The sequence below is a fragment of the Jiella endophytica genome (assembly GCF_004519335.1).
In the GTDB taxonomy this organism is placed as follows: domain Bacteria; phylum Pseudomonadota; class Alphaproteobacteria; order Rhizobiales; family Rhizobiaceae; genus Jiella; species Jiella endophytica.
On sequence record NZ_SOZD01000013.1, the window covers coordinates 1 to 49,743 of the forward strand.

Here is a 49,743-nt window from a genome sequence, read left to right on the forward strand (position 1 = left end):
CATGACGATCAGCGGGTTGATCTCGAGAAGGCTCATGTCCTTCTCGGTGAAGGCCTTGTAGAGGATCGGGAAGAGCTGCATGCCGTCGACCTTGGCGGCGCCGCCGAGATTGAGGGCCGCGCACAGCTTCTCGGCATCGGTGGCGGTGACGCCGGCGACCGGGTCGATCGCCACGGTGACGATCTTCTCGGGCGTCTCCTCGGCGACGGTCTCGATGTCCATGCCGCCCTCGGTGGAGGCGACGAAGGCGACGCGGCCGACCGAGCGGTCGACGAGGATCGACAGATAGAGCTCGCGCTCGATGTCGGCGCCGTCCTCGATATAGAGGCGGTTGACCTGCCGCCCGGCGTCGCCGGTCTGCTTGGTGACCAGCGTGTTGCCGAGCATTTCGCGGGCGTTGGCGACCACCTCCTCGACGGTCTTCGCCAGCCTGACGCCGCCCTTGGCGTCGGGCGAGAGCTCCTTGAACTTGCCCTTGCCTCGCCCGCCCGCATGGATCTGGCTCTTCACCACGTAGACGGGTCCAGGCAGGCGTCCCACCGCCGCCTCAACGGCATCGACGCCGGTGACGGCGATGCCGGCGGCGACCGGCGCGCCAAAGGATTTCAACACTTCCTTGGCCTGGTATTCGTGAATGTTCATGGACGATCCCGCAGGTCTGAGAGCTTGGCAAGGAAAGGGCTCCCGCATCTGTTGCGGAAGCCCCGGGTCGGTGACGGGCCAGCCGCCTAGAGGAGCCCAGCCCCGCGGGCCCAGCGATATTTCGCGCCGAGCACCTCGACCGGCAGTTCGGTCGAATAGGCATAGGCCGGGATGCCGTGGGCGTAGAGATATTCGGCGGCTTCCTCGACCTCGACGTCGCCGGCGAGCGAGGCGACCATCGGCTTTTCGATGCCCTTTGCCTTCATCTCGTCCTTCACCTCGACCATCAGCTTGGCAAACACCATCGGCGGCGTGACGATGGTGTGCCAGTAGCCGAGGATGAGGGCGTGGATGCGCTCGTCCTCGAGCCCGAGCTTGACGGTGTTCTTGTAGGTCTGCGGCGGCTCGCCGCCGGTGATGTCGACGGGATTGCCGGCAGCGCCGAAGGGCGGGATGAACTTGCGGAAGGCCGCGTCGAGGTCGTCCGGCATCGTCATGAGGCTGAGTTTGTTGTCGACGCAGGCATCCGACAGGAGGACGCCCGAGCCGCCGGCACCGGTGATGATGACGACGTTCTCGCCCTTCGGCGTCGGCAGCACCGGCACGCCGCGGGCGAAATCCAGGAGCTGGCGCAGCGACTTCGCCCGGATGACGCCGGACTGGTTGAAGACGTCCTCATAGATCTTGTCGTTGCCGGCAAGCGCCCCGGTATGGGACGAGGCCGCCTTGGCGCCGGCCGAGGTGCGCCCGGCCTTCAGGACGACGACCGGCTTGGTCTTCGACACCCGCTTCGCCGCCTCGGCGAAGGCACGTCCGTCCTTCAGGTCTTCCAGATGCTGGGCGATGATCTTGGTGTTGTCGTCCTGCTCGAAGAAGCAGAGCAGGTCGTCCTCGTCGATGTCCGACTTGTTGCCGAGGCCGACGATCGCCGAGACGCCCATCTTGGCCGAGCGCGAGAAGCCGATGATCGCCATGCCGATGCCGCCGGACTGCGACGACAGCGCCGCCGATCCCTTGACGTCGAAGGCGGTGCAGAAGGTCGCGCAGAGATTTTCCGGCGTATAGTAGAAGCCGTAGATGTTCGGCCCCATCAGGCGAATGTTGTATTCGCGGCCGATCGCGACGATCTCGTCCTGCAGCTCCGGCGCGCCGGCCTCGGCAAAGCCGGACGGAATGAGCACGGCACCGGGGATCTTCTTCTCGCCGCACTCCTTCAGCGCGCCGGCGACGAATTTCGCCGGGATCGCGAAGACCGCGGTGTCGACGTCGCCGGGGATCGCCGTGACGCTCGGATAGGCCTTGTAGCCGAGGATCTCTTCGGCCTTGGGATGGACCGGATAGATCTCGCCCTTGTAGCCGCCGTTGATGAGGTTCTTCATCACCGAATTGCCGATCTTGCCGGCCTCGGCCGAGGCGCCGATCACCGCGACCGCCCGCGGACGCATGATCTTGTTCATCGCGGCGACGATCTCTTCCTTGGCCGGGCGGGGCCGCGGCTCGGGCTGATCGAAGTCGACGACGATCCTCACATCCGCGGCGATCGCGCCGTCCTTGGTGGCGAAGACCGGATTGAGATCGAGCTCGACGATTTCCGGATAGTCGGAGACGAGCTGCGACACCCGGACGATCATGTCGGCCAGCGCCTCGCGGTCGACGGCCTCGCCGCCGCGAACGCCCTTCAGCATTTCGGCGGCCTGGATGCCGTCGAGCATCGACAGCGCGTCCTCGCGGGTCGCCGGCGCCATGCGGAAGGTGATGTCCTTCAGCACCTCGACGAGCACGCCGCCGAGGCCGAAGGCGACCAGCTTGCCGAAGCTGCCGTCGGTCACCGCGCCGATGATGATCTCCTGGCCGCCGGTCAGCATCTGCTGCACCTGGATGCCGGCGATCCTGGCGTCGGACTTGTAGGTCTTGGCGTTGGCGACGATCTTGTCGTAGCTCGCCCGCGCCTCCTCTTCGGACTTGACGCCGACGACGACGCCGCCGGCCTCGGTCTTGTGGAGGATGTCCGGCGAGACGATCTTCATCACCACCGGAAAGCCCATCGAGCCTGCCAGCGACACCGCCTCGTCGGCGGTCTTGGCGAGGCCTTCCTGCGGCACCTTGATGCCGTAGGCGTCGCAGAGGATCTTGCCTTCCGGCGCGGTGAGCGCGTCGCGCCCTTCCGATTTGACCTTGTCGAACAGGCCGCGAATTGCGGATCTATCGAGCATGATTGTCTCCATTCAGGCGTTGTCACCGGGTTTCGGTGGTTCCGGGATGGCGGCGCCGCGATCGCCGCCTCAGTATTGGCATCCGTAATGCCAGATGATGTGACATGACGTCGGCCGGTCGGGTGTTCGACACGCAGCGTCGCGGCGTGGTCCCTCTCGGCGAGGCTGTCGAAAAGTCTGGATGCCGGCCCTGGGTGGAAGCGGGCCGCCGGCCCTCGATCTTCCGGCCTGGAACCCGAGCGCGGTGGGCAGGTGCCCGGTCCCGCTCGGGGTCTTCGTTTCACGACGCCGGGCGATCGTTCCGAGTTCCGCCCGGACGGGGCGGTGGGCCGGCGGCACCTTTGCGAGGGCCGCCGGCTCGAGGCCTATTCTGCCGGCTGCAGCGTCGGATCCTGCGCGGATCTTCGGATCATCCCCGCCCGCATCGGTTTCAGGACACCGATGGCGAGCAGTGCGGCGATCGCATTGAGGACGACGCCGATGATGAACACCGGTCCCCAGTTGCCGCTGGCCGCAAGCCCCGTCCCGAAGGGCACCAGCAGAGCCGCCGTTCCCTTGGCCGTATAGAGCAGGCCGGCATTGGTGGTGGCGAACTTCGAGCCGAAGGTGTCGGTGCAGGTCGACGGGAACAGGCTGTAGATCTCACCCCAGGCGAAGAACACCGTTCCGCTGAGAATGACGAACAGCACCGGATTGTGGGCATAGAGATAGAGAAGATAGATGCCCACCGCCTCGATCGCGAAGGCGATGAACATGGTGTTCTCGCGTCCGATCTTGTCGGAGATCCAGCCGCAGATCGGCCGGGTCACGCCATTGAGGATGCGGTCCAGCGTCGCCGCGAGGGTGAGGGCCGGGATGCCGAGCCAGAGCGGCACGGTCGCGACGCCGAGATCCTTCGCCATCGGCGCCAGATTGGCCGTCACCACCAGGCCGCCGACGCCGACCATGACGAACATGGCGTACATCAGCCAGAAGATCGGATGCCTGATCGCCTCGGTCGGCAGAAACTGCCGCCGCGACTGGATGATCGGTCCCTTGTTGGTCGGCTCGGGCACCTGTCCCTTGCGCGGCGCCATGAGGAAGAACGACAGCACCACGACGACGATGCCCTGTCCGAGCCCGAAGCTGAAGAAGGCGCTTTCGAAGCCGTAATTGGCGATCGTCGCCTGGATCGGCCACACCGTCAGCGCCGAACCCGCACCGAAGCCGGCCGCCGTGATGCCGGAGGCGAGGCCGCGGCGATCGGGAAACCACTTCAGCGCATTGCCGACGCAGGTGCCGTAGACCGCACCGGCACCGATGCCGGCGATCACCTGACCGACGCAGAACATGAAGATCGAGTCGGCCTGGGAGTTCACCATCCAGCCGATGCCGCAGAGGACACCGCCGAACATGATGACGTTCTTCGGTCCGTATTTGTCGACGAACCAGCCCTCGACCGGAACGAGCCAGGTCTCGAACAGCACGAACAGCGTGAACGACCACTGGATCGCCTCACGCGTCCAGCCGTATTTCTGGACGATCTCCGGTACGAAGAACGTCCAGCCATATTGCAGATTGGCGATCATCACCATGCAGACGACGCCGATCGCGAGCTGCGTCCATCTGAAGCTGTCGCTCACCGGCTCCGCAGCCGGCTCGTCATGGATTGCGTCTACCATGCCTTCCTCCCTTTATAGACAAATGCGTTGCCTTGATTGTTCATGAAAACAGAAGATCTTGTCTGGTAGTCCTGCCGGGCTTTGCTTGTGACCGGGGATCGCCCGATCGATCTGCGGCCCGTCTCTTGCTGCTATTTCCCTCCGATTTGCTGTGCCCACCGGCCCCTCCCGGCCGGCGGGTCGTCTGTGGCCCTAAGCGACCTGCGACGCCGCGCCGTCGGCGTGCCGCAGGGCGTTGCGAATGGTTTCGCCGATGAGATGCGGCGACGGCGCGATGGTCACGCCGGCCCGCTCCAGCGCGCGGATCTTGCCGTCGGCGTCGCTCGGCGCCGCGGCGAAGGCGCCGGCATGGCCCATCCGGCGCTTCGGCGGCGCGCATCTGCCGACCACCGTCGCGACGATCGGCATCTTCGGCCGGGCCTCGGCGATGAAGTCGGCGAGTTCCTCTTCCTGGCTGCCGCCGATCTCGCCGATGACGACGACGCCGTCGGTGTCCCGGTCCTTCGAAAACAGCGAGAGACAGTCGTGCATGGTAAGCCCGCAGATCGGGTCGCCGCCGATGCCGACGGTCGTCGACTGGCCGAGCCCGGCGGCGCTGATCTGGGCGATCACCTCGCTGGTCAGCGAGGCCGATCGGGAGATGACGCCGACGCGGCCGGGCCTGGCGCTGGCCGTCGCCATGACGCCGATCTTGCACTGGCCGGGCGACAGGATCCCCTGCGAGTTCGGTCCGACCAGCGTCGAGCGCGATCCGGCGAGCGCGGCGCGCACCTTCAGCATGTCGTGCAGCGGCACCCGCTCGGTGACGGTGACGATCACCGGCACCTCCGCCTCGATCGCCTCGATCATCGCCGCGCCGGCATGGTCCGGCGGCACGAAGACGATGCTGACGTCGATCCTGTGCTCACGCGTCGCGGTGGCGACGTCGCCATAGATCGGCAGGTCGAGGAAGCGCATGCCGGCCTTGCCGGGGGTCACCCCGGCGACGACCTTCGTGCCGTAGTCGAGCATCGATGAGGAATAGTGCCGCCCGGCCCATCCGGTCATGCCCTGGACGAGGACGCGGCTCTGGCTGCCTGCGAGGATCGACATCGCCTCAGCTCCCCTTCTGCGGGATCGACCCGCCGGACGCGGTTTTCGTGACGCTCGTCATCTTGCCACCGCCTCCCGGCGCTCGAAGAAGGCGATCGACTTCGGCGGCTCGACCGGGCGGGCGAGCCGCACGGCGTTCTCCGCGGCCGACCACATGTCGGGGCAGTCGATGATCGGGCAGCCGAAATTGGCGAGCCTGGCGCGGGCGAAATCGGCATTGTTGCCGGCAAAGCGCACGACCACCGGGCATTTGCGGTTCGAACGGCGCATCGCGATGCCGAGGCCGTCGCCGACCGTGTCGCAGGCCTGCATGCCGCCGCCATGGACGTTGATCAGGATGACCCGCACCGCCGGGTTGTCGAGAAGCAGCGATATGCCGTGGGCGACGTCGAGGCTGGTCGCGGTGGTGCGGATATCCATGAAGTTGGCGGGCTGGCCGCCCCCCGCGCGCACCAGGTCGAGGGTCGCCATGCCGAGCCCGGCGCCATTGGCGACGAGGCCGATGTCGCCGTTCATCCGGACGTAGTTGATCCGGTGGCGCTCGGCGCTCTCCTCGAGATCGCCGGTCGCCTCGACCGGGTCCGGCACGGGCCGGTCCGGATGGCGGAACAGGGCGTTGTCGTCGAGGATGATCTTGGCATCGAGGGCGACGAAGTCACCGGCGCCGGTCAGCACCAGCGGGTTGATCTCGGCGAGCGTCGCGTCGAGGCCGATCAGCGCCTTGGCGAGATTGGCAAGGAGGGAACAAAATGCGCCGCGGCGGTCCTCGGGAACGGCGAGCCGCCGCGCGAAGTCGTCTGCCGCATCGGCATCGATGCCGCCATCCGGATCGACGGCGAGGCGCTCGACGGTGGTCCGCCCTTCGCGGACATTCGCCTCGATGTCGGTGTCGCCGCCGATCGCCCCGAGAATGACGATCTCGGCCGCCGAGGGGTCGATCATGGCGCTGAGATAGAAACTCGCGGCGCCCGCGACGCTCTCCTCGACGAGGACGCGGCGCACCGCGTAGCCGTCCGGGCCGGTCTGTTCGGTAACGATCCGCGCGCCGATGAGCTCGGCACCGGCCATCTCCACCGCCTCGGCGCCTTCGACGATCCTGATGCCGCCGGCCGCTGCCCGCCCGCCGGCGGGGATCTGCGCCTTGACGGCGAAACTCTGGCCCCCAAGCCTTTCGGCATGGGCCCGCGCCTCGGCGGCGCTCGTCGCAACGCTGCCCGCCGGAATGGCGATGCCGTATTGCGCCAGAAATGATTTCGACTGAAATTCATGAAGTTTCATGACGACTCCCTCCCAAGAGTGGTGTCAGAACATCACTGGCCTCGAACGTCCTGTTGCCTGCCATCTCCCGGGCCGCTGCGAGTAAGCACCGAAGCGGCCGTTTTGGGATGCATGATGCCAGTCGGCGAAGGCGCTGCCTATGGCTACCGTCCTGCCCTCTTACTTTTATCGTCGTGTCGGGCAGACGATGTCGCGGGGCCGATGCGGGCTGGCTTTCGCCCCGGCCCCGCAGGTCTCATTCGGCCGCAAGCTGCTGCGGATTGCCCATCGCGCCGGAGGCCGTCACCGCGGCGACCCGGGCGTCGTCATAGGAGAGGACGTCGCGAAGGATCTCTTCGTTGTGCTCGCCGAGCAGCGGCGAGCGACGCACCTCCGCCGGGCTCGCCGACAGCTTGATGGGGTTGCCGACGGAGAGATACGGCCCGCGCACCGGGTGATCGACCTCGACCAGCGTGCCGGTCGCCTTCAGCGACTCGTCCTCGGCGATCTCCTTCATCGACAGGATCGGGCCGCAGGGCACGTTCAGCTTGTTGAGGATCTCCATCGCCTCGAACTTGGTGTACTGCATCGTCCAGGCTTCGATCCGCTCGAAGATCTGGTTGAGGCGGGTCAGCCGTGCCTTCGGCTTGGCGTAGTCGGGATGGGTCTTCCAGCCGGGCTCGCCGATGACGTCGCAGATCGCTTCCCACACCGGCGCCTGGGCGATGAAGTAGATGTAGGCGTTGGGGTCGTTCTCCCATCCCTTGCATTTGAGGATGCGGCCGGGCTGGCCGCCGCCGGAATCGTTGCCGGCGCGCGGCACCGCGTCGTCGAAGTCGATGCCCTCGCCATACTGGCTGTATTCGGTGAGCGGCCCGGACTGCAGCCGCTGCTGGTCGCGCAGCTTGACCCGGCAGAGATTGAGGACGCCGTCTTGCATGGCGACGGAAACCTTCTGGCCGGTTCCGGTCTTGGTGCGGTGGAACAGCGCCGTGACGATGCCGAGACACAGATGCAGCCCCGAGCCGGAATCGCCGATCTGGGCGCCGGTGACGAGCGGCAGGCCGCCGAGGAAACCGGTGGTCGAGGCGGCGCCGCCGGTGCACTGGGCGACGTTCTCGTAGACCTTGCAGTCGGCATAGGGGCCGGGGCCGAAGCCCTTGATCGAGGCGACGATCATCGCCGGATTGAGTTCGTTGATGCGCTCCCAGGAGAAACCCATGCGGTCGAGCGCGCCGGGGGCAAAATTCTCGACGAGAACGTCGCAGACCTTGATCAGCCCTTCGAGGATCTCGCGGCCGTCCTTGGTCTTGGTGTCGAGGGTGATCGACCGCTTGTTGTGGTTCAGCATGGTGAAATAGAGGCTGTCGGCGCCTTCGACGTCCTGCAGCTGGCCGCGCGTCGCATCGCCGGTGCCGGGTCGCTCGACCTTGATCACGTCGGCGCCGAACCAGGCCAGGAGCTGCGTGCAGGTCGGTCCGGACTGGACATGGGTGAAGTCGAGAATTCTGACGCCCTCGAGAGCTTTCATGATTTCCTCCGCGTTTTGTCTTGGCGGCGGGCATTGCCTGCCGCGAATGCCTGTCTCTGGCGCCGGGCCTCTCCCGAAGGTCCGGCGCGCCGCGGCCAGCCTCAGCCGGCGGCCTTCGGTTTCTTGCCGACGGCGCTTTGCGGGTTGAGCTTGCCGATATTGCCGCTTTCGGTTCCGGCGGCGGGGTCGATGACGGCGTTGACGAGGGTCGGCCGGCCGGAGTCCATTGCTTCCGCGACCGCGCGGGACAACTCGTCCGGCGTCGTGGCGTTGACGCCGACGCCGCCGAAGGCCGCCATCATCTGGTCGTAGCGGGCATTTTCGACGAACACCGTCGTCGCGACGTCCTTGCCGCCGGTCGGGTTGACGTCGGTGCCGCGATAGATGCCGTTGTTGTTGAAGACGACGACGCAGACCGGCAGCTGGTAGCGGCAGATCGTTTCGATCTCCATTCCCGAAAAGCCGAAGGCGCTGTCACCCTCAACCGCCAGCACCGGCTTGCCGGTCTCGATCGCGGCGGCGATGGCAAAGCCCATGCCGATGCCCATGATGCCCCAGGTGCCGACATCGAGGCGCTTGCGCGGCTGGTACATGTCGATGATGCCGCGGGCGAGGTCGAGGGTGTTGGCGCCCTCGTTGACGAGGATCGCGTCGGGCCGGTCCTTGACGATGGTCTTCAGCGCTCCGAGCGCGCTGTGGAAGTCCATCGGGATCGAATTCTTGCCGAGCTTGGTCGCCATCTTGGCGAGGTTGTCGTTCTTCTTGCCTTCGATCGTCTCGATCCAGGCCGAAGGCGGTGCCTTCCAGTCCTTGGAGACGTGGCCGAGCAGCGCTTCGACGCAGGAGCCGATGTCGCCGACCAGCGGCGCGGCGATCTCGACGTTGCTGTCCATTTCCTTCGGCTCGATGTCGATCTGGATGAAGCGCTTCGAACCCGGCGCCCCCCAGCTCTTGCCCTTGCCGTGGGAGAGGAGCCAGTTCAGCCGCGCGCCGATCAGGACGACGACGTCGGCGTCCTTCAGGACCAGCGAGCGGGCCGCGCTGGCGCATTGCGGATGGGTGTCCGGCAGGAGCCCCTTGGCCATCGACATCGGCAGGTAGGGAATGCCGCTCTCCTCGATCAGCGCGCGGATCGCCTCGTCGGCCTGGGCATAGGCGGCGCCCTTGCCGAGAATGATCAGCGGCCGCTCGGCGCCCTTCAAAACGTCGATGGCGCGGGACACCGCATCGGGACCGGGGATCTGCGCCGGCGCGGCGTCGATCACCTTGACCAGCGACCTTTCGCCGAGATCGGCATCGATCACCTGCGACAGGAGCTTTGCCGGCACGTCGAGATAGACGCCGCCCGGCCGCCCCGAGAGCGCGGCGCGCACGGCCCTGGCGACGGCGATGCCGATATCCTCGGCATGCAGCACCCGGAACGCCGCCTTGCAGAGCGGCTTGGCGATGGCCAGCTGGTCCATTTCCTCGTAGTCGCCCTGCTGGAGATCGACGATCTCGCGCTCCGACGAGCCGCTGATCAGGATCATCGGGAAGCAGTTGGTGGTGGCATTGGCGAGCGCCGTCAGGCCGTTGAGAAAGCCCGGCGCCGAAACCGTCAGGCAGATGCCCGGCTTCTTGGTGAGGAAGCCGGCGATCGCCGCGGCATTGCCGGCGTGCTGCTCGTGGCGGAAGGAGATGACCCGCATCCCCTCGGCCTGGGCGAGACGCCCGAGATCGGTGATCGGTATCCCCGGAACGCCGTAGATCGTGTTGAGACCGTTGAGCTTCAGCGCGTCGATGAGAAGATGGAACCCGTCGGTCTGCGCGGGCGCCGCCGCATCCTCGGTGTCGTCCGTCTCGACGATCTTGGCCACTGCCGACATCTTGTTCTTCCTCCCGAAAGTCTTGCGGCCGTTTGCCGGCCTTTGCGATTTGCCTGCGATGGGCGGCCGGACAGGCCGCCCCTGGATCCTTCCGCGCCGTTTGGGCGCAACTTCCCCGTTCCGCGGCACTCCCAGGGTGCTCGGCGGCGCAGGTTTCCAGCTCGCGACCCGCTCCAACCCGCCTTGCGGCGGAGGGACAGACGATCGCGTTCGTTCCGTATCCGCGAAGGTTACGGCGCCAGAGGCTGAAGTAATGTCTTGCTTTTTACGGCCTGTTGCCGTTGACCAGGCGAGCGATGACCGTTCGGCTGGTGCGGGATGCAGTGTGCAATAGACCTCCTCGCCATCGCTCCTACGCCGTTATTGCTGGCATGCCAGATACCAATTGTCAAACAACTTTTTTCCCGCCTGTCATGAGCCCTTCATATGCAGGCGTTCCGGCCAGAGGCCGGGCTCGCGCGGCTCCGGAATCACTGGCATCCCCAGCGGCGCATTTCGGCATCCGCGACCGGTCGGACATTTGCGGCCGACGACGCGCGGAAGAGATCTGAAGAGACCGCCCTCTACCGTTCCAACACCTTCCGCTATGCAATGACGCTGGGTCAGCCATGCACTGCCCTGCGTTGTGCGCGCAGCTCTGGCATGCCAGATACAAGCCCAGCAGCGAGCCACCCTGCAGATCCCTAGAAGGAGCCCGAAAATGCCGACGACCCACGCAAGTTTCTCCCCGACCCACACCAGCGAGACCCGCGGCCTGTGGGCGATGATCATGGCTTTCCTCGACAGCCGCGCCCGCGCCGAGGCGAAGTCGCAGAGCTACGTGCCCTTCGGCCTCTGATTTCTCGCAAGGGCGAGACGGCGATAGCCGGCCGAAGACCGGGAGCCCAAGCGCTTTCGGGCCCTCTGCCGGGCCTGCGACCCCAGCCCCTCGCCGGGCCGCCTTTCGACAATCTTGAAGCATCGACCCACTCGGCCGCCGGACGCCTCGCGCATCCGGCGGCCGTTCCGTTTTCGCGGCGGCATTCGCGACGGACCGGCGGGCGGGGAGCCGTCCGGTCTATCAATGGCCCGGCGGCCGTTCTATCGATGGGACGGGTTCCGCAGCCGGTCGGAGAGCGATGAGAGTCAGCAAAGCCAAACGCCAGTCCCAGATCCTTGCCGAACTGAACGTCTCGCCGAGCCTTCGCATCGCCGATCTGGCCGATCGGCTCGCCGTCTCCACCGAAACCATCCGCCGCGATCTCGACGAGCTCACCCGCCAGGGCCAGCTCAACCGCACCTATGGCGGCGCCATCCGCGCCCTCGGCACCGAGCCCTCCGTCACCGAGCGGCACACGCTGCTGGTCGCCGAGCGCGAGCGGATCGCCCGGGCGACGATGGAGATCCTGAGGCCGGCCAATGTCATCATGATCGGCTCGGGATCGACCACCGTCCACGTGGCGCGGCGACTGGCGGTCGAGCGGACCAACATCACCGTCATCACCCATTCCTTCGGCGTCGCGACGGTGCTGGCGCTCAATCCGACGATCTCGACGCTGATCGCCCCCGGCACCTATGACGGCACCGAAGGGGCGACGGTCGGCGTCCACACGGTCGGCTTCCTGAACGAGTTCTTCGCCGACGCCGTGGTGCTCGGTGCGAGCGGCCTCACCGAGGAAGGGCCGACCGACGCGCTGATCGAGGCCGGCGCCGTCTATGGCGCGATGCTCGCCCGCTCGGCGCGCTCGGTGCTCGTTGCCGACCATTCGAAATTCGGCCGCGTGTTTCCATCGCGCTGGGCGAGGTGGAAGCAGATCGACGCGCTGGTCAGCGACGCGGCTCCGAACGGTCAGCTGCAGGCGGCGATCGACCGCCACCATGTCAGCGTCACGGTCGGCTGACGCCGGTCCCTTCTGCCGGCCTCAGCGCGCCCGCCGCGCCTTGACGAAGCCGGCGATGGCGCCGCCCGCCAGAAGCAGCGTCGCCGCGGCGAGCGTGCTCATCGTGCCGAGCGCCGGCACCATCGGCGTATAGCCGGCGACCATCTTCGAATAGAGCCATTTCGGGATCGTCGAGTCGGCGCCCGCCGTATAGAGCGACAGCGGGAAATTGCCCCAGGAGAGCAGGAAGGCGAAGAGCGCCCCGGACCAGATGCCCGGCCAGAGGATCGGCAGGGTCACGTCCCTGAGGATCATCCAGCGCCCTGCCCCGAGATCGGCCGCCGCCTCCTCCATCGCCGGGTCGAAGCCGTAGACCTGGATGGCGATCACCAGCGTGACGACCGGGACGATCCAGACGAGATGGGCGACGATCGCCGTGTGCCAGCTCGGCTGGATGCCGAGCGTGTTGAACCACAGAAGCAGCGCCAGGCCGAGCACCGGCTGGGGAAAGAAGATCGGCAGCAGCAGAAGCTTCTGGTAGAGCCGCCGGCCGCGCCAGTCGAACCTGGCGAAGGCGAGCGCGCCGAAGAAGCCGAGCACCAGCGAGACGACGGTGACGATCAGCGCGATCAGGATCGAGGTCTGGACGATCCGCTGGATCTCCAGCGAATCGAGCGTCTTCTGCCACCATTCGAAGGAGTAGGCGCGGATCGGGAAAAGGAAGTAGCGGCCCTTCGACAGCCCGGCGAGCGCGCCGCAGGCGACCGGCAGGTAGATCGCCACGGCGACGAAGATCGTCCAGATCCAGATCATCAGATGCGAGCGGCGGGGGCGGCTTCGATCCATCGCGTCACCTGCGGCCGAGAATGCGGTCGAGGTCGAGCCGCGCCATCACCGCCATCGACAGCCCGCCGATGACGATCATCAGAAGCACGGCGAGCGCCGCGCCGCGCGGCCAGTTCTGCGAATAGGTGAAGGCGTTCTCGATGTCGTGGCTGATCATGATCACCGACTGGCCGCCGAGGATCTTCGCCTCCGCCACCGCGCCGGCGGCGAGGACGAAGGTCAGAAGCGCGCCGATCAGGATGCCGGGCATCGCCAGCGGCAGCTCGATCTCCCGCCAGATCATCAGCCGGCCGGCGCCGAAGTCCCGCGCCGCCTCGATCAGGTCGCCCGGCACCATCGACAGCCCCAGCGTCATCGGAAACAGCATGAAGGGCAGATAGGTGTAGATCATCCCGAACAGCGTGATCTCCGGCGTGAACAGCACGTTGGGGCCGGAGAGCCCGATGCCCGCCAAAAGCCCGTCGAGCACCCCGTGATTGATGAAGAACAGCGTCCAGCCATAGAGCCGGACGTTCTCCGAGATGAACAGCGGGAAAACGAAGGCGATGCTGACCAGCGACGACCAGCGGCCGAAGACCCGCACCAGGCCGTAGGCGATCGGGTAGCAGATCAGGAGCAGCGCCGCGACGGTCAGGAGCGCCAGCGCCAGCGACCAGGCGAAGGACATCCACACCGTGTCGGCCGGATTGAAGATCTCGGCGAAGTTCCGCAGCGTGAAACTCTCGAACACCGCGAAGCTGCGGGGCTCGGCGAAGGCAAAGCCGATCACAGTCAGGAGCGGCGCGAGGAAGCCGAGCGCCATGAACAGGAGGATCGGGCTCGCGCAGCGCGCCCCCGCCGGGAGCGAAAGGTGGCGGAGCGCGCTCCGGCCCTGCCGCTCTTTGCCCTGTTTCTCCCTGACTGTTGACGAGGTGCCGAGCGTCGCGTCGCTCATCGCTCAGGCCTCCACGACGATGGCGTCTTCGGCGTTCCAGCCGATCAGCACCTCGCCGTCGCCGGTGCCGGGGCGGATCTGCGAGCGCGACATCTCGATCAGGAACACCCGCTCGCCCGCCCGCACCTGGTACTGGATGCGCGAGCCGAGCGAATATTCGTTGTAGACCCGGCCGCTGACGACATTGTCGGCATCGCCGGGCGCCGCGAGGAACTTCATGTATTCCGGCCGGATGACGACGGCCGCCCGCTCGGCCCCGGCCATTGTTTGGGGGAGCACGAGGCGGACCGGCTCCGCGGTCTCCTGCGACAGCCATGCGCCGTTCGAAAGGGTGACGCCGATAACGTTCACCTCGCCGACGAATTCGGCGACGAAGCGGTTCTGCGGCTGGCCGTAGATCGCGTCGGGGCTGCCGACCTGGACGAGCTTGCCGGCGCGCATGACGCCGATCCGGTCGGACATCACCATCGCCTCCTCCAGCGAGTGGGTGATGTAGACGAAGGTCTTGCCGGTCTCCTTGTGAAGGTCTTTCAGCTCCTTCTCGAGCAGCTTCTTCAGCTTGTAGTCGAGGGCCGAGAGCGGCTCGTCGAAGAACAGGACGTCAGGGTCATAGGCAAAGGCCCTGGCAAGCGCGACGCGCTGGCGCTCGCCGCCGGAGCAGGTCATGACGTTCTTGCCGTAATAGGCCTCCGGCAGCCGCACCATGCGCAGGAGCTCCAGCGCCCGCGCCTTGCGCTCGGCGGCGGAGACGCCCTTCGCCTTCAGCGGAAACTCGATGTTGCGCCCGACGGTCATGTGCGGGAACAGCGCCAGCGACTGAAAGACCAGGCAGGTCGGCCGCCGGCGCGCCGGCAGGTCGTTGATCAGCGTGCCGCGCAGCGTGATGTTGCCCTCCGACGGCTGCTCCAGCCCGGCAAGCATCCGCAGAAGCGTCGTCTTGCCGGAGCCGGACGGCCCGACGATGGTCAGGAACTCGCCCTCGCGGATGTCGAGCGAGATGTCGTCGACGGCGGTGAAGTCGTCAAAGCGTTTGGAAACGCCGACCAGCTGCAGCACCGGCAGCGCCGGCCTGTCCGCCCCCTCGCCCGGGCGCCCCCCGCCCGCGCGGGCCGTCTCGCTCTGCCCGGCGCCCATGCGGGCCGTCTCGCTCTGCTCAGTCCAGGTCATGTTCATCGGCTTGGCGGCTGCCGCTTCTCGCATCGGGAAAGATCGGGCCGGCGCGCCCCGCGCCGGCCCGGAGCGCTCAGCTGCGCTGGCGCTTGGCGTTGTTCATCAGGTCGAGCGCCTTCTCGTAGTCCGGCACGATGTCGTATTCGACCGAACGGGCCATCTCCTCTTCGAGGCTGTCCCACTGGATGGCGTCGAGCTCGTCCTTGGTGAACAGGTCGAAACAGGCCTTGTTGCCCATCTGGGCGACCGGGTTGAAGGTGCCCTCGGCAAAGGCCACCGTGTGGGCGACTTCCGGATCCTGGACGTATTTGAGGAATTCCGGGGCCAGCGGCGAGAGCTCGGGGTTGTTCACCGTCGAGGTCACCTCGATCCAGGAAACGCCGCCCTTGCCGTTCATCGGGCCCTTCAGCGGCGTGATCGCCCGCATCTCCGGGAAGCCGTCGGCCCGCGCCGGCGAGACCGAATAGGTGCCGCCGGTCATATGCAGGTCGATCTCGCCGGAGATCAGCGCCTGGTTCATCGTCGCGATGTCGCCGATCAGCTTGGCGCCCTTGAACACCTTCAGGGCGGTGTCCTCGAAGGCCTTCATCTCCTCCGGCGAGTGCTCCTTGAACGGGTCGAGCCCGGCGACCAGGAAGATGTTGAAGACGTTCCAGTCGTCTGATTCGAGAATGCCGTATTTGCCGGCGAGGCTCTCGTCGTTGAAGAGGTCCCAGCCGGTCTCCTCGGCGGTCTTGCGGCTGATCTTGTCGGTGTTGACCACATAGCTGTAGGGGCCGAAGCGCTGGGTCATGCCTAGCAGCTCGCTGCCGTCGTCGCTCATCGCCCATTTGTAGGGCGGATGGAACTGCTCCAGCATCTTGTCGAAGTACGGCATGAACTCGTCCTTCGGCAGCGGCTTGATCAGCTTTTCCGGATACATGATCTTGCGTGCCCAGGGATTGTTCACGTTGATCAGATCCCAGACCTTGCTCTCGCCCGAGCGCAGCCGGTTGATCATCGTCGGATCGTTGGTGAGGCTCTCGGCCTTCACCGTCGCCCCCTCCTTCTCGCGGAAGGGGTCGAGCACCTGCGCCGAGTTGTAGCCCTCCCAGCACAAGATGTTCAGTTCCTTCTCGCGGGCGGCAAGGGCCGCGCCCGGAAAGCCGAGCGGCGCGCCCGCGGCAAGGGCGCCGGCGCCGAGGATCTTGAGCGTGTCGCGTCGGTTGAAATTCGTCATCGGTCCCTCTCGTCACTCGGCGGGCGTGCGGCCGCCAAAAACTTGGCATGTCCGTCATTCGATGTGGCATATCGAACGTCGCGATGTGGACTTCACAACATTTTTTTGCGATGCGTCAAGAGCTATGATGCCTCGAGCGGCAGCCATGGCCGTTGCCCAAGCATTCGGCATGCCAGTTCGGGCAGAAGCGCGGCATGCGCGCGGTGTTGCGGGCGTGACGCCTGGCGCAGGCCCGCCGGGCGGCCCGCGACAACCGCGGCGAAAGACACGACAAGAGAGGAGCGCGACATGTACAGATCGCTGAAGGGAAAGACCGTCATCGTCACCGGCGCCAGCCGCGGCATCGGCCGGGGCATCGCCAAAAGGTTCGGCGAGGCGGAACTCAACGTCCTCGTCGTCTCGCGCAGCCTCGCCGATGCCGAGAAGGTCGCCGCCGAGATCGGCGGCCATGCCAGCGCCTTCGAAGCCGATGTCGCCGAGCCGGAGGCTGCCGATGCGATGGCGGCGGCAGCGCTCGAGCGCTACGGCACGATCGACGTCCTTTGCGCCAATGCCGGCATCTTTCCCTCGGCGAAGCTCGGCGAGATGACGGCGGCCGACTTCGACCAGGTCATCGGCACCAATCTGAAAGGCACCTTCCTGGCGGTGTCGGCCTGCCTGCCGGCGATGAAGGCGCAGAAGTCCGGCCGCATCATCCTGACCTCGTCGATCACCGGACCGGTCACCGGCTTTCCCGGCTGGTCGCATTACGGAGCGAGCAAGGCCGGCCAGCTCGGCTTCATGCGCACCGCGGCGATCGAGCTCGCGCCCTCCAACATCACCGTGAATGCCGTGCTGCCCGGCAACATCGCCACCGAGGGCCTCGCCGATCTCGGCGCAGACTACACCGCGAAGATGGCGGCCTCGGTGCCGATGAAGCGCCTCGGCACGGTCGAGGATATCGCCAATGCGGCGCTGTTCTTCGCCACCGAGGAGGCCGCCTATGTCACCGGCCAGAGCCTCATCATCGACGGCGGCCAGATCCTGCCGGAATCCCTCGACGCGCTCGAAGCGATGGGCTGACTTGCCCCCCGGCGCCGCCTCACCAAGGCGCCGGATGCTCCGCCACGAGCCGGTCTTCCGACGTCAGCCGGCGGGGCGTTCCAGAACGTCGGCCAGCGCCGCGACGAACATCTCCGCATGCTCGCGCGAAAAGCAGAGCGGCGGGCGGATCTTCAGCGTATGGCCGAAGGGTCCGGCCGCCCCGACCAGCACATGCCGGCGCCTGAGGCCGTTGATCACCGCGCCGGCGCGCCGGGCGTCAGGCGCGCGGGTGTCCGGATCGACGATATCGAGCCCGACGAAGAGCCCGGCGCCGCGCACCGCGCCGATCTCCGGACGCCGCCCGGCAAGCTGCCGCAGCCCCGCGCGCAGATATCCGCCGACGGCCTCGGCATTTTCGATCAGCCCCTCCCCGGCGATCACCTCCAGCACCGCCCGGCCGGCCGCAGCCGCCACGGTGTTGCCGCCGAAGGTGTTGAAATAGCCGACGCTCTCGCAGAACCGCTCGAGCAGGTCGGCCCGCGTCGCGACGCCGCCCATCGGATAGCCGTTGCCCATCGGCTTGCCCATGGTGACGATGTCCGGCGTCACGCCATGGCGGGCAAAGCCCCAGAGCCCCGCCCCGGTGCGCCCGAAGCCCGGCTGCACCTCGTCGGCGATGAAGATGCCGCCGGCCGCCTGCACGGCCTCGACCGCCGGCTTCAGGAAGCCCGGCGGGTCGGCGAAGACACCGTCGGAGGAGAAGATCGTGTCGACGATCAGGCCTGCAAGGCCGTGGCCGCTCGCCTGAAGCTCGCCGATCGCCTTGGCCACGGCGCCAGCAAAGCGCGCCGCAAGGTCGCCCGGCCCGTCGCCGTCCCGCTCAGCCGGCATCGGCACGACCCGGACATGCGGCGGCACCGCGCCGCCCTTCAGCGACGACGGCGAGACCTCGGTGACGAGCGACGTGTTGCCGTGATAGGCGGTCTCGGTGACGATGAAGCCGCGCGCCCCCGTCGTCGCCATGGCGAGCCGCAGAGCCAGATCGTTGCTCTCCGAGCCGGTGCAGGTCATCACCAGATTGCCGATAGATGCCGGCAGCGTCGCCAGCAGCGCCTCGCTGTAACCCTGGACGGTGTCGTTGAGATAGCGCGTGTGGATCGCCATTTCGCCGGCCTGGCGGGCGATCGCCTCGACGACCCTCGGATGGCAGTGCCCGACCGACGGCACGTTGTTGTAGACGTCGAGATAGCGCTCGCCCGCCCTGTCATACATGAAGACGCCGCTCGCCCGGACCATCTCGATCGGCTCGCGGTAGAACAGCACCGAGGAGGCCCCCGCCGTCGCCCGGCGCCGCTCGACCATCTCGGCGGTCCGCCCGACGAGCCCCTCGGCCTCCTTGGCGTCGAAGGCGTTCAGCGCCAGGATCGGCTTGGTCGGGTTCATCGGTCTGTTCTCTCCACGACTATGACAGCCAGGCACCCGGCGCAGCGGGGAGCCTTCAACCTTGCCGGGTCAGGAAGGCTTCGGCGAGTGCGGCCGTGCCGGCGGTGTAGCCATGGCCGAGCTCGGCCGCCGTCGGCGTCTCGGAATGCGAGGCGAGCCACGCGGTGAGCAGCATCCGCCGCAGCATGACGAAGACCGGCAGCATCGCCTCGTCCTCCGGCGACAGCGGCGCCACGGCGCGGTATCCCGCCACCCAGGCCGCCATCAGTTCCGGCACCACGGGGTCGGTCTCGATGAAGCTGATCGCCGCGGCAAAATCGTACATCAGCCAGGAAAAGCCGCAGTCGTCGAAATCGATGACGCCGAGCCGCTCGCCTTCGACCAGGAGGTTGGCGAGCCTGAGATCGGCATGGATCAGCCCGAAACGCTCACCTTTGCCATAGGCGTCGAGGCGCAGCTTCAGCGCCGCGGCGGTCTTCTCCAGAACCGCCTTCTCGGCGGGTTCGAGGCCGATCGCCGCCCGCCAGTCGCCCCAGAGCGGCCGGCTGCCCAGCATCGCTTCGAAGTCCCACACCTTGCGCGAAAATCCCTCCGGCCGCTGCCAGCTCCGCGAATGGTCGTGCAGCCGCGCGGTGATCGCCCCGAGCCGCTCGAACCAGGGCACCAGCCCCTCAGCGGCGCTCGGCTCGCGCCCGCTCATGAACTCGAAAGCGACCACCTCGCGCTTTTCGTCGCCATGCTGAAGCTCGGCGATCAGCCCGCCACCGTCGGCGCGCTCGACCGGCCGCGGCGTCTCGACGACGCCCGCTTCGATCAGCGCCCTCGTCCAGGCGAGTTCGGAGACGATCTCGTCGCGGCGGTGATAGCCGGGCCTGTGGACCCTCAGGATGAGGCGCCGGCCGCTGACCGGATCATCAGCAAGGAAGGTGGCGTTTTCCGAGATCGTCAAAAGCCTCGCCTTAGCCGCGGCGCCCAATCCCCACAGCGGCAAGAGCGGCGCGAGGCCGGCCTGCAGATGGTCGAGAAAGGCGCTGTCATACATGGGCAGGACTGTGGCTCGGACGGAGACGCCGGCCGAGGACTCGTCAGCCCCGATGACCGGCATTTCCGTTCGATATACAACAAAAAATGTTGGACCTGCAACATTTCACTTTGCACTGCGGCATCGCCGCAGTAGCCTCTTGCTGCACAAGGCCCGGGCCGTTCCCTGGACTGGGTCGGCGGCAGAGTGCCGTCGGATCGACGGACAACGCTTCGGCGGAAGGCAAGTGACGGGATGTGGCGCGAGATCGAACCGGACGAGACCCGGACCGTCAAGGTCGACGGCCATGACGTCGTCACCTACAGCTTCGGCAGCGGCGACGACGTGGTCTTCTGCCTGAATGGCGGGCCGGGCCTTCCCTGCGACTATCTGAGGGACTCCCATTCCTGCCTGATCGACCATGGCTACCGGGTCGTCGCCTTCGACCAGCTCGGCACCGGCGCCTCCGACCGGCCGACCGATCCGGCGCTCTGGACGATCACCCGCTATGTCGAGGAGGTGGAGACCGTCCGCCGGGCGCTCGGCCTCGGCAAGGTCCATCTCGTCGGCCAGTCATGGGGCGGCTGGCTGGCGATCGAATACGCCCTCACCTATCCGGAAGCCCTGCGCACGCTGATCCTCGAAAACACCGTCGGCGACATTCCCCATCTCGTCACCGAGCTCGAGCGCCTGCGCGCCGCGCTCGGGCCGGAAACCGTCGCGATGATGCAGCGGCACGAAGCCGACGGCAGCCTCGACCATCCGGAATATCAGGCGGCGGTGACGTTATTGAACTACCGGCATGTCTGCCGATTGCCCGAATGGCCCGCACCGGTGCAGCGTTCGCTGAGCGACTGGAACATGGGTCCCTACGAGACCATGCAGGGGCCGAACGAGTTTTGCTACACCGGCAATCTGAAGGACTGGAACCGCATCCCCGACATGCACGAGATCACCGTGCCGGTGCTGATTACCGTCGGCCAGCATGACGAGCTGACGCCGGCCTGCGCCGCCCGGATGAAGCACGCCCTGCCCGACGCCGAGGTGGCGGTGTTTCCAAATTCCAGCCACATGCCCTTCTTCGAGGAGCCGCAGGCCTTCTTCCCGGTGCTTCTCGACTTCCTGAAGCGGCGCAAGCGCGGCTGACAAGCAGGGGCGCGTCGATACTGACGAACGCTCGTCGCGATTGTCGATCTGCGTCGGCGTCAGGATCGCCGTGATCTGGCCGCGGCTGAACGCAGAGTTCGCATCGCTTGCAGCGCCGCGCAGTCGGGGCGACGTCGCCGCGGCCGCGACGACGCCGCGCCGATCCTCTCTTGCGGCGTCGGCGAGAAACTCCTAGGACACCGGCAAGGGCGGTTAGCTCAGCTGGTAGAGCGCCTCGTTTACACCGAGGATGTCGGGAGTTCGAGCCTCTCACCGCCCACCATTATAAGCCCTCGTTTTACCGCCCGCTCGCCGAAGCGGGCGATCCAGCCCAAGCCGGCTGTGCGACGCCACGACAATCCGTCGACCGGGCCGGGGTGCCTACATCCGCCCCTTCCACGGCACCAGGCGCCGCTCGACGAAGCGCATCAGCATGTCGAAGGCATAGGCGATGGCGGCGATCACCACGATCCCCATGATCACCGTCGCGGTCTGCAGGAACTGCGAGGCGGTCAGCACCATGTAGCCGAGCCCCTTGGTCGCCGCGACCATCTCGGCGGCGACCAGCGTCGTCCAGCCGAAGCCGATGCCGATCCGCATGGCCGTCAGGATCTCCGGCAGCGCCGAGGGCAGGATCACGTGCCGCATCACCTGCCAGCGCGAGGCACCGAAGGAATAGGCGGCATGGATCTGCTCGATCGCCGCCGAGCGCACGCCCGATTTCGCCCCCAGCGCCACCGGGGCAAACACCGACAGGAAGATCAGCAGCACCTTCGACGTCTCGCCGATGCCGAACCAGATGATCATCAGCGGCAGATAGGCGAGCGGCGGGATCGGCCGGTAGAACTCGATCGGCGGATCGAAAATGCCGCGGATCGTCGGGCTCATGCCCATGGCAAGGCCGAGCGGCACGCCGACGGCACAGGCCAGCAGGAAGGCGCCGAAGACGCGGGCCGCCGAGATCCCGGCATGGGCGAGCAGCGAGGTGCCGGTGAAGCCGTTGGTCAGGACGTCGACGAATTTCAACAGGATCGCCTGGGGCGACGGGACGAAGAGCGGCTTGACCAGACCGAGCGCGGTGACCAGCCACCAGACGAAGACGAAAGCGACGATGGTGACGAGGCTGAGCACCACCGTTTCGCCCTGGCCGGGCACGCCATAGGTCTCGCCGGGCCTGGTCGGGCGGCTGCGCAGCAGCCTCTCGAAGCTGCCGGCGACGGCCGCCTGCCATCCCGTCGCAGACGCCGGCGAGGCCTCGGCCGGGGCGGCGTCCTCCTTGGTTCGCACGATGCTCATCAGGCGGCCTCCTCGTCGGCGAAGATGATGGCGAGAACGTCTTCGCGCAGCGCGATGAAATCCTGCGACGCCTTGATGGCGCGGGCGGACTGGCCGTCGCAGAACCGCTTCGAAAACGGCAGGTCGAAGACATGGGCGATGCGGCCGGGGCGAGGCGACATGACGATCAGTTTCGTCCCCATGAACAGCGCCTCCTCGACGCTGTGGGTGATGAAGAAGACCGACTTCTGCGTCTCGTGCCAGATGTTGAGGATCAGCTCCTGCGCCTTCTCCCGGGTCAGCGCGTCGAGCGCGCCGAGCGGCTCGTCCATCAGCAGGAGCTTCGGATCGGATGTCAGCGCACGGGCGATGCCGACCCGCTGCTGCATGCCGCCGGACAGCGAATAGACCGGCGAGGTCTCGAAGCCGGAAAGACCGAGGAGGCCGATGAATTTCTCGGCGACCTCCTGCCGGGCGGCCCGCGGGCGGCCCTGCAGCTTGAGGCCGAAGGCGACGTTCTCGACGACGTTCAGCCAGGGCAGCAGCGCATGTTTCTGGAAGACGACGGAGCGGTCGGCGCTCGGCCCGGCGACCGGCTTGCCGTTGAGGAGGATGTCCCCCGAGGAGGGAGCCAGAAAGCCGGCGATGAGATTGAGCAGCGTCGACTTTCCGCAGCCCGAGGCACCGAGGGCCACGGCGAATTCGCCGGGGCGAATGGTCAGATCGACCCGGCTGAGCGCCTCCACCGGAGCCCGCCCGTCGGCCGCCGGATAGACGACCGACGCGTCTCTGATCTCGAGTCCCATCACTGTCTCTCCAGCTTCTCCGCCGCAGGCGGCGCGGCGGAGGGTTTCGCGAATGCCGGGGGGCTTATTCGGACGCCGCGGCCTTGGCGTATTCCTCCGTCACCGAAGCGGAATAGTCGTCGGCAGCGCCGTCGATCCGGCCGGCCGACTGCAGGAATTCGGCGGTCGACTTGACGGCCGCGGCGCCCTTTTCCCCGAGCCAGCCGCTGTCGATCTGCTCCTTCAGCGGCAGGAAGGTGTAGCCGGCCAGGACCGCCGGCACCTGATCGGGCGCCGCGCCGGTCCGCTCCGCGATCGTCTTCACCGGCTCGCTGTCGGCAGTCCATTTCGACGGATCGGCGAGATAGTCGCCGTTTGCCTCGGCCATGGTCTTGGTGAAGGCGATCATCGCCTCCTTGTGGGATTCGGCGAAGTCCTTGTTGACCACCCAGGCGTCGAAGGTCGGGTAGCCCCATTCGGCGGTCTTGTCCGCACCGACGAGCCGGGTCCCGTCCTCCATCAGCTTGCCCTGGGCAGGCTCCCAGACGAAACCGGCGTCGATGGCGCCCTGCTGCCAGGCGGCGACGAGCTGATCGGGCGACATGTTCATGATCGTCACGTCGCTCGGATCGACGCCGGCATGCTTCAGCGCCCCCATCAGCGAGAAATGCGAGGTCGAACCGATCGGCACGCCGATCCGCTTTCCTTTCAGATCGGCCAGCGTCTCGATCCCCGAACCGTTGCGCACGATCAGCGATTCGGCGGTGCCGATGACCTCGGCAACCATGAACATCTGAAGGTCGAGACCCTGCGTCGCGGCAATCGCCATCGGGGAGGAGCCGAGCTCGGCCACATTGACGTCGCCGGACGCCATCGCGGCGATGACGTCGGTGCCGGCGGCGAACTTGCGCCAGTCGATCTTCCAGCCGGTGGCCTTTTCGAACTTTGCGTCGGCCGCCGCCACCTGGTCCGGCGTCGGATTGCCGAAATGGCCGACGATGACGGTCTCCTGCGCGGCGGCTGCTCCGACGGCCAGTCCGGACGCAGTCAGGCCGACCAGGAAAACGGCTGCAAGCTTATTGATCATTCTGCTCTCCAACTCTCATGGCAATAAAGGCGCAGCCCCCGGGCGATGGGGTAGCGCGCGTCGAAACCCGCATTGGAACGACAAGCAAGGACCATGCCGTGACGGGCGCCGGCCCGTTTCGGGCTGCATCGGGATGCCGGAAAGCGGCCCCGCACCGGCCGGCAGCGGCATGCGGCGCAGCGCTGGTCGGCGTCTCGATGCCGCCTGCCCGGTCCCGGAATCCAGAATCGCCAGCGGGCAGGCAGGAGGGGCCATTCTCGGACGGTCAGGACAGATCCGCCCGGCCGAGCACGCGGCGCAGGATGTCGCCCATCTGCTCCAGATCGTCTTCGCCGGAAACGAAGGCCGGCGCGACGATCAGGGCATCGCCCGTCGCCTTGACGTGGAGGCCGGCATCGAACAGCGCCCGCTGCGCGAGAGAGCCCTTGGCTCCGGGCTTGTCGGCCGGCGCCAGCTGGATGCCGGCCAGCATGCCGTAGCCGCGAAGGTCGCTCACCTGAGGCAGGTTGCGCAGGCCGAAGATCATGTCGAGAAAGGCCGGGGACAGCGCCGCAGCGCGTTCGAACAGCTTCTCGTCACGATAGATGTCAAGGGTCGCCAGCGCCGCGGCGCAGGCCACCGGATGGGCGGAATAGGTGTAGCCGTGGAAGAGCTCGGGACGGTCCTGGTCGCCGGCGGCGGCGAACACCGTGTCCTGGATCGCCGCCGTCGTTGCCACCGCGCTCATCGGGATCGCGCCGTTGGTCAGCGCCTTCGCCATGGTGACGATGTCCGGCGTCACGCCGAAGGCCTGCGACGCGAAGGCGGCGCCTGTCCGCCCGAAGCCGGTGATCACCTCGTCGAAGATCAGCAGCAGCCCGTATCGGTCGGCGATCGCCCGCAGGCGTTCGAGATAGCCTTTCGGCGGAACGACGGTGCCGATCGAGCCGGCGATCGGCTCGACGAAAACGCCGGCGATCGTGTCCGCCCCATAGGTTCGGCAGATCTCCTCGAGGTCGTCGGCAAGTTCGGCGCCGGTCTCAGGCTGGCCCTGCGTGTAGCGCTGCTCCTCGCTCCAGGTCTGGCGCATGTGGACGACGTCGCAGGTGACGCCCGAGAACTCCCGCCGGTTGTTGACCATGCCGGCGAGCGACGTGCCGCCGAGATTGACGCCGTGATAGCCCCAGTTGCGCGAGACGAAGCGGGTCCGCTGCCCCTCGCCCTTCGCCCGGTGATAGGTCAGGCAAATCTTCATCGCGCTGTCGACGGCCTCGGAACCGGACGAGGCGAAGAACACCCGGTCGAGCCCCTCCGGCAGGAGGCCCGCCAGGCGCTCCGCGAGTTCGAAGGAGACCGGCGCCGCGCGCTGGAAGTGGGGTGTATAGTCCAGCGTCATCAGCTGCGCATGGACAGCGTCGGCGATCTCGCGGCGGCCATGTCCGGCGGGCGTGCAGAACAGGCCGGACGAGCCGTCGAGCACCGTGTCACCCTCGGGCGTGAGGTAGCGCACGCCCTCCGCCTTCGCGAACATCTGCGGGGTCTCTCGGAACATGCGATTGTTGGTGAACGGCAGCCAGTGATGATCGAAATTCGTCGGCCGGGCCAGCATCGCGTGTCCTCCATCTAAAGATCGCCAAGCTCACTCCAGCCGCGGCGAAACGGAAAGAGCCACGGCAAAGTCTCGATGGAGCCAGGCCTGGCCCCACCGAAGCCGGCTTCTGGACCTTTTCAACGCGTCCCTTAGACGAAATGGTGCCCGGGACCTTCCCGGAGCTGCCGTCTTGACCGTCGAACTTCTGTGCGCGCTGCCGATCGTCGTTGTTGCAGCGGTGATACGCGGCGCGACCGGTTTCGGCTTTTCCCTCGTCGCCGCGCCGCTCCTGTCCTGGTTCTGGCCGCCGGAACTGGCGACCGGCATCGTCCTCTGCCTCGACCTTGCTGCGACGGGGCTGCTCGTCCACGGCGGCATCCTCGAGGGGCTGGTTCGCCAAGACGCCCTCATCCTCGGCGCAGCGGCCCTTTTCGGAGCGCTCTGCGGCGTCTTCCTGCTCAGCCTGCTTCCCGCCGGCCCGGCGCTCGTCGGCCTCAACCTCGCCGTCCTCGTCTCGGCGCTCGCAGCTTTGGCGAAAGTTCGCTGGCTCTGGCTGGACAGCCGCGCCGCGATGATCGGCGCCGGCTTTCTGACAGGGGCGATGATCGGCGCCTTCGCGGTCGGCGGCACTCTCGTCGTCGCCTGGCTGATGGCGAGCAAGCGCAGCCCCGCCGAGGCGCGGGGGCTCCTGACGGTCGTGTTCGCTCTCACCGATATCGGCACGATCGCCTTTCGCGCCGCGCTCGGCCTCTTGCCGCCGTCGAGCCTTGCTTTAACAACCCTTCTTCTGCCGGCTCTCGCCGCCGGCGTATTCATCGGCCGGCATGTCTATGGCCGGATCGGCGCCGACACCTGGAAGCGCGCGGTCGCCTGCCTGCTGGTGCTGTTGGCGCTCGGCAGCCTCCTGCGCACCGTCTTCCCGGCGTCTGCCGCGCCGCAACCGCAAGACCTCGGACAGGAGGGATCATGACTGGAACCGTCCTCATCACCGGCGCCTCGGCCGGTTTCGGACAGGCGAGCGCCCGCAGATTTGCGGCCGCCGGCTGGCGGGTCGTCGGCACCGGCCGGCGGGCCGAGCGGCTGCAGGAGCTCAAGGCGGAACTCGGCGACGACTTTTATCCCGCCGTCTTCGACATCACTGACGAGACCGCCATGGACGCGGCGCTCCGGTCATTGCCGGCGGACTTCTCCAAGATCGACGTGCTGGTCAACAATGCCGGGCTCGCGCTCGGCACCGAGCCGGCGCAGGCGAGCGACCTTGCTGCCTGGAAGACCATGATCGCGACCAACGTCACCGGACTCGCCGCCATCACCCACAAGCTTCTGCCGGGCCTGATCGAGCGGCGCGGATCGATCGTCAACCTCGCCTCCATCGCCGCCAACTGGCCCTATCCCGGCGGCAACGTCTATGGCGGCACGAAGGCTTTCGTCCAGCAGTTCACCCGCGGCCTCAGGGCCGACCTGCACGGGACGGGCGTGCGGGTCACCTCGATCGAGCCGGGGCTTTGCGAAAGCGAGTTCACGATGGTGCGCACGGGTGGCAACCGTGAAGCCTATGACGCGCTCTATTCCGGCGCCGATGCCCTGCAGCCCGAAGACATCGCCGCGACGATCTTCTGGGTCGCGACGCTGCCGCCGCACATGAACGTCAACCAGCTCGAGGTCATGCCGGTCAGCCAGAGCTGGGGCCCGTTTCGCGTCCACCGGGAGCCGTGACACCGGACTGCGCCGATCGGTTCGGCTCTGCAGGAACAGCGACTTCGCCCAGTCCGTCGGCAGGCCTTGCATAAAATTTCATCTTTTCGATCGTCTGCCTGAAGAATACTCTCGCGCTGCAATGGTCGAGGGTTCGCGTCATGTCTGAAGCCGTCCTTCAGTTCGCCCGGCAGGAGGGCCAGCCTCTGCAGGCGTCGCTTCGCCAGTCGCTGATCGGGGCGATCAGCGAGGGCAGGATCATGCAGGGACAACGCCTGCCGCCGTCGCGGACACTGGCCCGGCAGATCGGCATCGCCCGCAACACGGTGACGGCCGTCTATGAGGATCTCGTCACGCGCGGCTATCTCGTCTCGGTGGAGCGGCGCGGCTATTTCGTCGAAAACGGCGGCGATGCGGCGCAGGCTCCCTGCGATGCGACCGTCGACCCCGACGACGCGGGCGGCATCGCCTGGGACAGGCATCTGAAGCTTGATCCCGCCGCCGCCCGCAACATCGAAAAGCCGAAGGACTGGCAGCGCTTCGCCTACCCGTTCGTCTATGGCCAGGTCGATCCCGCGCTGTTTCCGATCGGCGTCTGGCGGTCGTGCTCGCGCGATGCGCTGGGGCGTTCTGCCGTCGACTATTGGGCGGCCGATCGGGCCGTCGAGGACGACGAGCTGCTGATCGAACAGATCTGCCGCCACATCCTGCCGCAGCGCGGGGTCTTTGCCCGGCCCGACGAAGTGATGGTGACGCTCGGCTCGCAGCACGGCCTCTACATTCTCTCCCGCCTCCTCGTCGACGAAGCCAGCGTCGTCGCGGTGGAAGATCCCGGCTATCCGGATGTCCGCAACATTCTGGAGATGGTCGGCGCGCGCCTTCATCACGTGCCGGTCGACGATGACGGTTTTCGCGTCGACGAGGCGCCGGCTTCGGCCGGCCTCGCCGTTGTCACGCCCGCCTACCAGTGCCCGACCATGGTGACACTCTCGCCGGACCGCCGCGCCGCGCTGATGGAATGGGCGGAAGCGGGGGATCGGCTGATCGTCGAGGACGACTATGAAGGCGAGACGCGCTTTTCGACCACCCTGCCGGCGTTGAAGGCGATGGACCGGTCGGGCCGGGTCATCTATCTCGGAACGCTGTCCAAGGTGCTCGCGCCGGGCGTGCGCATCGGCTACATGGTGGCGCCGGCGCCGCTGATCCGCCAGGCCAAGGCCCTGCGCCGGCTCATGCATCGCAGCGCGCCGCTCAACAATCAGCGGACCGCAGCGATCTTCCTGTCGGAGGGGCATTATCTCGGCCTGGTGCGGACGCTGCGCGGTTCCCTCGCCCAGCGCTGGAATTTGCTGACCGCCGCCATCGACAGGCATCTTCCCGGCTTCGAGCGGCCGGCTTCCCACGGCGGCTCGAGCATCTGGCTGCGCTGTCCGCCGGGGGTCGACGCGCAGGCGCTCTATCACCGGGCCATGGCCAAGGGTGTTCTCGTCGAGCTCGGCGATCCGTTCTTTCCCCGCGGCGACGGCGGGCGGCATATCCGCCTCGGGATCTCGTCGATCGACGAGACGAGGATCGACGAAGGCGTCAGGCGGCTCGCGCAAGCCGCTTCGAGCCTCATGCAATAGAGCTTCGACACGGCTGCTGGTCCAAGCCGATCCATCCGCCTGGCCCTTCGCCGGCCCGGCGGGGAGGATCACGATGCGGCGAACGCCAGCGAGGAGCAAGCCGCCGTGTCCGCACCGATCAAGGTCTATCGTGCCCGCAAGATTATCACGATGAGCCGCAACCGGCCGACCGCGACCCATGTCGCCTTGCGTGACGGCCGCGTTCTCGGTGTCGGCGAGCCCGAGGAACTGGCACGCTGGGGCGAGCTCGAAATCGACGAGCGGTTCGCGGACAAGGTGCTGATGCCGGGCTTCGTCGAGGGCCATGCACACGCCATGGAGGGCGCCGTCTGGCGCGACCTCTATGTCGGCTATTTCGTCCGCCGATCTCCTGATGGAGAGATGGAGGGCGGGCTGAAGAGCCTCGATGCCGTCGTCGAGCGGCTGCGCCGCTACGCCGAGACGCTGCCCGAGGACAAGCCGGTCGTCGCCTGGGGTTTTGATCCCCTCTATTTCGACGGCCGCAGGATGGACCGGCACGATCTCGACAAGGTGTCGACGACGCGGCCGGTGCTGGTCTTGCATGCGAGTTTTCACATCCTCAACGTCAACAGCCGCGTCATCGAGATGGCCGGCATGGGGCCATCGACCAATGTCGAGGGAGTGATGAAGGACCCGGCCGGCGAGCCGAACGGCGAACTCCAGGAAATGGCGGCGATGTTTGCCGCCACCCGCGCCGCCAAGGTCGATTTCGATCTGCGCACGCTCGACGGGCCGAGCCTCTACCGCTATGCCGGATCCGCGACGATCGCCGGGGTCACGACGGCGACCGACCTGCACAACAAGCTCGACGACGAGATGGTCGATCTCTTCGCCGAAGTGACGGCGAAAGAGGATTTTCCCCTGCGCCTCGTGCCGGCCCTCGGCGCCCTTTCCTGGTCGCCCGACGACGGCATCGCCCAGGCAAAGGCCATCCGGGAACGTTCCACCGACAAGCTCCGCCTCGGCCTCGTCAAGGTGATGACGGACGGCTCGATCCAAGGCTTCACCGGGCGGCTGAAATGGCCCGGCTATCACAACGGCGCGCCGAACGGCATCTGGAACATCGCGCCTTCGGAGCTCAAGCGCACCATCGGCCTCTACCACGACGCCGGGCTGCACATGCACATCCATACCAACGGCGACCAGGCCTCGGAATTCGTTATCGACTGCCTGGAGGAGGCGCTCACGACACGGCCGCGGCGCGATCATCGCCATACCCTGCAGCACTGCCAGATGGCGGATGCCGCGCAATTTCGCCGCATGGCGGCACTCGGCGTGTGCGCCAACCTCTTTGCCAATCACGTCTTCTATTGGGGCGACCAGCACTATGCCCTGACCATGGGTCCGGACCGGGCCCGGCGCATGGACGCCACTGCCACGGCGCTCGCCTGCGGCGTGCCGCTGGCGATCCACTCGGACGCTCCGGTGACGCCGCTCGCACCCCTCTTCACCGCCTGGTGCGCCGTCAATCGGCGCACGTCCAGCGGCCGGCTGCTCGGTCCGGAGGAACGGCTAACGCCGGAACAGGCGCTCTTCGCAATCACCCTCGGCGCCGCCTACACCTTGAAGCTCGATCATCTCGTCGGCAGCATCGAAGTCGGCAAATTCGCCGATTTCGCGGTGCTCGACGACGATCCGCTGGCTGTCGCGCCGGACATGCTGAAGGATGTCGGCGTCTGGGGGACGGTGCTCGGCGGCATTCCCTTCGAGAGCCCGGCGCGCGCGGCTTCATGAGCACCCCCGACGCCACCGGTCCGCTGCCGGTCACGGTGATCGGCGGCTTTCTGGGAGCCGGCAAGACGACCCTCGTCAACCGGCTGCTTGCGCGAGGGGGCAGGCGCTATGCCGTGCTCGTCAATGATTTCGGCGCGATCAATGTCGACGCCAAACTGGTACAGAGCCGCGACGGCTCCAAGATCCAGCTGGAGAACGGCTGCATCTGCTGCTCGATGGCAGACGGGCTCTCCCTGGCTCTCGCGGACGTCCTGGATGCGAGTCGGCGCCCCGAGGCGATCCTGATCGAGGCGAGCGGCGTCGCAGACCCATGGAAGATCGCCGAAGTGGCGCTGGTCGAGCGCTCGCTCCGCCTCGAACTCGTCGTCGCTCTCGTCGACGCGGCGAATTTCGCCCGTCAGGTCGAAGACCCGCTCCTCGGCGACACGCTGGTCAGGCAGTTGTCCCGCGCCGATCTGATCCTTCTCAACAAGATGGACCAGGCCGGCCGATCCTCGGCCGACCGTGCAAGGGCACTGATCCTTGCCGAGGCGCCTGACGCCCGAATTGCCGAGACGGTCGCCGCCGAACTGCCGGCCGACGTCCTGTTCGGACCGACGCCGAGCCCCGAACGCAGGGAGTACGGTGTGACCGCCTCCCCACGACCCGGAGAGCATCTTCCGCAGCACGACCACGCCGAAAACACCAGCCAGGGCCCTGCAGGCCACGACCATCGGCACGAAGACGCCTTCCGTCGCTGGACTTTCGTGTCGCCCACAGCGTTTTCGCGGGCGGGTTTCGAGGCGGCGCTCGGGGGGCTCCCGTCATCGCTTCTGCGCCTCAAGGGCTGGTGTCGCTTCGAAGGCGACGAGGCGGGATGGCTGCTGCAGTGGGTCGCGGGGCGATGGACGCTCGATCGCGACGACAGCGGGCCGGTCGGGACGGCACTGGTGGGCGTCGGGACGGCCGCACTTCCCGCGTCGGGCGAACTCGATGCGCTGCTTGCCGCTGCCGCCCCCCGTACCCCTGGCCCCTAAGAAGAACCACGGCTGGCCCTACGCCCCGGCTGGCGGGGCGGGAACTATAAGGCCCGCAACGGCCTCGGGCCTGCGGCAGCCGCACTTGCTGCAATCGGCCATTCGAAGCCACGACCATTGGGGATTTCAGCCTTGAACGTCATCCATCGACTGACCCTCACCACGGCACTTGCCGCCGCAATTGCGTCGGCCTCCACCGTCGGCCATGCAGCGCCCAAGGAAGGCGGCACGCTGGTCATCGGCAGCACCTCGACGCCCCGCCACTTCAACGGCGCGATCCAGTCGGGCATCGCGACGGCCGTGCCGAGCACGCAGATTTTCGCCAGCCCGCTGCGTTACGACGACCAGTGGAACCCCCATCCCTATCTGGCCAAGAGCTGGGAGGTCTCCAAGGATGGCCTCACGGTGACGCTTCACCTCGTCGAGAACGCCAAGTTCCACGACGAGACGCCCGTCACTTCAGAGGACGTGAAGTTCTCGATCGAGACGATCAAGAAGAACCACCCTTTCAAGACGATGCTGCAGCCGGTGACTTCGGTCGAGACGCCGGACGCCCACACCGTGGTCATCCATTTCGACCATCCGCATCCGGCGTTCCTGCTGGCCATGTCGCCGGCGTTGATGCCGATCCTGCCCGAGCATGTCTATGGCCAGGGCGACATCAAGACCAATCCCGCCAATCTGAAGCCGGTCGGCTCGGGCCCCTTCGAATTCGATACCTACAAGCAGGGCGAATACATCAAGCTGAAGAAGTTCGATGACTTCTTCATCAAGGGAAAGCCCCATCTCGACAACATCGTCATCCAGATCATCGGCGACGAGAACAATCTCATGCTGTCGACCGAGCGCGGGGACATCGACATGGTCCCCTTCCTATCCGCCGTCCGCGACATCGAGCGGCTGAAGAAGGACGACAATCTCGTCGTCACCGACGCCGGCTACGACGCAATCGGCCCGATCAACTGGCTGGCCTTCAACACCAGGAAGCAGCCGCTTGACAAGGTCGAGGTTCGCCAGGCCATCGCCTATGCCGTCGATCGGGACTTCATCGTGAAGAAGCTGCTCGGCGGCTTCGCGCCGGAGGCGACCGGCCCGATCGTGCCGGAGTCTCCCTTCTATAGCGGCGATGTCGACAAGTTCGCCGTCGACATCGACAAGGCCAACCAGATGCTCGACGATGCCGGGCTGAAAAAGGGCAGCGACGGCAGCCGCTTCTCGCTGACGGTGGACTACATCCCCGGCGATCCCGAGCAGCAACGCAACATCGCCGAGTATCTGCGCTCGCAGCTCCGCCGCGTCGGCATCACCGTCAACGTCCGCTCCGCCCCGGACTTTCCGACCTGGGCCCAGCGCATCTCCAGCTACGACTTCGATATGACGATGGACAACGTCTACAATTGGGGCGACCCGATCATCGGCGTCGATCGCACCTACATCTCCAGCAACATCCGGCCCAACGTCATCTGGTCCAACACCCAGCAGTACTCCAACCCGAAGGTCGATGAACTGCTGGAGAAGGCCGCAACGGAGACCGATCCCGAGAAGCGTGCCGAACTCTACAAGGAGTTCCAGAAGATCGTCGTCGGCGACGTGCCGATCTACTTCCTCAACGAAACCCCGATGTACACCGTCTACAAGAAAGGGCTGAAGAACGCGCCGACCTCGATCTGGGGCGCGGCCTCGCCGCTCGACGACGTCTACTGGGACGACGGAAGCAACTGACAGATCGGGGAGTTCCGATGAGACACGCCTATCCGATCGCCATCCGCCTGGTGCAGTCGCTGGCTCTTCTGGTCTGCGTCGTCGTCCTGAACTTCCTGCTGATCCAGCTCGCCCCCGGCGACACCGTCTCGGTGATCGTCGGGGAAATGGGCGGCGCCTCGCCGGAGACGATCGCCGCGCTGAAGGCCGAATACGGCCTCGACCAGAGCATTCCTGCCCAGCTCGGCATCTATCTCGGCAAGGTGCTGACCGGCGATCTCGGCTATTCCCATTACTTCAACCGACCGGTGCTGGGGCTGATCCTGGAAAGGCTGCCGGCGACCATCCTTCTCGTCGTCACGTCCCTGATCCTCGCTTTCGTCGTCGGCACGGCGCTCGGCATCTTCTCGGCACGCCGGCCGAAAGGCATCCTCAGCCACTTCGTCACGGTCTTCTCGCTCGCCGGTTTCTCGGCTCCGGTGTTCTGGACCGGATTGATGATGCTGATCGTCTTCGCCTCGCTGATCCCGTTGTTCCCGGTCTCGGGCATGGCCGACGTCGCGCGCCCCGGGCAGGGTCTCGGCTACGTTCTCGACGTGCTGCATCATCTGGTTCTGCCGGCGGTGACGCTCGGCATGATCTACGTCGCATCCTACAGCCGGCTGTCGCGTACCAGCATGCTGGATGTGCTCAGCGCCGACTATATCCGCACGGCGCGGGCGAAGGGCCTGCCGGAACGGAGGGTGGTCTACAAGCACGCGCTGCGCAACGCGCTGTTGCCGGTCGTCACCATGGTCGGCATGGAGTTCGGCCAGCTCTTCGCCGGTGCTGTCTTGGTCGAGACGGTCTTCAACTGGCCGGGCCTCGGGCGCCTCGCTTACGAATCGATCCTTCGGCGGGACTACCCGACGCTACTTGCCATCCTCCTGTTTTCCGCAATGCTCGTGATGGTCGCCAACATCCTGACGGATCTCGCCTACAGGCTCATCGATCCGCGCATCCGCGGACGCGGCCGATGACCTCGCGGAGTGCTTCCCTCGCCGCCGCGTCCGGCCCGGAAACCGCCCCGGCATCGGCACCCCAGGGGCCGTCTCCCGCTGCCGGAACGACGCCAAAGCCCGACCGCCCCCTCCTCGACACCTGCCGGATGTTTGCCCGCAACTGTCCGGCGATGACCGGGCTGGTGCTCCTCGCGACCATCGTGCTCGCCACCCTCTTCGGGCCGGGCCTCTACGGCGTCGACCCGTTCTCGATGGTCGACATGCCCTTTGCGCCGCCCGGGCCGGATTGCCTGCTCGGCACCGACTATCTCGGCCGCGACATCCTGGCGGGCGTCATCGTCGGTGGCAGAGCCACCCTTGCGGTCGGCGCGTCGGCGGCTGCGATCACCGTCCTCATCGGCGTCGTGATCGGCACCTTCGCAGGCTATTTCGGCGGTTGGGTCGATGCTGTACTGATGAAGGTGACGGAGTTCTTCCAGATCCTGCCGACGCTGCTTTTCGCCATGGTGCTGGTGACGATCTTTTCCTCGAGCCTCGTCACCATCGCGATCGCCATCGGAGCGGTCAGCTGGACGGCGACGGCCCGGCTGACGCGCGCCGAGTTCATCCGGATCCGTGACCTCGAATACGTCAAGGCGGCACGCACGGCCGGCGCCCGCGACTTCTACCTGATGTTCCGGGTGATCCTGCCGGCCGCCCTGCCGCCGATCATCGTCGCCGCGGCGCTGGCCGTCGGCATTTCGATCCTGTTCGAGGCGGGCCTCAGCTTTCTCGGTCTCGGCGACCCCAACACGATGAGCTGGGGCATGATCATCGGACAGAACCGCGACTACCTCCTGAACGCCTGGTGGACCGTGACCTTCCCGGGCATTGCGATCTTCCTGACGGTGCTGTCGATCAGCCTGATCGGCGATGGCGTCAACGATGCGCTGAACCCGCGGCTGAGGAGACGATGACGATGGGTGACGAGCCGCTTCTGGAGGTCCGCGATCTCGTCGTCGAGGTCGACACCGGAAAGACAGTTCTGCCGGTGATCGACGGCGTGTCCTTCATCCTGGCCAAAGGCCGGACGCTGGGCATCGTCGGCGAATCCGGCTGCGGCAAGAGCATGACGGCGCTCGCCGTGATGCAGCTTTTGCCACCGGGCTTCCGCATCGCTTCCGGCGAAATCCGGTTCTGCGGCGAGGACCTTGCCCGGGTCGGCGAGCGCCGGTTGCGGGCGCTTCGCGGCAACGACATGTCGATGATCTTCCAGGAGCCGATGACCTCGCTGAATCCGGTCTACACCGTCGGAGACCAGATCGGCGAAACCCTGCGCCTGCATCAGCGGCTCGGCGCAGCGGCGGCCCGCCAGCGGACGATCGAACTGCTCAGATCCGTCCACATCCCGGCCGCCGAACGCCGCGTCGACGACTACCCGCACCAGCTTTCGGGCGGCATGCGCCAGCGGGTGATGATCGCCATGGCGCTGGCATGCAGGCCGAAGCTGATCATCGCCGACGAGCCGACGACGGCGCTCGACGTCACGGTCCAGGCGCAGATCTTCCGGCTTCTCGAAGAACTGCGCGAGGAGACCGGCACCGCCATCATCCTGATCACCCACGATGTCGGCGCCGTTGCGGAGATGGCCGACGAGGTGGCGGTGTTCTATGCCGGCAAGCGCGCCGAGTTCGGGCCGGTGGACACGGTTCTCTCCCGAGCCGCTCACCCCTATACGCGCGGCCTGATGGCGTCGACGCCGCGGCTTCGTCTCGGTCCCGCCGCCGCGGGGGCAGAGCCTGCCCTGAAGGAAATAGCCGGCGTGGTGCCGCCGCTTGGCGAATTCGAGCCGGGTTGCCGGTTTTCGCCGCGTTGCCCTCTGGCGGACCTTCGTTGCCGTGACGTGCCCCCACCCGAAGAGACGGTCGACCGCGACCATTCGGCACTCTGCTGGAAGACCGGGCTGGAGCTGGTGGCATGAGCGCCGACAGCCTGCTCAGGGTCCGCGATCTGGCAGTGCATTTTCCGGCCGGGCACCGCAACGGCCGCCGGCTCTTCGTCCATGCCGTCGACGGCGTCAGCTTCGACGTGAAGCGCGGCACGACCTTCGGCATCGTCGGAGAGTCCGGATCGGGCAAATCGACGACGGCACAGGCGGTGATGCGCCTCGTCGAGATCACCGCCGGCGAGATCGAACTCGGCGGCGTCCCGCTGTCGAAGCTGAAGGACGAGGCGCTGCGCTCTGAGCGCAGCCGCTTCCAGATGATCTTCCAGGACCCGTTCTCTTCGCTGGATCCGCGCCGGCGGGCAGGCGCGGCGGTCCGCCAGACACTCGACCTCCTCGGTGTTGGCGACCTGAAGCGCCGCGACGAGACGGTCGCCGAGATGCTGACGGCGGTCGGCCTTCACCCGTCGGCCGCCAGGCTCTATCCGCACCAGTTTTCCGGCGGCCAACGCCAGCGCCTGTGCATTGCCCGGGCGCTCGCCTCCCAGCCGGAACTCGTCGTCTGCGACGAACCGGTCTCGGCGCTCGACGTGGCGATCCAGGCGCAGATCCTCAACCTGCTGCGCCGCCTGCAGCGCGAGCAGTTCCTCACCTATCTGTTCATCAGCCACGATCTCGCGGTGGTTCAGAACATCTGCGACGAAGTGGCGGTGATGTATCTCGGCGAATTTGTCGAGAAGGCGCCGACGGATGCAATCTTCGGCGGCGCCCGCCATCCCTATACCTGGTCCCTGATGGCGGCTGCGCTGTCGCCCGAGCCGCGCGAGGGGCGCCGCCCGGACCGCTTCATCGTGGCTGGCGAGCCGCCGAGCCCGATCGATCCGCCGGCCGGTTGCCGCTTTTCGGGCCGGTGCCCCTTTGCCACCGAACGCTGCCACAGGGAGAAGCCGGCGCTGCGCGAACTGGCGCCCGGCCACCAGGTCGCCTGCCACTATGCCGAGACGCTTGACTGCCCGATACCGGCCCTTCGCCAGGCGGCTTAACCGGCGCTGCAAGCGTCTGCTGGTCGCACCGTTTGCCGCGATTTCCCGATCCGACAAGGCCGGCGAGCCATTCGTCGCCAACCGTCTCGCAGTCTCCCAATGTCGTCGGAGTCCCTCCCCTGCTATCGGTGCGCCGGACACGACCCTTCCAGCCTCACATTTATTTCTCCAAAAGAAAATTATTTGACTTTCTGGAACACGTGACGGAAGCTGATCGTCATCAAGCCACCGCACGGGTCAGGGGAAGGTCATGGTCGAAAGAGTCGCCATCGTCGGTGCGGGGCCGAGCGGCCTTGCCGCCCTCAGGGCCTTCGAGACCGCGCGGCGCGCCGGCGCCGACGTGCCGGAGGTGGTCTGCTTCGAGAAGCAGGCGAACTGGGGTGGTCTTTGGAACTACACCTGGCGCACCGGCCTCGACGAGTTCGGCGAGCCGGTCCATGGTTCGATGTACCGCTATCTCTGGTCGAACGGGCCGAAGGAGTGCCTGGAATTTGCCGATTACGGCTTCGAGGAGCATTTCGGCCGGCCGATCCCCTCTTATCCCCCCCGCGCCGTCCTCCACGACTATATCGCCGGCCGCGTCGAAAAGAGCGGCGTCAAGGCGTATGTCCGCTTCTCGACGCCGGTGCGCCACGTATCCTTCGACGAGAAGACGCAGACCTTCCAGGTGACGGCGAAGGACCTCGTCGCCGACCGCCACGTCACCGAAAGCTTCGACGTCGTCATCGTCGCCAACGGCCATTTCTCGGTGCCCAACGTGCCGGCCTTTCCGGGCATCGACAAGTTTCCCGGCCGCGTCCTCCACGCCCACGACTTCCGCTCGGCGGACGAGTTCGCCGGCAAGAACGTCCTCCTCGTCGGCTCCAGCTATTCGGCCGAGGACATCGGCGTCCAGTGCTACAAATACGGCGCCAGATCGATCACCTTCAGCTACCGCACCCGGCCGATGGGATTTCACTGGCCGGACGGCTTCGAGGAGAAGCCGCTGCTGCAGAAGCTTTCCGGCAGGACCGCCACCTTCAAGGACGGCTCGACGAAGGAGGTCGACGCAATCGTCCTTTGCACCGGCTACCAGCACAGCTTTCCCTTCCTGCCGGACGAGCTGCGCCTCAAGACCGCCAACCGGCTCTATCCGCTCGGCCTCTACAAGGGGATCTTCTGGCAGGACAATCCGAAGCTGATCTATATCGGCATGCAGGACCAGTACTACACCTTCAACATGTTCGACGCCCAGGCCTGGTACGCCCGCGACGTCGTCCTCGGACGCATCGCGCTTCCCTCGGCAGAGGAGCAGGCGGCCGACATCGCCGTCTGGCGGGCGCGGGAGGAGGCGCTGGAAAACCCGTTCCAGCAGATCGACTTCCAGACCGACTATGTCCGCGACCTTCTCGCCGCGACGGACTACCCGCATCTCGACGTCGACCGCGTCGCCGAACTCTTCAAGGAATGGGAGCATCACAAGCAGGAAGGCATCCTCACCTATCGCGACCGCTCCTATCCCTCGACCCTCACCGGCACACTGGCGCCGGTCCATCACACGCCGTGGATCAAGGCGCTCGACGATTCCCTCGAGGCGTTTCTCGGCGTCAGACAGGCCGCCGAATAGCTGAAAGGGGAAGGCGCGTCGCCGAGGAGCCCTGCGGCCATGACCATCTGGATCCCCGAGACCTCCGGACCAGAGCCGATCTCCGTCGGCCGTCCCTCTGCGGCGGTGGTGCGGGGCGGCGCGGTCCGGCTCGTCCGCCTGTCGGCGGGCGACCGGCTGACGGTGCGCGATCCTGAGGGCCGGCAGCCGGCCCATCTCCATCTCTTCGGCCCCGGTTCGGCGCTGCGCGGCCTGCCCGGCACCCCGGCGCCGCCCTTTCCCGATGCCATCCGTGCCCTTGCCGGCGGCGATGCCGCCATCGCGGCCGCCTCCCACGCGTCCGAGATCCACGGCGTCTCGCTGTTCGAGGCCGGCAGCCCCGCCGGCGCCTGCCTGACGCTCGAAGCCGTGGAGCCGGTGCTCTGCGCCATCGCAGCGCCGGGCGGGCCGATGGCGCCGCACGAGCAGGAGCCGGCGACCGACCTCGTCCTCGAGATCGTCCCCGCCGCGCCCCGCCTCGGCGACGTCCCGCCGCCCCTCGCCGATGCCGTCGTCCTCGATCTGCGCATCGATGCCGCCACCGCCGGCGCCTACCGGGTGAAGGCCGGCGACTATATCCAGATCATCGACGTCGAGGGGCGCCAGTGCTCCGACTTCCTCGCCTTCGATGCGGCAGACCTTGCGAAGGGCGAGGAGTTCGATCTCGACGCCACGGTGACCCGGACGCTGATGGGCAGGAGCTTTTCCGGGCCGGGCCTCCATTCGAAATATTTCGATCGCCGCATGCGCCCGCTGGTCGAGGTGGTGCAGGACACCGTCGGGCGCCACGACACCTTCCTGCTCGCCTGCAGCGCCAAATATTACGAGGACATGGGCTATCCCGGCCATTCCAACTGCACCGAGAACTTCAACCGCTGCCTCGAGCCCTATGGCGTGAAGCCGCGCGCCGGCTGGCCGGCGATCAACTTCTTCTACAACACCTTCGTCGACGAACATGACACCATCGGCATGGACGAGCCCTGGTCGCGGCCGGGCGACTACGTGCTTCTGCGCGCCCTCACCGACCTCGTCTGCGCCTCCTCCTCCTGCGCCGACGACATCGACCCGGCAAATGGCTGGCAGCCGACCGACATCCATCTTCGCGTCTATGACGGCAGGCTGGCCGATCTCGAACGCGGGAGTGCCCATCGCATGACGCCCGATGCCGAACCCCGCCTCAGCCGCGAGAGCGGCTTTCACCCGCGCACCTCGGCGCTCACCCGCAATTTCGAGGACTATCGCGGCACATGGCTGCCCACCGCCTATTCCGGCGAAGGGCCGATCGGCGAATACTGGGCCTGCCGCGAGCGCGCCGCCATGATGGACCTTTCGGCCCTCAGGAAGTTCGAGGTCACCGGGCCGGACGCCGAGGACCTGCTGCAGCTCGCCGTGCCGCGCAACATCCGGAAGCTCGCCGTCGGCCAGGTGGTCTATACGCCGCTCCTCTACGAGCATGGCGGGATGATCGACGACGGCACGATCTTCCGGCTCGGCGCCCACAATTTCCGCTTCGTCTGCGGCGAGGACTATTCCGGCCTGTGGCTGCGCCAGCTCGCCGAAAAACACGGGCTGAAGGTCTGGGTCAGGAACGCCTCCGGCCAGCTCGACAATATCGCCGTCCAGGGCCCGCTCTCGCGCGACATCCTCGCGCCCATCGTCGCGACGCCGCCGCACCAGCCGACGCTTTTCGAGCTGAAATGGTTCCGCTTCACCATCGGCCGGATCGGCGACATCCCGGTCGTCGTCTCGCGCACCGGCTATACCGGCGAGCTCGGCTACGAGATCTGGTGCCATCCCGGCCGGGCGGCCGAACTGTGGGACGCGGTGATGGCCGCGGGCAGGCCCTACGGCCTTGCCCCGATGGGGCTTGCGGCGCTCGACATGGTGCGGATCGAGGCGGGGCTGGTCTTTGCCGGCTACGACTTTTCCGACGAGACCGACCCCTTCGAGGCCGGCATCGGCTTCACCGTGCCGAAGGAGACGCCGGAACCCTATATCGGCGACGCGGCGGTCGCCCGCCGGCGAAGCGCGCCGCATCGCGTCCTCGTCGGCCTCGACGTCGCCGGCAACGAACAGGTCGGCCATGGCGACTGCGTCCATTCCGGCCGCGCCCGCATCGGCGTCGTCACCAGCGCGGTGCGCTCGCCCGTCCTCGGCAAGACCATCGCTCTGGCAAGGCTCGACGTCTCGATGGCGACGATCGGCACGGCGGTGGAGATCGGCAAGCTCGACGGTGAGCAGAAGCGCGTCGCGGCGAGCGTCGTGCGCTTTCCCCATTACGATCCGGAGAAGACCCGGGTCCGCGCCGAGGCCGGCAGGACAGCCGGAGCGCCCGCCCCTCAGGCAAGCCCCGCTTCGCCAAGCCCCGCTTCGGCGAGCGCCGACGACCCCCGCGGCAGCGCCCTCAGGACAAGCTGACCGGCGGCTTCCGCACTGACCGGGGCGGCCGGACCGGCCCGGCCGGACCGGCGCGCCTGCCATACCGCCGAGGATCGGCCCCATTCGAAGCCAGCGCATTTGCCCGCCGACGAACTCGCCGCCGCACCCTCACTTGCGCCGGCCCGCAGCACGCTTTGCGCCCGGCCCGCCGCCCGCAGCCTCACCTGCCGCGCCGCCCCAAATATCCTTTCAAAGCGATCATTCTGGACGGAAGCCGGAAGATTTTTTATATGACGGCGACGTTTCGACACCCAGATTTCGACAGAGCAGGTCCCCCGCATGGCCGGTCATTCACAGTTCAAGAACATCATGCATCGCAAGGGCCGGCAGGATGCCGTCCGCTCGAAGCTGTTCTCCAAGCTCGCCCGCGAGATCACCGTGGCGGCGAAAGCCGGCATGCCCGACCCGGACATGAACCCGCGCCTTCGCCTGGCGATCAACAACGCCAAGGCCCAGTCCATGCCGAAGGACAATATCGAGCGGGCGATCAAGAAGGCCGCCGGCGGCGAGGGTGAGAACTATGACGAGGTCCGCTACGAGGGCTACGGCCCCGGCGGCGTCGCCGTCATCGTCGAGGCGCTGACCGACAACCGCAACCGCACCGCCTCCAACGTCCGCTCCTATTTCACCAAGTCCGGCGGCGCACTGGGCGAGACCGGCTCGGTCGCCTTTATGTTCGACCGCGTCGGCGAGGTCGTTTACCCTGCATCCGTGGGCGATGCCGACAAGGTCATGGAAGCGGCAATCGAGGCCGGCGCCGACGATGTCGTCTCCGACGAGAACGGCCACACCATCATCACCGCCTTCGAGGACCTCAACGAAGTCTCCACCGCGCTGGAAGCCTCATTGGGCGAAGCCGAGAGCGTCCGCGCCATCTGGCGCCCCCAGACCGGCACCCCCGTCGACGAGGAAAAGGCACAGAGCGTCCTTAGGCTCATCGGCAATCTCGACGACGACGACGACGTCCAGAACGTCTATGCCAATTTCGAGGTCGACGACGCGGTGATGGCGAAGCTGTCGGCGGCTTGAGGGGAGCGTGGGGCGATCGGCTGCGGTTCCCTCCGGCTGCGCAAGGCAGCGATGACGTCGCCGCCGCTCCTGCGGCGATCGTGCGGTCTCTTGACGCTTGCCTTGCCTATCGGCGGGAATCTGTGAGCAATCCGATTGCGCGGGGATCGTCGCGCGCATAACAGTATGACACGGCTTGGATGAGCAAGTCCGCGAACCTGTCGGGAGCCCACGGTCCTGATGCCGTCTCATACCGCAGGATTTGTTCCCCGATGGTCTCTTCCCTTCATGACCGTTGACACAGGGCTTCGCAATGCCGGCTGATCCCGCCGAGGGCCGCACGGCGCATCCCCTCCTTGTCGGCGGCGGCCGGATGGGCGAGGCGATCCGCGCGTTCGACTGGTCGAAGACCTCGCTCGGGCCGATGAGCGCGTGGCCCCTGGCGCTTCTCAACACCCTGCGCACCGTTCTCGCGACGCGCCAGCCGATCTGCTTGTGGTGGGGGCCGGAGCTCCTGCAGTTTCACAACGATGCCTATCTGCCGATGCTGGCCGGACGGCCGGCCGATGCGCTGGGCGCGCCGTTTCGCAAATTCTGGGCGGATGTCTGGGGCGATGTCGAAGGTTTCGTCGACGAGGCGCTCGCCGGGCGCGGCACGTGGATCGAGGACCTGCCGCTGCAGATGGTCCGCGACGGCGAGGCGCGGCCGACCTTCTGGACCTTTTCCTACAGCCCCCTTCACGACGATGACGGCACCGTCGCCGGCCTGATCAACATCGTCACCGAGACGACGACGACCGTCCGGCAGAGGGCGGCTCTGGAGGCCGAGGCCGAACGCAGGATGGTCGCCCTTGCCTCGCTCAAGGAGGCCGAAAAGCGTCAACGCGTCCTCCAGCGCGAGCTGACCCATCGCATGAAGAACACCCTCGCAATGGTCCAATCCGTCGTGACGCAGAGCCTGCGCCACGCCACCGGCATCAAGGAGGGCGCAACGCTCGCCAGCCAACGCATCCACGCGCTGGCGAAGGCCCAGGACATGTTGACCGACACGAACTGGGAGGTCGCCGACATTGGCAATGTCGTCGAGGCGGCGGTCTCGCCCCACCGGGACCACCCGCACCGTTTCACGATCGACGGGCCGGAACACGACCTGACGGCCCAACAGGCCCTCGGACTGTCGCTGGCGCTGCACGAGCTCGGCACCAACGCCGCCAAATACGGCGCGCTGTCGACTGATGGAGGGGTCGTCGACCTCAGGTGGTCGGTCTCCGGCGAAGGCGCCCTTTCATTCCGCTGGAGCGAAGGAGGCGGCCCGCCCGTTGTTGCGGCACCCGAACGGCAGGGTTTTGGCACGCGCCTCACCACCCGCGTCGTCCCCTTCTATTTCGACGGCCATGCCGCGATCGAGTATCGCCCGGACGGCGTCGTCTATTCGCTCACGGGCGGCCCCCGAGTGGCGGAACCAAACCGGTCGGGAGCGCTTGCACCTTGATGGAAAATCTCTCCCCCGCCTCGCGTCTGACGATCCTCGTGGTGGAGGACGAGCCGCTCTTGCGCATGGATGTCGTTGACACGCTGGAAGACGCCGGATTCACCGTCCTCGAAGCCGCCGATGCCGACACGGCGCTGGCGATGCTGGAGGCCGGCAGCGGCGCCGACCTCCTCCTGACCGACATCCACATGCCGGGATCCATGGACGGCCTCGACCTCGCCCGCCGCGTCGAAAAGCGCTGGCCCGACATGGCGATCGTCGTCATGTCCGGCCACCGCCACCTCGAGGACCTTCCCCCGATGAGCGCTTTCCTCGCCAAACCCTTCGGCCCCGCCACCATCGTCGACACCATCCGCGCAACCGCCGCGCGGGGGTGAGTGGCTGCGGAGGGGGCGTGACGGTGGATGCGGGCAGGAATGCGCCTAATAGGACGTTCAGGCTGCCTTTGCGTGCTTCGGAAAGCGACCCTCTAGTGGTCATACCGTGACATATGAGTTAGCCGGAAATGCTCCCCACCCCCGTCTCCTCATAGACCTCCGCCATCCCCAGCTCGCAGCCGATTTCCGGCAATGCGATCGTCGCATCGAGGCCTTCGACGATTTCCGAGTGCCAGCCGCCCTCCCCGTCCCGGCGCCAGACGATGACCTCGCTCGATTCCGAGGCGACGAGAAGGACGACGCGGACGCTGTCGTTGGTCTTGTATTCCTCGACCTTGCGGAAGCGGTCAAAGGCCATGGTCGAAGGCGACAGCACCTCGAAAAGAACGCGGGGCTCGCCGGTTTCCATGGAGCGGTCCGGCCCGCCCTTGCAGTCGACGATGACGTCCGGCCGGCGGATGTTGCCGGACGGGTTCCTCACCGTCATGTCGTCGGTATGCGGGCGGCAGGGCTTGCCGCGCAGCTTTTGACGCAGAAGACTGAGAATGTTGAACGTGATGATGTCGTGCCGGCGGCTGGCGCCGGTCATCGCCTTTGCCGGCAGCACCGGGATGCCGTCCACCAGCTCGTAGTTCTGGTCCTGCTCGAGCTGCCAGGCGTAGAATTCCTCGGCGGTCATCCGCTTGATGGTCTTGGCTTCGCTCATCGCCGTCGCCTCCATTTCGGCGGATCATAGCGCGACGATTCGTTCCGCGCGAGCGATGTTCTCCTGCCCCGCGCCAGTCGTTTCATCTTTGTTCATGTTTCGTCTGTCCAATCGCCGGAGATTCGGATAAAGGAAGGTTTGAACAAAATGTTAACGGGGGCTCCCATCCGCATCATCGGCATCGATCCGGGCCTCAGGCGCACCGGCTGGGGCGTCGTCGAGACCCTCGGCAATTCGCTGCGCTTCGTTGCGAGCGGCACGGTGACGTCGGATGCCAAATGCGACCTCGCCTCCAGGCTCTGCCAGCTGCATGAGGGCCTCTCCGGCATCGTCCATTCCCACCGTCCGGACGAGGCGGCCGTCGAGCAGACCTTCGTCAACAAGGACGCCGTCGCCACGCTGAAGCTCGGCCAGGCCCGCGGCGTCGCACTGCTGGTCCCCGCGCTCGCCGGCCTTCCCGTCGCCGAATATGCGCCCAACGCGGTGAAGAAGGCGGTCATCGGCGTCGGCCATGGCGAGAAGAAGCAGATCCACATGATGGTGAAGGTGCTGATGCCGAAGGCGAGCTTCGACACCGACGATGCCGCCGACGCCCTCGCCATCGCCATCTGCCACAGCCATCACCGCCAGTCGGCGACGGCCCGGGCGGCGCTCGCCGGCCTCTGAAGGCCCCGGGACGGCCCTGGCGGTCCCGGCAGCCCCTGGTCGTCCGGTTGCGACCCTTCGCCTTTCCGCCGGGCCGCCGCGAAAACTCTCCCGCAACGCGAAATCCACCGCTTCCAAGACGCGTTAACTCTCTTTATATCGCGGGCCATGAGCACCATGCCCGCCGACACGCCGCTTTCGCGCATCCGCAACTTCTCGATCGTCGCCCATATCGACCACGGGAAGTCGACGCTGGCCGATCGCCTGATCCAGAACACCGGCGGGCTCGACACCCGCGAGATGAAGGATCAGGTGCTCGATTCGATGGATATCGAGCGCGAGCGCGGCATCACCATCAAGGCGCAGACCGTCCGCCTGCACTACACCGCCAAGGATGGCGAGACCTACGTCCTCAACCTCATCGACACGCCCGGCCATGTCGACTTCGCCTATGAGGTGTCGCGCTCGCTGTCGGCCTGCGAGGGCGCGCTCTTGGTGGTGGACGCGGCGCAGGGCGTCGAGGCGCAGACGCTGGCCAACGTCTATCTCGCCCTCGACAACGATCTGGAAATCGTCCCGGTCCTCAACAAGATCGACCTTCCCGCCGCCGAGCCCGACAAGGTGAAGGAGCAGATCGAGGAGGTGATCGGCCTCGATGCCTCCGAGGCGGTGATGATTTCGGCGAAATCCGGCATCGGCATCGACGACGTGTTGGAAGCGATCGTCCATCGCCTCCCCGCCCCGAAGGAGGGCGACCGCAAGGCGCCGCTGAAGGCGATGCTGGTCGATTCGTGGTACGACGCCTATCTCGGCGTCATCGTGTTGGTGCGCATCATCGACGGTGAGCTGAAGAAGGGCCAGACCATCCGGATGATGGGCACCGACGCCAAATATCCGGTCGACCGGGTCGGCGTCTTCACCCCCAAGATGGTGCAGGTCGACGCCCTCGGCCCCGGCGAGCTCGGCTTCATCACCGCCTCGATCAAGGAGGTCGCCGATACTCGTGTCGGCGACACGATCACAGAGGACAAGCGCCAGACCGAAACGATGCTGCCGGGCTTCAAGCCGGCCCAGCCCGTCGTCTTCTGCGGCCTCTTCCCGGTCGACGCCGCCGATTTCGACGACCTGCGCGCAGCCATGGGCAAGCTCCGGCTCAACGACGCCAGCTTCTCCTTCGAGATGGAATCCTCGGCCGCCCTGGGTTTCGGCTTCCGCTGCGGCTTCCTCGGCCTGTTGCATCTGGAGATCATCCAGGAGCGGCTGTCCCGCGAGTTCGACCTCGATCTCATCGCCACCGCCCCCTCGGTGGTCTACAAGATCCATATGACCGACGGCTCGGACATCGAGCTCCACAACCCAGCGGACATGCCGGACGTCGTCCGGATCGACCATATCCAGGAGCCCTGGATCAAGGCGACGATCCTCACCCCGGACGACTATCTCGGCAACATCCTCACCCTCTGCCAGGAGCGCCGCGGCATCCAGACCGACCTCTCCTATGTCGGCAAGCGCGCGCTCGTCGCCTATGAGCTGCCGCTGAACGAGGTGGTCTTCGACTTCTACGACCGGCTGAAGTCGATCTCCAAGGGTTACGCCAGCTTCGACTACCAGATGACCGATTACCGGGAAGGAGACCTCGTCAAGCTCTCGGTGCTGGTCAATGCCGAGCCGGTCGACGCGCTCTCCATGCTCGTCCACCGCACCCAGGCCGACAGGCGCGGCCGGGCCATGTGCGAGAAGCTGAAGGAGCTGATCCCCCATCACCTCTTCAAGATCCCGATCCAGGCGGCGATCGGCGGCAAGGTGATCGCGCGAGAAACCATCTCGGCGCTCAGAAAGGACGTGACCGCCAAATGCTACGGCGGCGACGCGACGCGCAAGCGCAAGCTTCTGGAAAAGCAGAAGGAGGGCAAGAAGCGCATGCGCCAGTTCGGCAAGGTCGAGATCCCGCAGGAAGCCTTCATCGCCGCGCTGAAGATGGACAGTTGATGCGACACGTTGCCCCTCCACCCTCATGGTGAGCTTGTCGAACCACGAGGGTGAAGCTTCAGCGGGTGCCCAGCGCCCCTCGCCCTTCGACAGGCTCAGGATGAGGGGCTACTGGGACGCTGATTGAAAGCCCTGCGGCGAAAACCCCTATTCTTGACGGACCGACGACCCAATTCGACGAAGCAGAACGGCGATCACGGCTTGCCGCGACCTGCCTCTTCCCTCATCCTGAGCCTGTCGAAGACGAGGGAAGAGGCAATGCTCGACGCCACCGTCTATATCCTGCGCTGCGCCGATGGCTCCTACTATACCGGACTGACGAAACAGCCGATCGAAACACGCCTCTGGGAACACAACGCAGGCGTTTACGACGGCTACCGAAGAAGCGCCGCCCAGTTGAACTCGTCTTTTCCGAATCCTACGACCGGATGCTCGACGCGATTGCTCGCGAGCGGCAGATCAAGGGGTGGACCCGAGCGAAGAAAGAGGCCCTGATCGCACACCGGTACCATTGCCTGCCCGCCCTGTCGCACAACAAAAACGAGCTTGACACGAGGCGATGGCTGGATCGCGATGATTGAGACACTGGATGCTGGCGACGAGTTTTCATCATGGCCGCATGCAGAAGCGCGTCCACGCCCTGAAATGGGTCGAGCGGCATGCGATGAGTGCCGATCCCCTCGCCCTTCGACAAGCTCAGGATGAGGGAATTTGGCGTCGCGTGCTGCCTCGTCCGCGCGGTCATGGTCGAACCCTTTCATACCCTCATGGTGAGCCTGTCGAACCACGGGGAAATCGGACCTTTCATTACCGACTACGATGCCGAAGGTCGGGTCATCGGCATCGAGGTCCTCTCCGCCAGCACGGTCCTCGCCCCGGGAGACTGGCAGACTGCAAAACTTCCGGGCAAGCGCGACGTCGACGCGGCGGAGTGAATCTGCCTCACGCTTGGACAGGCTCGCAACGACGCGCTATTCTGACGCCAGAACCGGATTTTCGGGGCCCCGTGCATGAACGACGTCGTCATCGACCCGGCCTTGCTGGCGGAAGCCGAAGCGCTCGACATCGACATTCCCGCCGCTGCGGCCAAGGGCGTGGAAGAAGCCGTCCGCGCGGCCCGAAAGTCGCGCTCGCGCGAGGATAAGATCGCCGCGATGCAGCGGCTGGTCGATGAAGCGTTGGCAAGCGGGATCGGCAGCCGCTCGCCGGAGGAGCTCTTTGCGGACGCTGAGGCGCGGGCCCGGCAGGGCTGAGCATGGGCTTCCGGCTCACGCCAGAAGCCGAAGAGGATATCGTCGCCATCGCCGAGGCCGGCATCCGCCTTTTCGGCCCGGCGCAGGCGCGGCGCTACCATGACGAACTCTTTGCCCTCTTCACTTTGATTGCCGGCAATCCGCATATGGCCCGCGAGCGAGAAGAATTGTCGCCGCCGGTCCGCATTCATCCCTTCAAGGCCCATCTCGTCGTCTATGTCGCAGAGAGCGGCACCGACATCCTCGTCATCCGGATCCGACATGGCCATGAAGATTGGCAAGCCAGCGATCCAGAGTGACCTTGCAACTGAACCGCAACGATCCCGGCCACCTTCGCTAACCTCGCGGCAACAAGGAAGCCCTCGACGGTTCGCGGCTCGCAGGGCGCTCGCGAGGGGGACGTGCGTGGCATCGTCGCAGGAGACTGGCGGGGGCGTTCATACCGAAAAACTCGACCGTCTGATCGCCGAGGCCTCCGCCTCCGGCGGCGCCGAGCGGGCGAACACCCCGCTCTTGGTCATCGGCCTCACCGACGCCCTCGGCCTTCCCCGCCCGCAGATGGCGTCTGCCGAAAACGCCCGCAACGACCACGTCTTCGGGCGCCAGATCGATTCCCCCCGTCCAAACGGCTCGCCGCCTTTCGCAAGCAGCGCCCCGCCGAACACGACGTCCAAGGCGCAGCGTCAGCAGTCCCCCTCATCCTTGTAACTCCAGCCTCGCATCATCTGGTATTGTTGATGGTGCGGAGATGGAGGGGACACCGTCTCATCCTCGGGCGAGAGAGCCCGGACCTCAGCTTGGTGTCCCTTCC

General features: G+C 66.6%; 42 protein-coding genes, 1 tRNA gene and 2 pseudogenes. 27 read left to right on the top strand and 18 right to left on the bottom strand.

Going from position 1 to position 49,743, the window contains the following annotated elements:
* The 7 genes from E3C22_RS22955 to oxc all read right to left on the bottom strand — a co-directional run.
* Positions 1-642: ATP-grasp domain-containing protein (locus E3C22_RS22955; RefSeq protein ID WP_342635636.1), on the bottom strand; the 642-nt coding region annotated here is incomplete at its 3' end.
* Between the two features lie 86 nt (positions 643-728).
* Positions 729-2,855: an acetate--CoA ligase family protein gene (locus E3C22_RS22960; RefSeq protein ID WP_425365006.1), complete on the bottom strand. Its 2,127-nt coding sequence runs from the start codon at positions 2,853-2,855 to the stop codon at positions 729-731.
* Positions 2,856-3,220: 365 nt separating this feature from the next.
* On the bottom strand, positions 3,221-4,516 hold the full coding sequence (gene oxlT / locus E3C22_RS22965; protein ID WP_134764224.1) for an oxalate/formate MFS antiporter: 1,296 nt from the start codon (positions 4,514-4,516) through the stop codon (positions 3,221-3,223).
* Positions 4,517-4,708: 192 nt separating this feature from the next.
* Positions 4,709-5,608, bottom strand: coding sequence for a succinate--CoA ligase subunit alpha (locus E3C22_RS22970; protein ID WP_134764225.1), 900 nt, complete (start codon positions 5,606-5,608; stop codon positions 4,709-4,711).
* Between the two features lie 57 nt (positions 5,609-5,665).
* Entirely contained in the window at positions 5,666-6,886 is a 1,221-nt protein-coding gene (locus E3C22_RS22975) for an ATP-grasp domain-containing protein (RefSeq protein WP_134764226.1), read from the bottom strand.
* Between the two features lie 235 nt (positions 6,887-7,121).
* Complete coding sequence (frc, locus tag E3C22_RS22980) at positions 7,122-8,399, bottom strand: formyl-CoA transferase (protein ID WP_134764227.1); 1,278 nt, start codon at positions 8,397-8,399, stop codon at positions 7,122-7,124.
* A 98-nt stretch (positions 8,400-8,497) separates the two neighbouring features.
* Positions 8,498-10,261 (bottom strand): oxalyl-CoA decarboxylase, encoded by a 1,764-nt coding sequence (gene oxc, locus E3C22_RS22985; protein ID WP_134764228.1) that lies wholly within the window; start codon positions 10,259-10,261, stop codon positions 8,498-8,500.
* Between the two features lie 700 nt (positions 10,262-10,961).
* Here oxc and E3C22_RS24605 point away from each other — a divergent pair.
* Both E3C22_RS24605 and E3C22_RS22990 read left to right on the top strand, forming a co-directional pair.
* Positions 10,962-11,099: a hypothetical protein gene (locus tag E3C22_RS24605; RefSeq protein WP_167591879.1), complete on the top strand. Its 138-nt coding sequence runs from the start codon at positions 10,962-10,964 to the stop codon at positions 11,097-11,099.
* A gap of 280 nt (positions 11,100-11,379) precedes the next feature.
* The gene (locus E3C22_RS22990) at positions 11,380-12,141 is read left to right on the top strand and encodes a DeoR/GlpR family DNA-binding transcription regulator (RefSeq protein WP_134764229.1); all 762 of its coding nucleotides are present in this window, start codon (positions 11,380-11,382) and stop codon (positions 12,139-12,141) included.
* Positions 12,142-12,162: 21 nt separating this feature from the next.
* Here the strand turns inward: E3C22_RS22990 and E3C22_RS22995 are convergent, their stop codons facing one another.
* The 4 genes from E3C22_RS22995 to E3C22_RS23010 all read right to left on the bottom strand — a co-directional run bounded on the left by E3C22_RS22995 (position 12,163) and on the right by E3C22_RS23010 (position 16,289).
* The gene (locus E3C22_RS22995) at positions 12,163-12,966 is read right to left on the bottom strand and encodes an ABC transporter permease (RefSeq protein ID WP_134764230.1); all 804 of its coding nucleotides are present in this window, start codon (positions 12,964-12,966) and stop codon (positions 12,163-12,165) included.
* Positions 12,967-12,970: 4 nt separating this feature from the next.
* On the bottom strand, positions 12,971-13,900 hold the full coding sequence (locus tag E3C22_RS23000; RefSeq protein ID WP_134764231.1) for an ABC transporter permease: 930 nt from the start codon (positions 13,898-13,900) through the stop codon (positions 12,971-12,973).
* 3 nt (positions 13,901-13,903) lie between these two features.
* Positions 13,904-15,067 carry an ABC transporter ATP-binding protein gene (locus E3C22_RS23005; RefSeq protein WP_245515154.1) on the bottom strand — a complete coding sequence of 388 codons (1,164 nt, stop codon included), beginning with the start codon at positions 15,065-15,067 and terminating at the stop codon, positions 13,904-13,906.
* A 76-nt stretch (positions 15,068-15,143) separates the two neighbouring features.
* Positions 15,144-16,289, bottom strand: a complete 1,146-nt coding sequence (locus E3C22_RS23010; protein ID WP_134764232.1) for an ABC transporter substrate-binding protein — start codon at positions 16,287-16,289, stop codon at positions 15,144-15,146.
* Between the two features lie 288 nt (positions 16,290-16,577).
* Here E3C22_RS23010 and fabG point away from each other — a divergent pair, with 288 nt between their 5' ends.
* Positions 16,578-17,351 (top strand): 3-oxoacyl-ACP reductase FabG, encoded by a 774-nt coding sequence (gene fabG, locus E3C22_RS23015; RefSeq protein ID WP_134764233.1) that lies wholly within the window; start codon positions 16,578-16,580, stop codon positions 17,349-17,351.
* A 63-nt stretch (positions 17,352-17,414) separates the two neighbouring features.
* On the opposite strand, the gene E3C22_RS23020 is transcribed toward fabG, so the two are convergent.
* A complete protein-coding gene (locus tag E3C22_RS23020) occupies positions 17,415-18,755 on the bottom strand; it encodes an aspartate aminotransferase family protein (RefSeq protein WP_134764234.1) in 1,341 nt (446 codons plus the stop codon).
* 55 nt (positions 18,756-18,810) lie between these two features.
* Complete coding sequence (locus E3C22_RS23025) at positions 18,811-19,797, bottom strand: phosphotransferase enzyme family protein (protein WP_134764235.1); 987 nt, start codon at positions 19,795-19,797, stop codon at positions 18,811-18,813.
* Positions 19,798-20,031: 234 nt separating this feature from the next.
* Between E3C22_RS23025 and E3C22_RS23030 the strand changes: the two genes are divergently transcribed.
* The gene (locus E3C22_RS23030; protein WP_134764236.1) at positions 20,032-20,922 is read left to right on the top strand and encodes a proline iminopeptidase-family hydrolase; all 891 of its coding nucleotides are present in this window, start codon (positions 20,032-20,034) and stop codon (positions 20,920-20,922) included.
* Positions 20,923-21,129: 207 nt separating this feature from the next.
* Positions 21,130-21,205 (top strand) — tRNA-Val (locus E3C22_RS23035).
* Between the two features lie 98 nt (positions 21,206-21,303).
* Here the strand turns inward: E3C22_RS23035 and E3C22_RS23040 are convergent.
* From E3C22_RS23040 to aptA, 4 genes are all read right to left on the bottom strand, one after another.
* Positions 21,304-22,218 (bottom strand): ABC transporter permease subunit, encoded by a 915-nt coding sequence (locus E3C22_RS23040; protein ID WP_134764237.1) that lies wholly within the window; start codon positions 22,216-22,218, stop codon positions 21,304-21,306.
* Positions 22,218-23,003 carry a taurine ABC transporter ATP-binding protein gene (locus tag E3C22_RS23045; RefSeq protein ID WP_134764238.1) on the bottom strand — a complete coding sequence of 262 codons (786 nt, stop codon included), beginning with the start codon at positions 23,001-23,003 and terminating at the stop codon, positions 22,218-22,220. The genes E3C22_RS23040 and E3C22_RS23045 overlap by 1 nt, the downstream gene beginning before the upstream one ends.
* Positions 23,004-23,067: 64 nt before the next feature.
* Positions 23,068-24,069 (bottom strand): taurine ABC transporter substrate-binding protein, encoded by a 1,002-nt coding sequence (gene tauA, locus E3C22_RS23050; protein WP_134764239.1) that lies wholly within the window; start codon positions 24,067-24,069, stop codon positions 23,068-23,070.
* Between the two features lie 265 nt (positions 24,070-24,334).
* Positions 24,335-25,657 (bottom strand): omega-aminotransferase AptA, encoded by a 1,323-nt coding sequence (gene aptA / locus E3C22_RS23055; protein WP_134764240.1) that lies wholly within the window; start codon positions 25,655-25,657, stop codon positions 24,335-24,337.
* Between the two features lie 172 nt (positions 25,658-25,829).
* On the opposite strand from aptA, the gene E3C22_RS23060 reads away from it, so the two are divergent.
* From E3C22_RS23060 to E3C22_RS23130, 15 genes and pseudogenes are all read left to right on the top strand, one after another.
* The gene (locus E3C22_RS23060) at positions 25,830-26,609 is read left to right on the top strand and encodes a sulfite exporter TauE/SafE family protein (protein ID WP_167591880.1); all 780 of its coding nucleotides are present in this window, start codon (positions 25,830-25,832) and stop codon (positions 26,607-26,609) included.
* Complete coding sequence (locus E3C22_RS23065) at positions 26,606-27,355, top strand: SDR family NAD(P)-dependent oxidoreductase (protein ID WP_134764242.1); 750 nt, start codon at positions 26,606-26,608, stop codon at positions 27,353-27,355. The genes E3C22_RS23060 and E3C22_RS23065 overlap by 4 nt, the downstream gene beginning before the upstream one ends.
* A 140-nt stretch (positions 27,356-27,495) precedes the next feature.
* The gene (gene pdxR / locus E3C22_RS23070) at positions 27,496-28,959 is read left to right on the top strand and encodes a MocR-like pyridoxine biosynthesis transcription factor PdxR (protein ID WP_134764243.1); all 1,464 of its coding nucleotides are present in this window, start codon (positions 27,496-27,498) and stop codon (positions 28,957-28,959) included.
* A gap of 105 nt (positions 28,960-29,064) precedes the next feature.
* The gene (locus E3C22_RS23075) at positions 29,065-30,714 is read left to right on the top strand and encodes an amidohydrolase (RefSeq protein ID WP_134764244.1); all 1,650 of its coding nucleotides are present in this window, start codon (positions 29,065-29,067) and stop codon (positions 30,712-30,714) included.
* A complete protein-coding gene (locus tag E3C22_RS23080) occupies positions 30,711-31,730 on the top strand; it encodes a CobW family GTP-binding protein (protein ID WP_134764245.1) in 1,020 nt (339 codons plus the stop codon). Before E3C22_RS23075 ends, E3C22_RS23080 begins: the two co-directional genes overlap by 4 nt.
* 132 nt (positions 31,731-31,862) lie before the next feature.
* The gene (locus tag E3C22_RS23085; RefSeq protein ID WP_245515155.1) at positions 31,863-33,452 is read left to right on the top strand and encodes an ABC transporter substrate-binding protein; all 1,590 of its coding nucleotides are present in this window, start codon (positions 31,863-31,865) and stop codon (positions 33,450-33,452) included.
* Positions 33,453-33,469: 17 nt separating this feature from the next.
* The gene (locus tag E3C22_RS23090; RefSeq protein WP_134764246.1) at positions 33,470-34,450 is read left to right on the top strand and encodes an ABC transporter permease; all 981 of its coding nucleotides are present in this window, start codon (positions 33,470-33,472) and stop codon (positions 34,448-34,450) included.
* The gene (locus E3C22_RS23095) at positions 34,447-35,388 is read left to right on the top strand and encodes an ABC transporter permease (RefSeq protein ID WP_134764247.1); all 942 of its coding nucleotides are present in this window, start codon (positions 34,447-34,449) and stop codon (positions 35,386-35,388) included. The genes E3C22_RS23090 and E3C22_RS23095 overlap by 4 nt, the downstream gene beginning before the upstream one ends.
* A gap of 2 nt (positions 35,389-35,390) precedes the next feature.
* Positions 35,391-36,392 (top strand): ABC transporter ATP-binding protein, encoded by a 1,002-nt coding sequence (locus tag E3C22_RS23100; RefSeq protein WP_134764248.1) that lies wholly within the window; start codon positions 35,391-35,393, stop codon positions 36,390-36,392.
* Entirely contained in the window at positions 36,389-37,399 is a 1,011-nt protein-coding gene (locus E3C22_RS23105) for an ABC transporter ATP-binding protein (protein WP_134764249.1), read from the top strand. The genes E3C22_RS23100 and E3C22_RS23105 overlap by 4 nt, the downstream gene beginning before the upstream one ends.
* A gap of 250 nt (positions 37,400-37,649) precedes the next feature.
* Positions 37,650-39,005: an NAD(P)-binding domain-containing protein gene (locus E3C22_RS23110; RefSeq protein WP_134764250.1), complete on the top strand. Its 1,356-nt coding sequence runs from the start codon at positions 37,650-37,652 to the stop codon at positions 39,003-39,005.
* 39 nt (positions 39,006-39,044) lie between these two features.
* Positions 39,045-41,330 (top strand): annotated as a pseudogene (locus E3C22_RS23115) (trimethylamine N-oxide demethylase); the annotation flags it as partial.
* 411 nt (positions 41,331-41,741) lie between these two features.
* On the top strand, positions 41,742-42,491 hold the full coding sequence (locus E3C22_RS23120) for a YebC/PmpR family DNA-binding transcriptional regulator (protein ID WP_134764252.1): 750 nt from the start codon (positions 41,742-41,744) through the stop codon (positions 42,489-42,491).
* Between the two features lie 292 nt (positions 42,492-42,783).
* Positions 42,784-43,962, top strand: coding sequence for a sensor histidine kinase (locus E3C22_RS23125; RefSeq protein ID WP_134764253.1), 1,179 nt, complete (start codon positions 42,784-42,786; stop codon positions 43,960-43,962).
* Positions 43,962-44,339 (top strand): response regulator, encoded by a 378-nt coding sequence (locus E3C22_RS23130; protein ID WP_134764254.1) that lies wholly within the window; start codon positions 43,962-43,964, stop codon positions 44,337-44,339. Before E3C22_RS23125 ends, E3C22_RS23130 begins: the two co-directional genes overlap by 1 nt.
* 118 nt (positions 44,340-44,457) lie before the next feature.
* Here the strand turns inward: E3C22_RS23130 and E3C22_RS23135 are convergent, their stop codons facing one another.
* On the bottom strand, positions 44,458-45,045 hold the full coding sequence (locus tag E3C22_RS23135; RefSeq protein ID WP_134764255.1) for a Uma2 family endonuclease: 588 nt from the start codon (positions 45,043-45,045) through the stop codon (positions 44,458-44,460).
* A gap of 147 nt (positions 45,046-45,192) precedes the next feature.
* Between E3C22_RS23135 and ruvC the strand changes: the two genes are divergently transcribed.
* The 7 genes and pseudogenes from ruvC to E3C22_RS23170 all read left to right on the top strand — a co-directional run bounded on the left by ruvC (position 45,193) and on the right by E3C22_RS23170 (position 49,640).
* Positions 45,193-45,711, top strand: a complete 519-nt coding sequence (gene ruvC, locus E3C22_RS23140; RefSeq protein ID WP_134764256.1) for a crossover junction endodeoxyribonuclease RuvC — start codon at positions 45,193-45,195, stop codon at positions 45,709-45,711.
* Positions 45,712-45,867: 156 nt separating this feature from the next.
* Positions 45,868-47,679, top strand: a complete 1,812-nt coding sequence (gene lepA / locus E3C22_RS23145; RefSeq protein ID WP_167591881.1) for a translation elongation factor 4 — start codon at positions 45,868-45,870, stop codon at positions 47,677-47,679.
* Between the two features lie 258 nt (positions 47,680-47,937).
* A pseudogene (locus E3C22_RS23150) lies at positions 47,938-48,260 on the top strand (GIY-YIG nuclease family protein).
* Positions 48,261-48,380: 120 nt separating this feature from the next.
* Positions 48,381-48,614 carry a DUF2283 domain-containing protein gene (locus tag E3C22_RS23155; protein ID WP_134764258.1) on the top strand — a complete coding sequence of 78 codons (234 nt, stop codon included), beginning with the start codon at positions 48,381-48,383 and terminating at the stop codon, positions 48,612-48,614.
* Positions 48,615-48,689: 75 nt separating this feature from the next.
* The gene (locus E3C22_RS23160) at positions 48,690-48,932 is read left to right on the top strand and encodes a type II toxin-antitoxin system CcdA family antitoxin (protein WP_134764259.1); all 243 of its coding nucleotides are present in this window, start codon (positions 48,690-48,692) and stop codon (positions 48,930-48,932) included.
* Positions 48,933-48,934: 2 nt separating this feature from the next.
* Positions 48,935-49,231 (top strand): type II toxin-antitoxin system RelE/ParE family toxin, encoded by a 297-nt coding sequence (locus tag E3C22_RS23165; RefSeq protein WP_134764260.1) that lies wholly within the window; start codon positions 48,935-48,937, stop codon positions 49,229-49,231.
* Positions 49,232-49,337: 106 nt separating this feature from the next.
* Positions 49,338-49,640 carry a hypothetical protein gene (locus E3C22_RS23170; protein WP_134764261.1) on the top strand — a complete coding sequence of 101 codons (303 nt, stop codon included), beginning with the start codon at positions 49,338-49,340 and terminating at the stop codon, positions 49,638-49,640.
* Positions 49,641-49,743: the final 103 nt, after the last annotated feature.

Coding starts and splice junctions, on each gene's coding strand:
- E3C22_RS23110 (WP_134764250.1), top strand. CDS start 37,650: ATGGTCGAAAGAGTCGCCATCGTCGGTGCGGGGCCGAGCGGCCTTGCC.
- E3C22_RS23165 (WP_134764260.1), top strand. CDS start 48,935: ATGGGCTTCCGGCTCACGCCAGAAGCCGAAGAGGATATCGTCGCCATC.
- E3C22_RS23120 (WP_134764252.1), top strand. CDS start 41,742: ATGGCCGGTCATTCACAGTTCAAGAACATCATGCATCGCAAGGGCCGG.
- E3C22_RS23010 (WP_134764232.1), bottom strand. CDS start 16,289: ATGACGAATTTCAACCGACGCGACACGCTCAAGATCCTCGGCGCCGGC.
- E3C22_RS24605 (WP_167591879.1), top strand. CDS start 10,962: ATGCCGACGACCCACGCAAGTTTCTCCCCGACCCACACCAGCGAGACC.
- oxc (WP_134764228.1), bottom strand. CDS start 10,261: ATGTCGGCAGTGGCCAAGATCGTCGAGACGGACGACACCGAGGATGCG.
- lepA (WP_167591881.1), top strand. CDS start 45,868: ATGCCCGCCGACACGCCGCTTTCGCGCATCCGCAACTTCTCGATCGTC.
- fabG (WP_134764233.1), top strand. CDS start 16,578: ATGTACAGATCGCTGAAGGGAAAGACCGTCATCGTCACCGGCGCCAGC.
- ruvC (WP_134764256.1), top strand. CDS start 45,193: ATGTTAACGGGGGCTCCCATCCGCATCATCGGCATCGATCCGGGCCTC.
- E3C22_RS22975 (WP_134764226.1), bottom strand. CDS start 6,886: ATGAAACTTCATGAATTTCAGTCGAAATCATTTCTGGCGCAATACGGC.
- E3C22_RS23000 (WP_134764231.1), bottom strand. CDS start 13,900: ATGAGCGACGCGACGCTCGGCACCTCGTCAACAGTCAGGGAGAAACAG.
- E3C22_RS23105 (WP_134764249.1), top strand. CDS start 36,389: ATGAGCGCCGACAGCCTGCTCAGGGTCCGCGATCTGGCAGTGCATTTT.
- E3C22_RS23080 (WP_134764245.1), top strand. CDS start 30,711: ATGAGCACCCCCGACGCCACCGGTCCGCTGCCGGTCACGGTGATCGGC.
- E3C22_RS23065 (WP_134764242.1), top strand. CDS start 26,606: ATGACTGGAACCGTCCTCATCACCGGCGCCTCGGCCGGTTTCGGACAG.
- E3C22_RS22960 (WP_425365006.1), bottom strand. CDS start 2,855: ATGCTCGATAGATCCGCAATTCGCGGCCTGTTCGACAAGGTCAAATCG.
- E3C22_RS23095 (WP_134764247.1), top strand. CDS start 34,447: ATGACCTCGCGGAGTGCTTCCCTCGCCGCCGCGTCCGGCCCGGAAACC.
- pdxR (WP_134764243.1), top strand. CDS start 27,496: ATGTCTGAAGCCGTCCTTCAGTTCGCCCGGCAGGAGGGCCAGCCTCTG.
- E3C22_RS23005 (WP_245515154.1), bottom strand. CDS start 15,067: ATGACCTGGACTGAGCAGAGCGAGACGGCCCGCATGGGCGCCGGGCAG.
- E3C22_RS23020 (WP_134764234.1), bottom strand. CDS start 18,755: ATGAACCCGACCAAGCCGATCCTGGCGCTGAACGCCTTCGACGCCAAG.
- E3C22_RS23125 (WP_134764253.1), top strand. CDS start 42,784: ATGCCGGCTGATCCCGCCGAGGGCCGCACGGCGCATCCCCTCCTTGTC.
- E3C22_RS23135 (WP_134764255.1), bottom strand. CDS start 45,045: ATGAGCGAAGCCAAGACCATCAAGCGGATGACCGCCGAGGAATTCTAC.
- E3C22_RS22990 (WP_134764229.1), top strand. CDS start 11,380: ATGAGAGTCAGCAAAGCCAAACGCCAGTCCCAGATCCTTGCCGAACTG.
- E3C22_RS22970 (WP_134764225.1), bottom strand. CDS start 5,608: ATGTCGATCCTCGCAGGCAGCCAGAGCCGCGTCCTCGTCCAGGGCATG.
- E3C22_RS23040 (WP_134764237.1), bottom strand. CDS start 22,218: ATGAGCATCGTGCGAACCAAGGAGGACGCCGCCCCGGCCGAGGCCTCG.
- oxlT (WP_134764224.1), bottom strand. CDS start 4,516: ATGGTAGACGCAATCCATGACGAGCCGGCTGCGGAGCCGGTGAGCGAC.
- E3C22_RS23030 (WP_134764236.1), top strand. CDS start 20,032: ATGTGGCGCGAGATCGAACCGGACGAGACCCGGACCGTCAAGGTCGAC.
- aptA (WP_134764240.1), bottom strand. CDS start 25,657: ATGCTGGCCCGGCCGACGAATTTCGATCATCACTGGCTGCCGTTCACC.
- E3C22_RS23160 (WP_134764259.1), top strand. CDS start 48,690: ATGAACGACGTCGTCATCGACCCGGCCTTGCTGGCGGAAGCCGAAGCG.
- tauA (WP_134764239.1), bottom strand. CDS start 24,069: ATGATCAATAAGCTTGCAGCCGTTTTCCTGGTCGGCCTGACTGCGTCC.
- E3C22_RS23130 (WP_134764254.1), top strand. CDS start 43,962: ATGGAAAATCTCTCCCCCGCCTCGCGTCTGACGATCCTCGTGGTGGAG.
- E3C22_RS23090 (WP_134764246.1), top strand. CDS start 33,470: ATGAGACACGCCTATCCGATCGCCATCCGCCTGGTGCAGTCGCTGGCT.
- E3C22_RS23100 (WP_134764248.1), top strand. CDS start 35,391: ATGGGTGACGAGCCGCTTCTGGAGGTCCGCGATCTCGTCGTCGAGGTC.
- E3C22_RS23025 (WP_134764235.1), bottom strand. CDS start 19,797: ATGTATGACAGCGCCTTTCTCGACCATCTGCAGGCCGGCCTCGCGCCG.
- E3C22_RS23155 (WP_134764258.1), top strand. CDS start 48,381: ATGAGGGAATTTGGCGTCGCGTGCTGCCTCGTCCGCGCGGTCATGGTC.
- E3C22_RS22995 (WP_134764230.1), bottom strand. CDS start 12,966: ATGGATCGAAGCCGCCCCCGCCGCTCGCATCTGATGATCTGGATCTGG.
- E3C22_RS23045 (WP_134764238.1), bottom strand. CDS start 23,003: ATGGGACTCGAGATCAGAGACGCGTCGGTCGTCTATCCGGCGGCCGAC.